The sequence below is a fragment of the Actinosynnema sp. NPDC020468 genome (genome assembly GCF_040642015.1).
GTDB lineage: Bacteria > Actinomycetota > Actinomycetes > Mycobacteriales > Pseudonocardiaceae > Actinosynnema.
Window position 1 is genome coordinate 314,572 of record NZ_JBFAEO010000001.1, and the last position, 56,768, is coordinate 371,339.

The 56,768-nt window shown below is 72.9% G+C and carries 54 protein-coding genes, 1 pseudogene and 1 riboswitch; of the genes and pseudogenes, 34 read left to right on the top strand and 21 right to left on the bottom strand.

Going from position 1 to position 56,768, the window contains the following annotated elements; translation table 11 throughout:
• The first annotated feature begins 104 nt into the window (after positions 1 to 104).
• Positions 105 to 515 (top strand): nucleoside-diphosphate kinase, encoded by a 411-nt coding sequence (gene ndk, locus AB0G50_RS01485; protein WP_360100860.1) that lies wholly within the window; start codon positions 105 to 107, stop codon positions 513 to 515.
• 79 nt (positions 516 to 594) lie between these two features.
• The gene (locus tag AB0G50_RS01490; RefSeq protein WP_360100863.1) at positions 595 to 1,191 is read left to right on the top strand and encodes a hypothetical protein; all 597 of its coding nucleotides are present in this window, start codon (positions 595 to 597) and stop codon (positions 1,189 to 1,191) included.
• Here the strand turns inward: AB0G50_RS01490 and AB0G50_RS01495 are convergent.
• Positions 1,110 to 1,700, bottom strand: a complete 591-nt coding sequence (locus AB0G50_RS01495) for a GNAT family N-acetyltransferase (protein WP_360100866.1) — start codon at positions 1,698 to 1,700, stop codon at positions 1,110 to 1,112. The two genes, AB0G50_RS01490 and AB0G50_RS01495, sit on opposite strands and share 82 nt — an antisense overlap.
• A 125-nt stretch (positions 1,701 to 1,825) precedes the next feature.
• Here AB0G50_RS01495 and AB0G50_RS01500 point away from each other — a divergent pair, with 125 nt between their 5' ends.
• The 5 genes from AB0G50_RS01500 (at position 1,826) to AB0G50_RS01520 (ending at position 8,026) form a co-directional block, all read left to right on the top strand.
• Positions 1,826 to 2,041 carry a hypothetical protein gene (locus AB0G50_RS01500; protein ID WP_360100869.1) on the top strand — a complete coding sequence of 72 codons (216 nt, stop codon included), beginning with the start codon at positions 1,826 to 1,828 and terminating at the stop codon, positions 2,039 to 2,041.
• 105 nt (positions 2,042 to 2,146) lie between these two features.
• Positions 2,147 to 2,557, top strand: coding sequence for a DoxX family protein (locus tag AB0G50_RS01505; RefSeq protein ID WP_360100872.1), 411 nt, complete (start codon positions 2,147 to 2,149; stop codon positions 2,555 to 2,557).
• 31 nt (positions 2,558 to 2,588) lie between these two features.
• On the top strand, positions 2,589 to 4,553 hold the full coding sequence (locus tag AB0G50_RS01510) for a TIGR03960 family B12-binding radical SAM protein (protein WP_360100875.1): 1,965 nt from the start codon (positions 2,589 to 2,591) through the stop codon (positions 4,551 to 4,553).
• 227 nt (positions 4,554 to 4,780) lie between these two features.
• Entirely contained in the window at positions 4,781 to 5,032 is a 252-nt protein-coding gene (locus AB0G50_RS01515) for a sigma factor-like helix-turn-helix DNA-binding protein (RefSeq protein ID WP_360100878.1), read from the top strand.
• 255 nt (positions 5,033 to 5,287) lie between these two features.
• On the top strand, positions 5,288 to 8,026 hold the full coding sequence (locus AB0G50_RS01520) for a LuxR C-terminal-related transcriptional regulator (RefSeq protein ID WP_360100881.1): 2,739 nt from the start codon (positions 5,288 to 5,290) through the stop codon (positions 8,024 to 8,026).
• A 7-nt stretch (positions 8,027 to 8,033) separates the two neighbouring features.
• Here the strand turns inward: AB0G50_RS01520 and AB0G50_RS01525 are convergent, their stop codons facing one another.
• The 6 genes from AB0G50_RS01525 to AB0G50_RS01550 all read right to left on the bottom strand — a co-directional run bounded on the left by AB0G50_RS01525 (position 8,034) and on the right by AB0G50_RS01550 (position 12,752).
• Complete coding sequence (locus AB0G50_RS01525) at positions 8,034 to 8,225, bottom strand: ferredoxin (RefSeq protein WP_360100884.1); 192 nt, start codon at positions 8,223 to 8,225, stop codon at positions 8,034 to 8,036.
• Complete coding sequence (locus AB0G50_RS01530; RefSeq protein ID WP_360100887.1) at positions 8,222 to 9,280, bottom strand: NADH-ubiquinone oxidoreductase-F iron-sulfur binding region domain-containing protein; 1,059 nt, start codon at positions 9,278 to 9,280, stop codon at positions 8,222 to 8,224. The genes AB0G50_RS01525 and AB0G50_RS01530 overlap by 4 nt, the downstream gene beginning before the upstream one ends.
• Positions 9,277 to 9,813, bottom strand: a complete 537-nt coding sequence (locus AB0G50_RS01535; RefSeq protein ID WP_360100890.1) for a ferric reductase-like transmembrane domain-containing protein — start codon at positions 9,811 to 9,813, stop codon at positions 9,277 to 9,279. Before AB0G50_RS01535 ends, AB0G50_RS01530 begins: the two co-directional genes overlap by 4 nt.
• On the bottom strand, positions 9,810 to 10,934 hold the full coding sequence (locus tag AB0G50_RS01540) for an FAD:protein FMN transferase (RefSeq protein WP_360100893.1): 1,125 nt from the start codon (positions 10,932 to 10,934) through the stop codon (positions 9,810 to 9,812). The genes AB0G50_RS01535 and AB0G50_RS01540 overlap by 4 nt, the downstream gene beginning before the upstream one ends.
• Positions 10,931 to 11,134 (bottom strand): hypothetical protein, encoded by a 204-nt coding sequence (locus tag AB0G50_RS01545; protein ID WP_360100896.1) that lies wholly within the window; start codon positions 11,132 to 11,134, stop codon positions 10,931 to 10,933. Before AB0G50_RS01545 ends, AB0G50_RS01540 begins: the two co-directional genes overlap by 4 nt.
• A gap of 136 nt (positions 11,135 to 11,270) precedes the next feature.
• On the bottom strand, positions 11,271 to 12,752 hold the full coding sequence (locus AB0G50_RS01550; protein WP_360100899.1) for a S8 family serine peptidase: 1,482 nt from the start codon (positions 12,750 to 12,752) through the stop codon (positions 11,271 to 11,273).
• Between the two features lie 234 nt (positions 12,753 to 12,986).
• Here AB0G50_RS01550 and AB0G50_RS01555 point away from each other — a divergent pair, with 234 nt between their 5' ends.
• The 6 genes from AB0G50_RS01555 (at position 12,987) to proB (ending at position 20,120) form a co-directional block, all read left to right on the top strand.
• On the top strand, positions 12,987 to 13,745 hold the full coding sequence (locus AB0G50_RS01555; RefSeq protein WP_360100902.1) for a TIGR03936 family radical SAM-associated protein: 759 nt from the start codon (positions 12,987 to 12,989) through the stop codon (positions 13,743 to 13,745).
• Positions 13,746 to 13,897: 152 nt separating this feature from the next.
• Positions 13,898 to 16,645 (top strand): translation initiation factor IF-2 N-terminal domain-containing protein, encoded by a 2,748-nt coding sequence (locus AB0G50_RS01560; RefSeq protein WP_360100905.1) that lies wholly within the window; start codon positions 13,898 to 13,900, stop codon positions 16,643 to 16,645.
• A 201-nt stretch (positions 16,646 to 16,846) separates the two neighbouring features.
• The gene (rplU, locus tag AB0G50_RS01565; RefSeq protein WP_360100908.1) at positions 16,847 to 17,161 is read left to right on the top strand and encodes a 50S ribosomal protein L21; all 315 of its coding nucleotides are present in this window, start codon (positions 16,847 to 16,849) and stop codon (positions 17,159 to 17,161) included.
• Between the two features lie 14 nt (positions 17,162 to 17,175).
• Positions 17,176 to 17,439, top strand: coding sequence for a 50S ribosomal protein L27 (gene rpmA / locus AB0G50_RS01570; RefSeq protein WP_360100911.1), 264 nt, complete (start codon positions 17,176 to 17,178; stop codon positions 17,437 to 17,439).
• 93 nt (positions 17,440 to 17,532) lie between these two features.
• Positions 17,533 to 18,993, top strand: coding sequence for a GTPase ObgE (gene obgE, locus AB0G50_RS01575; RefSeq protein WP_360100914.1), 1,461 nt, complete (start codon positions 17,533 to 17,535; stop codon positions 18,991 to 18,993).
• Complete coding sequence (proB, locus tag AB0G50_RS01580; protein WP_360100917.1) at positions 18,990 to 20,120, top strand: glutamate 5-kinase; 1,131 nt, start codon at positions 18,990 to 18,992, stop codon at positions 20,118 to 20,120. Before obgE ends, proB begins: the two co-directional genes overlap by 4 nt.
• Before the next feature lie 18 nt (positions 20,121 to 20,138).
• On the opposite strand, the gene AB0G50_RS01585 is transcribed toward proB, so the two are convergent.
• From AB0G50_RS01585 to AB0G50_RS01600, 4 genes are all read right to left on the bottom strand, one after another.
• Positions 20,139 to 21,221: an aminotransferase class I/II-fold pyridoxal phosphate-dependent enzyme gene (locus tag AB0G50_RS01585; protein WP_360100920.1), complete on the bottom strand. Its 1,083-nt coding sequence runs from the start codon at positions 21,219 to 21,221 to the stop codon at positions 20,139 to 20,141.
• Positions 21,222 to 21,531: 310 nt separating this feature from the next.
• Positions 21,532 to 22,809, bottom strand: a complete 1,278-nt coding sequence (locus tag AB0G50_RS01590) for an MFS transporter (protein ID WP_360100923.1) — start codon at positions 22,807 to 22,809, stop codon at positions 21,532 to 21,534.
• 758 nt (positions 22,810 to 23,567) lie between these two features.
• The gene (locus AB0G50_RS01595) at positions 23,568 to 24,113 is read right to left on the bottom strand and encodes a GNAT family protein (protein WP_360100926.1); all 546 of its coding nucleotides are present in this window, start codon (positions 24,111 to 24,113) and stop codon (positions 23,568 to 23,570) included.
• Positions 24,110 to 26,191 (bottom strand): RecQ family ATP-dependent DNA helicase, encoded by a 2,082-nt coding sequence (locus AB0G50_RS01600; protein WP_360100929.1) that lies wholly within the window; start codon positions 26,189 to 26,191, stop codon positions 24,110 to 24,112. The genes AB0G50_RS01595 and AB0G50_RS01600 overlap by 4 nt, the downstream gene beginning before the upstream one ends.
• An 89-nt stretch (positions 26,192 to 26,280) precedes the next feature.
• Here AB0G50_RS01600 and AB0G50_RS01605 point away from each other — a divergent pair, with 89 nt between their 5' ends.
• The 10 genes from AB0G50_RS01605 to AB0G50_RS01650 all read left to right on the top strand — a co-directional run bounded on the left by AB0G50_RS01605 (position 26,281) and on the right by AB0G50_RS01650 (position 34,912).
• Positions 26,281 to 27,546: a glutamate-5-semialdehyde dehydrogenase gene (locus tag AB0G50_RS01605; protein WP_360100932.1), complete on the top strand. Its 1,266-nt coding sequence runs from the start codon at positions 26,281 to 26,283 to the stop codon at positions 27,544 to 27,546.
• A 40-nt stretch (positions 27,547 to 27,586) separates the two neighbouring features.
• Positions 27,587 to 27,808, top strand: coding sequence for a ferredoxin (locus tag AB0G50_RS01610; RefSeq protein ID WP_360100935.1), 222 nt, complete (start codon positions 27,587 to 27,589; stop codon positions 27,806 to 27,808).
• 177 nt (positions 27,809 to 27,985) lie between these two features.
• Positions 27,986 to 28,579, top strand: a complete 594-nt coding sequence (nadD, locus tag AB0G50_RS01615; RefSeq protein ID WP_360100938.1) for a nicotinate-nucleotide adenylyltransferase — start codon at positions 27,986 to 27,988, stop codon at positions 28,577 to 28,579.
• A 70-nt stretch (positions 28,580 to 28,649) separates the two neighbouring features.
• Entirely contained in the window at positions 28,650 to 29,063 is a 414-nt protein-coding gene (rsfS, locus tag AB0G50_RS01620; RefSeq protein WP_360100941.1) for a ribosome silencing factor, read from the top strand.
• On the top strand, positions 29,060 to 29,674 hold the full coding sequence (locus tag AB0G50_RS01625; RefSeq protein WP_360100944.1) for a histidine phosphatase family protein: 615 nt from the start codon (positions 29,060 to 29,062) through the stop codon (positions 29,672 to 29,674). Before rsfS ends, AB0G50_RS01625 begins: the two co-directional genes overlap by 4 nt.
• Complete coding sequence (octT, locus tag AB0G50_RS01630; protein WP_360100947.1) at positions 29,671 to 30,396, top strand: diglucosylglycerate octanoyltransferase; 726 nt, start codon at positions 29,671 to 29,673, stop codon at positions 30,394 to 30,396. Before AB0G50_RS01625 ends, octT begins: the two co-directional genes overlap by 4 nt.
• Positions 30,397 to 30,407: 11 nt before the next feature.
• Positions 30,408 to 31,256 (top strand): DegV family protein, encoded by an 849-nt coding sequence (locus tag AB0G50_RS01635; protein WP_360100950.1) that lies wholly within the window; start codon positions 30,408 to 30,410, stop codon positions 31,254 to 31,256.
• 284 nt (positions 31,257 to 31,540) lie between these two features.
• On the top strand, positions 31,541 to 32,059 hold the full coding sequence (locus tag AB0G50_RS01640) for a ComEA family DNA-binding protein (protein ID WP_360100953.1): 519 nt from the start codon (positions 31,541 to 31,543) through the stop codon (positions 32,057 to 32,059).
• A 91-nt stretch (positions 32,060 to 32,150) separates the two neighbouring features.
• Positions 32,151 to 34,448, top strand: a complete 2,298-nt coding sequence (locus AB0G50_RS01645) for a DNA internalization-related competence protein ComEC/Rec2 (RefSeq protein WP_360100956.1) — start codon at positions 32,151 to 32,153, stop codon at positions 34,446 to 34,448.
• Positions 34,445 to 34,912: a hypothetical protein gene (locus tag AB0G50_RS01650; RefSeq protein WP_360100959.1), complete on the top strand. Its 468-nt coding sequence runs from the start codon at positions 34,445 to 34,447 to the stop codon at positions 34,910 to 34,912. Before AB0G50_RS01645 ends, AB0G50_RS01650 begins: the two co-directional genes overlap by 4 nt.
• 57 nt (positions 34,913 to 34,969) lie before the next feature.
• On the opposite strand, the gene thrC is transcribed toward AB0G50_RS01650, so the two are convergent.
• Positions 34,970 to 36,232: a threonine synthase gene (thrC, locus tag AB0G50_RS01655; protein ID WP_360100962.1), complete on the bottom strand. Its 1,263-nt coding sequence runs from the start codon at positions 36,230 to 36,232 to the stop codon at positions 34,970 to 34,972.
• 11 nt (positions 36,233 to 36,243) lie between these two features.
• Positions 36,244 to 36,368, bottom strand: a riboswitch (SAM riboswitch).
• Positions 36,369 to 36,465: 97 nt separating this feature from the next.
• Here thrC and holA point away from each other — a divergent pair.
• Complete coding sequence (gene holA / locus AB0G50_RS01660) at positions 36,466 to 37,449, top strand: DNA polymerase III subunit delta (RefSeq protein WP_360100965.1); 984 nt, start codon at positions 36,466 to 36,468, stop codon at positions 37,447 to 37,449.
• A 389-nt stretch (positions 37,450 to 37,838) separates the two neighbouring features.
• On the opposite strand, the gene rpsT is transcribed toward holA, so the two are convergent.
• Entirely contained in the window at positions 37,839 to 38,099 is a 261-nt protein-coding gene (rpsT, locus tag AB0G50_RS01665; RefSeq protein WP_041312187.1) for a 30S ribosomal protein S20, read from the bottom strand.
• 304 nt (positions 38,100 to 38,403) lie between these two features.
• Between rpsT and AB0G50_RS01670 the strand changes: the two genes are divergently transcribed.
• Positions 38,404 to 39,207, top strand: coding sequence for a TSUP family transporter (locus AB0G50_RS01670; RefSeq protein WP_360100969.1), 804 nt, complete (start codon positions 38,404 to 38,406; stop codon positions 39,205 to 39,207).
• Here AB0G50_RS01670 and AB0G50_RS01675 read toward each other — a convergent pair.
• From AB0G50_RS01675 to AB0G50_RS01685, 3 genes are all read right to left on the bottom strand, one after another.
• Positions 39,176 to 39,955: a VOC family protein gene (locus tag AB0G50_RS01675; RefSeq protein WP_360100972.1), complete on the bottom strand. Its 780-nt coding sequence runs from the start codon at positions 39,953 to 39,955 to the stop codon at positions 39,176 to 39,178. The two genes, AB0G50_RS01670 and AB0G50_RS01675, sit on opposite strands and share 32 nt — an antisense overlap.
• Before the next feature lie 422 nt (positions 39,956 to 40,377).
• On the bottom strand, positions 40,378 to 40,617 hold the full coding sequence (locus tag AB0G50_RS01680) for a hypothetical protein (RefSeq protein WP_360100975.1): 240 nt from the start codon (positions 40,615 to 40,617) through the stop codon (positions 40,378 to 40,380).
• Position 40,618: 1 nt separating this feature from the next.
• Positions 40,619 to 41,542 (bottom strand): SPFH domain-containing protein, encoded by a 924-nt coding sequence (locus tag AB0G50_RS01685; protein WP_360100978.1) that lies wholly within the window; start codon positions 41,540 to 41,542, stop codon positions 40,619 to 40,621.
• A 121-nt stretch (positions 41,543 to 41,663) separates the two neighbouring features.
• Here AB0G50_RS01685 and AB0G50_RS01690 point away from each other — a divergent pair.
• The 3 genes and pseudogenes from AB0G50_RS01690 (at position 41,664) to AB0G50_RS01700 (ending at position 43,630) form a co-directional block, all read left to right on the top strand.
• Positions 41,664 to 42,752, top strand: a pseudogene (locus AB0G50_RS01690) (winged helix DNA-binding domain-containing protein).
• Between the two features lie 26 nt (positions 42,753 to 42,778).
• Entirely contained in the window at positions 42,779 to 43,249 is a 471-nt protein-coding gene (locus tag AB0G50_RS01695; protein ID WP_360100981.1) for a GNAT family N-acetyltransferase, read from the top strand.
• A 12-nt stretch (positions 43,250 to 43,261) separates the two neighbouring features.
• Positions 43,262 to 43,630 carry a VOC family protein gene (locus tag AB0G50_RS01700; protein WP_360100984.1) on the top strand — a complete coding sequence of 123 codons (369 nt, stop codon included), beginning with the start codon at positions 43,262 to 43,264 and terminating at the stop codon, positions 43,628 to 43,630.
• On the opposite strand, the gene AB0G50_RS01705 is transcribed toward AB0G50_RS01700, so the two are convergent.
• A complete protein-coding gene (locus AB0G50_RS01705) occupies positions 43,607 to 44,203 on the bottom strand; it encodes a class I SAM-dependent methyltransferase (RefSeq protein WP_360100987.1) in 597 nt (198 codons plus the stop codon). The genes AB0G50_RS01700 and AB0G50_RS01705 overlap by 24 nt on opposite strands.
• Positions 44,204 to 44,431: 228 nt before the next feature.
• Between AB0G50_RS01705 and AB0G50_RS01710 the strand changes: the two genes are divergently transcribed.
• Positions 44,432 to 45,244: a hypothetical protein gene (locus tag AB0G50_RS01710; RefSeq protein WP_360100990.1), complete on the top strand. Its 813-nt coding sequence runs from the start codon at positions 44,432 to 44,434 to the stop codon at positions 45,242 to 45,244.
• Positions 45,245 to 45,304: 60 nt separating this feature from the next.
• Complete coding sequence (locus AB0G50_RS01715; RefSeq protein ID WP_360100993.1) at positions 45,305 to 46,750, top strand: hypothetical protein; 1,446 nt, start codon at positions 45,305 to 45,307, stop codon at positions 46,748 to 46,750.
• 58 nt (positions 46,751 to 46,808) lie between these two features.
• On the opposite strand, the gene lepA is transcribed toward AB0G50_RS01715, so the two are convergent.
• A complete protein-coding gene (gene lepA, locus AB0G50_RS01720) occupies positions 46,809 to 48,650 on the bottom strand; it encodes a translation elongation factor 4 (RefSeq protein ID WP_360100996.1) in 1,842 nt (613 codons plus the stop codon).
• Positions 48,651 to 48,751: 101 nt separating this feature from the next.
• Here lepA and AB0G50_RS01725 point away from each other — a divergent pair, with 101 nt between their 5' ends.
• Positions 48,752 to 49,189 (top strand): type II toxin-antitoxin system PemK/MazF family toxin, encoded by a 438-nt coding sequence (locus AB0G50_RS01725; protein WP_360100999.1) that lies wholly within the window; start codon positions 48,752 to 48,754, stop codon positions 49,187 to 49,189.
• Here the strand turns inward: AB0G50_RS01725 and AB0G50_RS01730 are convergent.
• Positions 49,186 to 50,055, bottom strand: coding sequence for a 2-dehydropantoate 2-reductase (locus tag AB0G50_RS01730; protein ID WP_360101002.1), 870 nt, complete (start codon positions 50,053 to 50,055; stop codon positions 49,186 to 49,188). The genes AB0G50_RS01725 and AB0G50_RS01730 overlap by 4 nt on opposite strands.
• A gap of 84 nt (positions 50,056 to 50,139) precedes the next feature.
• A complete protein-coding gene (locus tag AB0G50_RS01735) occupies positions 50,140 to 50,580 on the bottom strand; it encodes an HD domain-containing protein (RefSeq protein ID WP_360101005.1) in 441 nt (146 codons plus the stop codon).
• A 102-nt stretch (positions 50,581 to 50,682) separates the two neighbouring features.
• Between AB0G50_RS01735 and AB0G50_RS01740 the strand changes: the two genes are divergently transcribed.
• The 3 genes from AB0G50_RS01740 to AB0G50_RS01750 all read left to right on the top strand — a co-directional run bounded on the left by AB0G50_RS01740 (position 50,683) and on the right by AB0G50_RS01750 (position 54,971).
• Positions 50,683 to 52,194, top strand: a complete 1,512-nt coding sequence (locus AB0G50_RS01740) for a glycosyl hydrolase family 18 protein (protein ID WP_360101008.1) — start codon at positions 50,683 to 50,685, stop codon at positions 52,192 to 52,194.
• A gap of 85 nt (positions 52,195 to 52,279) precedes the next feature.
• Positions 52,280 to 53,317, top strand: coding sequence for a nitronate monooxygenase (locus AB0G50_RS01745; RefSeq protein WP_360101011.1), 1,038 nt, complete (start codon positions 52,280 to 52,282; stop codon positions 53,315 to 53,317).
• Positions 53,318 to 53,345: 28 nt separating this feature from the next.
• A complete protein-coding gene (locus AB0G50_RS01750) occupies positions 53,346 to 54,971 on the top strand; it encodes a DUF885 domain-containing protein (protein ID WP_360101014.1) in 1,626 nt (541 codons plus the stop codon).
• 49 nt (positions 54,972 to 55,020) lie between these two features.
• Here the strand turns inward: AB0G50_RS01750 and AB0G50_RS01755 are convergent, their stop codons facing one another.
• On the bottom strand, positions 55,021 to 56,478 hold the full coding sequence (locus AB0G50_RS01755; protein ID WP_360101017.1) for an amino acid permease: 1,458 nt from the start codon (positions 56,476 to 56,478) through the stop codon (positions 55,021 to 55,023).
• Between the last annotated feature and the right edge of the window lie 290 nt (positions 56,479 to 56,768).

Sequence of the window (56,768 nt, forward strand, 5' to 3'; positions counted from 1 at the left end):
GCGGAGTTCTCCAGGCCGTGGGTGGATCCGGCGGACGTGACGGATACCCTGTCCGCGTCGCTTGACAAAGGTATTCAGCACCCCCGAAGAGGAGTACGACCGCCGTGTCCGAACGCACCCTGGTCCTGGTCAAGCCCGATGGCGTCAGCCGTGGACTGGTCGGCGAGGTGATCTCCCGCATCGAGCGCAAGGGCCTCAGGCTGGCCGCGCTCGAACTGCGCGTCGTGGACCGCGCGACCGCCGAGCAGCACTACGCCGAGCACGACGGCAAGTCCTTCTACGCCGACCTGGTGGAGTTCATCACCGGCGGTCCCCTGGTGGCGCTGGTCGTGGAGGGCGCACGGGCCATCCCCGCGTTCCGCCAGCTGGCCGGCGGCACGGACCCGGTGGAGAAGGCCACGCCCGGCACGATCCGCGGCGACTTCGGCCTGGAGGTCCAGTTCAACCTGGTGCACGGATCCGACTCGCCCGAGTCCGCCGAGCGCGAGATCAAGCTCTGGTTCCCGAACCTGTAGGGACTTCCGCGCCACGACGCGTAACGGGCCTCTCACCCGTCGCGACCCACAGGGTGGGGAGCGACCGGCGGGAGGCCCGGTGCGGTTCTGGGTGGTGGTGAGGGCGACCGCGGCTGTGGTCGCCGGGATCTTCGTGCTCGGCTGGGGCCGCCAACCCCTGGTCGCCGCGTGCGTGACGGCGCTCGGACTGGTCGTGCTGCCGTTCGAGGTGTACCTCGTGCGCGCCCGCCGCGACTGGTACCTGTGGGCGAGCGCGACCGCGTTGGTGGTGCCCGGCCTGGTGGTGCTGAACCAGGTGATCACGATGTCGTTCGCCGACATGGGCCGCGAGCGGCTGCTGGGCACCGTGGCGCTGTTCGCCGAGGGCTGCTACTTCCTGTGGGGTCCGCTGGTGGTGCTGGGCGCGGCCGGGGTGCGGTTCGCGCGCGTCCGCCGGCCCGAACCGCCGCACCTGGCGTCCACGTTCGTCCTGCTGACGCTGCTGTGGCTCGGCGCGGGCGTCGTGGAGTCGGTGCACGGCGACCCGACGGCGTCCCGGTGCGACCTCACGTGGGCGGTGCTGGTGGCGGTGGCGGGCGCCGGTGTCTCGCTGCGTCAGCGGGTGCTCACCCTGCGCGCGGGCGAGGAACCGAGGCCGCCCGCGGCCGAGCCGTGGAGGACGACGCCGTCGGGGTAGCCGAGCGGCAGGTACATCCGGACCGAGTCGAACCGGGTGTCGCCGACCGCGATCGCGTTCGGCAACCGGCCCCACTCGCGGAAGCCGACGCTCTCGTACAGCTCGATCGCGCCGTGGTTGTTGCCGCGCACGCCCAGCGTCAGCACCTCCAGCCCCGCCTCGCGGGCGTGGTCCACGACGGCGCGCACCATCCGGTCGCCCAGCCCGAGGCCGCGCGCGGCGGGGTGCGCGGTCACCCGGCCCAGCTCGGCGCACCCCGCGAACACCGCGGCCGGGTCGCGCCGCCACGTCGCCGTGCCGCGGACCACACCGTCCACCCGGGCCACCACGAGCGCGGCGTCCCCCGGCGCCGCCAGGACGTCGTCGAGCCACCGGTCGGTCTGCGCGCGGGTGGGCGGTTCGGTGAAGCCGATGGCCCCGCCCCGCGCGACCACGGCGTGCAGCACCTCGTGCACCTCGACCCGGAGGCGTTCGTCGGGCGTGGTCGGCCAGGTCAGGTCGATGTGCATGGGGCAACCCTAAATCGACTTCGTTGTTTGTCGGACCTCGCCGCTAACGTGACGCCCGTGACCGCCGCTTCCACCGCCGCCGCCCGTGGCCCGGCTCGCCGCTCCCGCACCCGGAGGCTCGCCGCATGACGGCCCCCATGGTCCCCACCCGTCCCGACCGCGGTCCGATCGGCTGGCCGGCCCGCCGTGCCCCGATCCCGCGCGGCCCGGGCCGTCCGCGCGTCGTGCACCCCGGTCTCGTGAGCCCGCCGCTGGGGCACCGCGAAACCGCGAGCCGGACGCCCCGGGTGCTCCGCTCGGGCAGCGCGACACCGCCACCGGAGCCCGGCGCGCCGGCGTGACCGGGCCGGCCCACCACCGGGTGGACCTCGTGGCACCCGGCGCGGAGGAGTTGCCGCCCCCGCTGAGTGGTTGAACACTCCGACGAACTCTTCGAGGAGGTCGTCGTGGACGTCATCGCACTCATCGGGCGCATCCTGTTCGTCATCCTGTTCCTCGGCTCGGCAGCCGGTCACCTCACGCAGACCGACGCCATGGCGGGGTACGCCGCGGCCAAGGGCGTGCCCAGCGCCAAGCTCGCCACGCTCGGCAGCGGCGTGCTCATGGTCGTCGGCGCGTTGTCGCTGCTCCTGGGCGTGTGGGCGGACCTGGGCGCGGTGTTGCTGGTGGTCTTCCTGCTCCCGACCGCGTTCCTCATGCACGCGTTCTGGAAGGAGACCGACCCGCGGGCCAAGCAGCTCGAGATGATCTCCTTCAACAAGGACGTGGCCTTGGCGGGCGGCGCGCTGATGTTCTTCGGCCTGTACGCGGGCGTGGGCTCGGACCTGGGTCTGACCCTCACCGGACCGCTGTTCTGAGGCGCGCGCGGGCAGCCGTTACCCTGGGTCGGTGAGCGTCGAGTCCGTCTTCCCCGCGTTGGAGCCACTGCTGCCGCGGGTGTCCAAGCCGGTGCAGTACGTCGGCGGGGAGTTGAACGCGACCGTCAAGGACTGGGACGCGGCGGCCGTCCGCTGGGCGCTGATGTACCCGGACGCCTACGAGGTCGGGTTGCCCAACCAGGGCGTCATGATCCTCTACGAGGTGCTCAACGAGCAGCCGGACGTGCTGGCCGAGCGCACCTACGCGGTGTGGCCGGACCTCGAGGCGCTGATGCGCGAGCACGGCGTGCCGCAGTTCACCGTCGACGGCCACCGCCCGGTCGGCGCGTTCGACCTGTTCGGCGTCAGCTTCGCCACCGAGCTCGGCTACACGAACCTGCTCAACGCGCTGGACCTCGCGGGCATCCCGATCCACGCGGCCGACCGCACCGAGGACCACCCGATCGTCGTGGCCGGCGGGCACGCGGCGTTCAACCCGGAGCCGATCTCGCCGTTCGTGGACGCGGCGGTGCTGGGCGACGGCGAGGAAGCCGTCCTGGAGATCACCGACATCGTCCGCGCCTGGAAGGCCGAGGGCCGTCCCGGTGGTCGCGACGAGGTGCTGACGCGGCTGGCCGAGACCGGCGGCGTGTACGTGCCGCGGTTCTACGACGTGGAGTACCTGCCCGACGGCCGGATCCAGCGCGTGGTGCCCAACCGCGAACGCGTGCCGTACCGGGTGTTCAAGCGCACCACGATGGACCTCGACGCGTGGCCGTACCCGAAGCAGCCGCTGGTGCCGCTCGCCGAGAGCGTGCACGAGCGGATGAGCGTGGAGATCTTCCGCGGCTGCACGCGCGGCTGCCGGTTCTGCCAGGCGGGCATGATCACCCGGCCGGTGCGCGAGCGCTCCATCGAGGGCATCGGCGCGATGGTGCAGCGCGGCCTGGAGGCGACCGGGTTCGAGGAGGTCGGCCTGCTGTCGTTGTCCAGCGCGGACCACTCGGAGATCGCCGAGGTGACCAAGGGCCTCGCGGACCGCTACGAGGGCACCAACACCAGCCTGTCGCTGCCGTCCACGCGCGTGGACGCGTTCAACATCGACCTGGCCAACGAGCTGTCCCGCAACGGGAGGCGCTCCGGGCTGACGTTCGCGCCCGAGGGCGGCAGCGAGCGGATCCGGCGCGTCATCAACAAGATGGTGTCCGAAGAGGACCTGATCCGGACCGTCGGCGCGGCGTTCGGCGCGGGCTGGCGGCAGGTGAAGCTGTACTTCATGTGCGGCCTGCCGACCGAGACCGACGAGGACGTCCTCCAGATCGCCGAGATGGCCAAGAACGTGATCCGCAAGGGCCGGGAGGTCAGCGGCCGCAAGGACGTCCGCTGCACCATCTCGATCGGCGGGTTCGTGCCCAAGCCGCACACGCCGTTCCAGTGGGCGGCCCAGTGCGACCCGGACGTGGTGGACGACCGGTTGCGCAAGCTGCGCGAGGCGGTCAACTCCGACCGCGCGCTGGGGCGCAACATCGGCATGCGCTACCACGACGGCAAGCCCTCGCTGATCGAAGGCCTGCTCTCCCGCGGCGACCGGCGCATCGGCCTGGTGATCGAACGGGTGTGGCGCGAGGGCGGCCGGTTCGACGGCTGGTCCGAGCACTTCTCCTACGACCGCTGGGTGTCCGCCGCCGCGACCGAGCTGGAGCCGCTCGGGCTGGACCTCGCCTGGTTCACCACGCGCGAGCGCGAGGAGCTGGAGGTGCTGCCCTGGGACCACCTGGACTCGGGGTTGGACAAGGAGTGGCTCTGGGCGGACTGGCAGGACGCGCTGGACGAGCGCGAGCAGGACGACTGCCGCTGGACGCCGTGCTTCGACTGCGGCGTGTGCCCCGCGATGGGCACCGACATCGAGGTCGGCCCGACCGGTCGGACGCTGCTGCCGATCTCGCCTGTCGGCACGGGCTCGCCGGTGCGCAACCCGGCGTTGACCAAGGGCTGATCGGGGACCGGGGAAGCGCGACGAACACCCCGGTTCCCCGGTTCAATTGGCCCCGGTGATCTGCACCACACCGAATACCGCAGGGTTGTCGGAGTGGTCAAGGCGGTACGACCCCTATTGCCGGTGAATGTCTTCGCGGTGATACTTGGATTGGCTTACCCGGGTGTAGTACGTTCGCGTCGGTCGCTTTTCCTCCGCCGTGCGAACTCCGGGAGGTCCGGAACGTCATGAATTCCTCTGGCGGGCTGCGGGTGCACGGGGGTCCACGGGGTCGGGACGACGGCCGGGTCGCCGAGGTGCTGGCCGAGGTCATCGGCGCGCTCGCCGAAGAGCACCGCGAGGCGCTGTGCGAGACCTACCTGCGCGGGCGCACCGTCCGCGAGGCCGCGCAGGTGCTCGGCATCCCCGAGTCCACGGTGAAGTCGCGGGTCTACCACGCGATGAAGATCATCCGCAGGGCGTTGCCCGAGTCGGGCTGACGCTTTCGCCGGAAACAATGCGGCGGGCATTCGCGGTCATTTACCGGGCGGGCCGCACGATCCGTGTGCGCCGTTATCGCGGAACGTCACGAATGCCCGCGACGAGTCGCCGCCGACCGGTCGGTAAACCGGCCGCCGGAGCCGATTCTGGCCTACCGGCCGGCCGGGGTCTCTACGGTGGGCACCGAAGGAAATCGGCCGATCCCGTTGGGGAACCTCTCGGTACCGAAGGTCTGGACAAGGGGCCTACCGTGGGTGTCCGCCCGATCCCACGCCGCCGCCGACGCCGAGCAGATCGGAGTCCTGGTGACCACGCCCACGAGGACCTCGCCGTTCGTCGGTCGGGTCGACCAGCTCAGGACCACCCGGGCGCTGCTGGCCGACGCGGCGCGGGGTCGCACCGCCACCCTGCACGTCGTGGGCGAACTCGGCGTCGGCCGGTCCGCGCTGCTGCGCCGGGTCCGCGAGCAGGCCCGCGAACTGGGGTTCGCGGTCGCCGGCACGGCCGCCACCCGGCTCGAGTCCGACCTGCGCGGCGGTGTGCTCGCCGGGCTCTGCGAGAAGCTGGCCGAGCCCGCGCCGACTCCCGACGCGTTCCACCGGCTGGTCCGCGACACCGCCGACCGGTCGCCGCTGCTGCTGGCCGTGGACGACCTGCACGTGTCCGACGACTGGTCGCTGCGCTGCCTCGCCTACCTGCTGCGCCGGCTGGCCGACCGACCGCTGGTCGTCGCCTTCACCACGCCCACCGGTCGGTCGCCGGCAGGGGACGTGGCGCTGCCCGACCTGCTGGCCGGGCGCCGCACGACCGTCGAGCTGACCGGCCTGTCCGCGACCGAGGTCGGCGAACTGCTGCCCGACCGGCCCGCCGACGTGGTCCGGGCGTGCCACGAGGTGACCCGCGGCAACCCGCGCCTGCTGGCCGAGCTGACCGCCGTGCTCGACCCCGGCACGACCGCCGACGGGGTGCGCGCCCTCGGCTCGCCGGCACTGGGCGAGCGGCTGCGGCTCCGGTTGCGGGCGACGCCGGACGCGCCCGAGGTGGTGCGCGCGGCGGCGGTGCTCGGCGAGGACGCCACCGCCGACCTGGTCGCGGCGCTCGCCGGTGTCAACCGGCCGGCGGCCGTGGCGGTGGTGGACTCGCTGGTGCGGCAGCGGTTGTTCCTCGACACCCACCCGGTCGCCTTCGCCCACCCGTTCCTGCGCGCCGCGGTGCTGGCCGACCTGCCGGTGGCCGGGCGCGCCGTCGACCACGCCCGTGCCGCCGCGCTGCTGGCCGAGGCGGGCGCGCCGGACGAGCGGGTCGCCGAGCACCTGGCCCGGGCGCGCGGCGTGCGCCTGCGGTGGGGCGTCGACGTGCTGCGCCGGGTCGCCCGCCGCGCCGCGTACGCCGGACGGCCCGCCGCCGCGCGGGTGTTCCTGACCCGGGCGCTGGAGGAGCGGACGACGCCCGACGAGCGGCTGGCGGTGCAACTGGACCTGGTGCACGCGACGTTCCCGGTCGACCAGGAGGCCGCGATGGACCTGCTCCGGGACGCCCTCGCGCACGCCGACGACACCCGGTCCGCGGCGGGCCAGGTCGCCGCGACGCTGCTGCGGCTGTGCGGCGGCCCCGAGGCGCGGTTGGCGCTGTCGCTGGGGTTGCAGCTGGTGTCGCGGCTCTCGCCGGAGGAGCACGACGAGTCGTGGGAACTGCGCACGCTGTCCTACCTCGCGGGCGTGGGCAACGACGTGGGGCCCGCGTTGCGCGCCTGGATGTCGACCGCCGAGCTGGAGTCCGAAACCCCGACCGCGCCCCGGCTGCGGCAGCTGCGCTCGGTGCTGCGGGCGCTGGGCCACGTGCTCCGCGGCGAGGACGCCGACCAGGCGTGCCGGCACGCCGCCGAGGCCCTGGCGGGCGAGCGGTCCGACGTGTTCGCCCAACCGTTCGTGTTCACCGTCGCCACGAGCTTCCTGGTCGACGCGCCCGAGCTGTCCGACCGGTTCCGCCGGGTGGTCGGCAGCGACGCCGAGCCGAACGACTACCACCTGCGCAAGGGCACGGCCGTCGCGCTGGCGCACGGCCTGGAGTTCGCCGCGCGCGGGGACCTGGTGCGCGCCAAGACGTTCCTCAAGTGGCAGCTGCGCCTGTTCGGCGAGCTGGACGCGGTCGAGCGGTGCCCGATGGCGATCCTGTGCGCGGCCGGGCTGGTCGACGTGCTGGCCATGCTCGGCCGGTTCGAGGAGGCGCGGGAACTGCTGGCGCGCCACGGTTTCGCGGGCGTGCTGCCGGAGTTGTTCCAGCACAACGCGGTCCTGCTCGCGAGAGCCGGGTTGAAGCTCGCGACCGGCGACCCGGCGGGCGCGCTCGCCGACGCCCACGAGTGCGGTCGCAGGCTCGCCGCGTCCCAGATGGACGGAGCGGCGGTGCTGCCGTGGCGCACCCACGCCGTGCGAGCGCACCTGGCCCTGGGCCAGCGGGAGGCCGCCGCCAAGCTCGCCGCCGAGGAACTGGCCCGCGCCCGGCGCTGGGGCACCCCGCGGGCGGTGGGCGTCGCGCTGATCTCGGTGGGCCGCACCGCCGACGACGAGGCCGCGATCACCGCGTTGCGCGACGCCGTCGACCGGCTGGCAGGCACACCCGCCCGGCTGCCGCACGCGGAGGCGCTGGTCGCCCTCGGCACCCGGCTGCGCCGGTCCGGCGACCCCGGCCAGGCCGTCCCGCACCTGCGGCTGGCCCTGGGCATCAGTGCCCGCTGCGAGGCGAAACCGCTGATCAGGCTGGCCGCCGAGGAGCTGCGCGGGTGCGAGCCGAGCACCGCGCAGGGCACCGTGCACGGGTTGACCAAGCAGGAGACGCGCGTCGCCGGCATGGCCGCGCAGGGCTTGACCAACCGGCAGATCGCCGAGGCCCTGTTCCTGACCCGGCGCACCGTGGAGCTGCACCTGTCCGGCGCGTACCGCAAGCTCGGCATCGCCGGCCGGGCCGCGCTGGCCGAGGCACTGCGCCGCTGACCGCCCGTCAGCGACGCAGCTTCAACGCCAGCGCCGGGCACGCCGACACCGCGCCCTTGGCCTCGCGCACCAGGTGCGCCGGCACGTCGTCCGGCGACAGCAGGGGATACCCCCACTCGTCCAGGTCGATCAGCTCCGCCAGCAGGTCCGCGCACGAGCCGTTCCCGCGGCACGCGACCGGGTCGACACCGAGTTTCACCGCGACCCTCCACAGTGGACCGGGTGGGTGGAGGTCCGGTGCGGGAACAACTCCAGCGCACTCGCCGCCAACCGCACCGCGCCGTCCGGGTGCGCGCACGCGCCGCGCCCGGTCACCACCGGCAGCCGGGTCCGCAGCCGGTCCCAGGCGCCGGTCGCGAAGTCCTCCGCGATCGCGGGCAACCCGAACCGGCACGGACCGCACTGCCGCGCGCTCTGCGACGCCAGCCACCGCAGCACCCGGGTCGTCTCGCACAGCCCGCACCGGTCCGCCCGCAACGCGGCCAGCACGCCCGACCCGCGCAGCGGCTCGTCCGGCCGCACCCACCGCCCGCCGTACCCGCCCGCGAGCACCGCGCCGAGCGGCGCCGTCGGACCGGCCAGGTCCAGCAGGTCGCCCACGGTCGCCGAGGCGCGCGTCTCGACCACGCCGGGCCGCGCCACGTCGCCGGTCACGGTGGCGAGCCGGGTGGCCTGCTCCCGGTACCGCTCCGCGCCCAGCCTGACCACCAGCGCGACGTCGGCGAGCGTCTCCACGTTGTGCACCAGCACCCCGAGGTCGGTCGGCCGCGGCGGCTTCGCCGTGGGCAGCGCGACCCCGGTGCGCAGGAAGTTCGCCAGCGCGCTCTCCTCGCTCGACACGTACCCGCCCGGCACCACGACCACCCGCACGCCGCGTTCGCCGGCCGCCCGTCGGGCGGCCTCCGGCACGTGCTCCCGCGCGCACAGCACCGGTTCCGCGCCCAGTGTCCGGGCGAGGACCAGCAACCCGTCGAGCACCAGGTGCGGCGACCTCTCCAGCAGTACGCGGTCCTTGCGGCTGAACGGCTCGCTCTCGCACCCGTTCGCCACCACCGTCCGCGCCCGGCCGACCGCGCCGATCTTCCGGGCCGCCGGGAACCCGCCGCCACCGCGACCCACCACGCCCGCCGCGGCCAACTCCGCGGTCAACGCGGCCGTGCTCGACGGGAACGCCGGCGGTCCGTAGGTCCGCAGGTGCCCGTCCAGGTCCAGCGGCCGCTCCGGCAACTTCCGCACCCCGGTCGACGTCGTCACGCCGCCACCTCCTCCTTCTGCCGCAGGTCGACCCGCCAGGCCACCGCGGCGGCCACCGCCAGCAGGCACACCCCGTCCAGCACCACCACGTAGACCAGGTCCAGGTCGCCCACCAGCAGTCCGTGCACCAGCGCGACCGGCCAGAACGCGTACCCGAGCCAGTGCACGGCCCGCCACGCCCGGTAGGACATCCGCGCCCGCACCAGGCTCGTCAGGATCACCGCGAGCAGCAGGTCGAACGCCACCGCGCCCAACCCGAGCGCGACCGGCCGGTACGCCGACCCGAACGGCACCACCGCGTCGACCCACCGGATGCCCGCGTAGTCGTCGATCGTCGCGGTCGCGATGTGCACGACCAGGAAACCCAGCGCCAGCAATGACACGTACCGGTGCAGACCGGCCACCGCGAACCGCGGCCACCTCCGCGACGCCGCGCCACCCCGGGTGAGGACACCGAGCACCACCACGGCCGTGAACAGCAGCATCGACACCAACCCGGTGCCCCGACTGGCGAACCACAACGCCTGCGTCACGCCGCCACCGGCCACGCCGACACGGTCACGACTCGCCCGTCCTCCCGCACCAACCGCGCCGGCACGCCCCGCGCCGCCAACCACGCGGGCGCGCGTTCCCCGAGCACCACCGCCGCCGTGCTCGCGGTGTTGGCCGTCACGCAGTCCACCGCCGCCACGCTCACCGTCCGCCACCACGTCCCGGCCGGCTCACCCGTGCGCGGATCCACGACGTGGTGCACCACCCGCCCACCCCGACGCCACCGCCGCACCGCCGTCCCCGACGTAGCGACCCCGCCCGACACCACGGTCACCACCTGCTCACCCTCCACAAAGGACAAGCGGTCCCGCACACTTCCCTTGTCTGTCAAGCCTTCCGCGACTCCCGACGCCACCCGTCCGACGAACCCGTCACGCCGCAAGTCCGCAAAGGACTCCCGCCCGAGGCCGCCCACAGCCTCGTCCCCGCCCACCGCCCACGGGTTGTCCACAGCCCCGGAGCTGTCCACACCCCGCCCACCGGAGCCCGAAAATCGTCGCACCCCCGTGAGACCATGGAACCGGGGGCCGGAGGCCACGTCCCCCACCGCGATCCGCCACCCACCGGCGGGCGCGTCACCGGCCACCGCCACGTCACCGCCCAGCGACACCAGCACCCCGGTCCCCGTCGCGTCCGCGATCACCCGCGCCGCCCGGTCCGCCCCGAACGCCTTCGCCGTCGCGCCCAGGTCCAGCCGCACCCCGCGCGGCACCAGCAGCCGCCGCGTCGGCAGGTCGAACCCGATCCGCCACCACCCCGGCGCCGGCACGCCCGAGCACGGCTCCGCCGAGTCGACCACCGCCGCGAACGTCCGGTCGTACCCCAACGCCTCGAGCGCCGCGCCGACCGTCGGGTCCACCAACCCGTCGCTGCGCTCCGCCGCCCGCAGCGCCACGTCCACCGCCTCGGCCAGCAGCGGCGTCACCACGACCGCCCGACCCGCCGCCCGGTGCGCCGCGCTCAACTCCGAGTCCGCCCGGAACCGGCTGCACGCCAGGTCCAGCGCGGCCAGTTCGACCCGCAGCAACCGCTCCGCCAGGTCCGGCACCTCCGACACCACGACCGCCGTGGTGCCCAGGGCCGGGAACGACACGGCCCTCACGACGCACCCGACCGGGCGTGCGAGTCGCCCTGACCGGCCTGCGGCGCCTGCGTCGGCGCCCAGTCCGAGGAACCACCCTGGTCGGTTGAGGAGCCGGTCGAGGAGTCCGAGGTGGACGAGGTCGAGTCCGCGCCGGCCGGCAGCACGGCGGCGAAGAACGCGGCCAGCGCCGCCGCGGCGACACCGACGGAGGCGGTCACCGCCCGTACGCGACGCCGGGCCGAATCCCGGCGGGCAACACGCTCTGGGGTGCTCATGGGACCGAGCCTGAACCCCGAACCTGAGCGCCGGCTGTGCCCGCGCTCTGTCCCGCTTATCGGTCCGCCGTCGACGGGCTCAGCGTTGGACCGCCTCCAGCGCGTCCACCAGCCCGTGCCCGTAGAAGCCGTTGTACTCCGAGTAGCCGGTGCAGTAGGCGTCCTGCGCCCCGGTGCCGTTGAGGTCGTAGTCCGCCGGGCACGGCAGCGTCTCGGCCTCCGTGTTGAGCATCCGGGTGAGCTCGCCGGGGTTCGCCGACGGGTGCGTCGAGGCCAGCAGCGCCGCCACGCCCGACACGTGCGGCGCCGCCATCGACGTGCCGCACGAGTAGTCGTAACCGTCGTCGGGCACGGTCGACAGCACGCACCCCTGCTCGCCGTCGTCCGGCGGCTGCTTGCGGTCGCCGCCCGGCGCCGTCACGTCCACCGCGCCCAACCCGTAGGAGCTGTACCCGGCCTTGACCTTGGACGCGCCCACCGAGGACACCGCCACCACGTTGCGCAGCTGCGCCGGCAGCAGCAGGCAGGTGTTGTCCACCGACCGCGGCTTCACGTCCTCGGCCGCCGCGTTGGTCGGGCTCTGCGTGTCCCGACCCGGCTTGGTCAGGTCCGCGCCGCCGTTGCCCGCCGCCGCCACGGTCAGCACGCCCTGCGCCGCCGCGTAGTCCACCGCCCGCCGCACCGCCTCGTACACCACGGCCTGGCCGGACTTGTTCTGGCAGGTGAACACCCACGGGTCGATGAAGTAGCTGTTGTTGGTGACGGTCATCGCGTGCGTCGCGGCCCACATGAACCCGCACACCGCGTACTCGGGGTAGATGAACCCGTCGTCGTCCACGACCTTCACCGACGCGATCCGCACCCCCGGCGCCACGCCCGTCGTGCCGGCGCCGTCGTCGGCCGCCGCGATGATGCCCGCCACGTGGGTGCCGTGCGCGGACGTCGTCGGGGCCCACGCGGACTGCTCCGGATCGGCGATCCCGTTGGTGCACCCGGCGGACAGCGCCGGGTCCAGCGCGCCGACCAGGTCCGGGTGCGCCGGGTCGATGCCCGAGTCCAGCACGCCGACCACCACGTCCCGGCTGCCGCCGCTGATCGCGTGCGCCTCGGCCGCGTGGATGAGGTCCATGTCCCACTGCTCGGCCGTGCGGTCCACCGCGCCGCCCGGCGCCGCGGACCGGCTCACCGGCTCGTCGTCCTTCTTCCGGGCGGGCGAGCCGGTGCGCCGGGACAACCCGTCCGCCTGCGCGCTGTACGCCCGATCGGGTCCTATCCGCTGACCGAAGCCGGGGTCGCCGGAGGTCACCACGGCCACCGAGATCGCCGGGTAGTAGCCCACGGTGGTGCCGCACGCGGCGGCCGTCTCGGCGCGCGCGAGCGGCTCGGAGGTGCCCCGGTCGAACACGACCAGGTACCTCAGCACCGGGCCCGGCTGGATGCACTCCGGCGCGGGAACGTGCAGGTCGGGGTCGGCGTGGGCGTTCGCGGACACGGCGAGACAACCGGTCGCGAGCAGCGCCGCGCTGACCGCGACCGCTCGGGCGCGGCGGAGCAGAGGCACGGGGGACCTCCAGTGCTGGGCTGGCCGGGGTCGAGCCGTCGCCCCGACCACTGTCGCCGGACGGTAGCCAGGGAGCACGAACCAGACAAGCGCAACGATGCCGAAGGCCCCACGGTACCGTCCTGGTGGAGTAGCAGAGCGTGCCGATGCGGGGGTCACCCCATCGGGACCACCGAGTACCCCCGGGGAGCAGCACTGAACCGCCAGCAGCAGCCCAACCCGTCGGCCGCGCCGGTGCAGAAGCTCCGGCTGCGCTACGCCAAGCGCGGCCGGCTGCGGTTCACCTCGCACCGCGACATCGCCCGCACCTTCGAGCGGGCGCTGCGGCGCGCGGGCGTCCCGATGGCCTACTCCCAGGGGTTCAGCCCGCACCCGAAGGTCTCGTGGGTGGGCGCCGCGCCGACCGGTGTGGCCAGCGAGGCCGAGTACGTCGAGGTCCAGGTGGTGCAGGCGGTGGACCCGGAGGCGCTGAGGCTGGCGCTGGACGCCGTGCTGCCACCGGGCCTGGACGTGCTGGAGGTCGTCCAGTCGGCCGGCGGCACGCTGCCCGAGCGCATCGAGGCCAGCGAGTGGCGGGTCGAACTGCCGGGCGTGTCGCCCGAAGTCCTGTCCGCCGCGGTGGCCGCGCTGCTGGCCGCGCCGTCGGTCGAGGTCGAGCGCACGACCAAGGACGGCCGGCGGATCCTCGACGTGCGACCGGCGGTCGTGTCGGCGCAGGTCGAGGCGTATTCGAGCGACGCGGGCCACGATGCGCCTGAATTGTCACGACCGTGTGGGATACTCATGACGGTCGTACGGCAGACAACGCCTACCGTGCGACCCGACGACGTGCTGAGCGCGCTCCGAGTCGTCGCCGACCTGGTTCCGCCGGTGCCCGCGAAGGCGACCCGGATGGCACAGGGGCGGCTCGACGATGAGGGTCGGCTGGTCGACCCGCTCGCCCCGGACCGGGCGGCGGAGGTCGGACCGGCAGTCCCTTCGGAGCCGTGCTGACGGCGTCGTCGCGGGAGAGCAACGACCTGCTGTGCCACAAGCGCACAGCGTGAGGCAAGGATTCCCGCCGCCAGCCGCGGCGGTGAGTGGACAAGAGAGGCCCCTGCGCGAGCCGCGTCTTCCCAAGACGCGCCCGGGGGCGGAGGAGCTGCATGTCGAACACGGACAAGCCCGCCGGCGCCGCCGGCGGGGGTAACACCACACCCGCGCACCCCGACCTGTCGGACCTGCCGGCCAAGCTCAGGGTGCACGCGCTGGCCAAGCTGCTGGGAGCCAGCAGCAAGGACGTCGCCGCCGCCTTGGCGGACCTGGGCGAACCGGTGCGCACCGCGCAGTCGAGCGTGACTCGCGAACTCGCGCTCAAGGTCGCCGAGAGCCTGCTGAAGTGGGACGACATCGTCACCGGCGAGGTGGACGAGGCGACCGAGGAACCGGCCGTGCCCACCCGCGAGGTGGCCGCGCTGACCCCCCTGTTCGCCCCGCCGTCCGCGGTGTTCCTGCCGCCGACCCCGGTGCCCGTGGTCGCGCCCGCCGCGACGACGGCCGAGGTCGACGACGATGACGACGTCGAGGACGCGACCGACGACCAGTCGGCCGCCGACGACGCCGGCGACGAGGGCGAAGGCCGCCGCCGCCGCCGTCGTGGCCGGCGTGGTCGCGGTCGCGGCAAGGGTGTCGGCGACGAGGCCGAGAACGGCGACGAGCCCGGCGAGGACGCCGAGGACGCGGCGCCGGTCGAGGAGGCCGCCGAGGCCGAGTCCGACACCGAGGACGAGCCGGAGAGCGCCACGAGCAGGCGCCGCCGTCGTCGCCGTCGCCGCAAGGGCGGCGCGGACGACGAGGCGCCCGAGGTGGACGACCCGCCGAACACGGTCGTGCACGTCCGGGAAACCCGCGACGCGCGCGACGACAAGGCCGACTCCGAGGCCGCCCAGAACGAGGTTCGCAGCGTTCGGGGCTCCACCAGGCTCGAGGCCAAGCGCCAGCGCCGCCGGGACGGCCGGGAGGCCGGTCGCCGTCGCGCGCCGGTGCTGTCCGAGGCCGAGTTCCTGGCCAGGCGCGAGGCCGTCGAGCGCACCATGGTCGTGCGCGAGCGCGGCGACCGCACCCAGATCGGCGTGCTGGAGGACGGCGTCCTCGTCGAGCACTTCGTGACCTCGTCGGGCACCGGCTCGCTGGTGGGCAACGTCTACCTCGGCCGGGTGCAGAACGTGCTGCCCTCGATGGAGGCGGCGTTCATCGACATCGGCCGCGGTCGCAACGCGGTGCTGTACGCGGGCGAGGTGGACTGGGACGCGGCCGGCCTGGAGGGCAAGGCCCGCAAGATCGAGCAGGCCCTCTCCAGCGGCGACAGCGTGCTGGTGCAGGTCACCAAGGACCCGGTGGGCCACAAGGGCGCCCGGCTGACCACCCAGATCAGCCTGCCCGGCCGCTTCCTGGTGTACGTGCCCGGCGGCGGCGCGACCGGCATCAGCCGCAAGCTGCCCGACAACGAGCGCAAGCGCCTCAAGGACATCCTCAAGCGCGTCGTCCCGGAGGACGCGGGCGTGATCATCCGCACCGCGTCGGAGGGCATCGCCGAGGACGAGCTGGGCCGCGACGTCACCCGCCTCCAGGCGCAGTGGCAGGTCATCAAGGAGAAGGCCGACCAGCCGCGCGCCCAGGCGCCGCAGCTGCTCTACGAAGAGCCGGACCTGCTGGTGAAGGTCGTCCGCGACCTGTTCACCGAGGACTTCGCCGCGCTGATCGTCCAGGGCTCGGAGGCGTGGGAGACGATCGACGCCTACGTGCGCCACGTCGCGCCGGACCTCCAGGACCGGCTGCGCCGCCACGTCGGCAACAACGACGTGTTCGTGGAGCACCGGATCGACGAGCAGCTGCTCAAGGCGCTGGACCGCAAGGTCTGGCTGCCCTCGGGCGGCTACCTGGTCATCGACCGCACCGAGGCGATGACGGTCATCGACGTGAACACCGGCAAGTTCACCGGGTCGGGTGGAAACCTCGAGGAGACGGTGACGCGCAACAACCTGGAGGCGGCGGAGGAGATCGTCCGCCAGCTCCGGCTGCGCGACGTCGGCGGCATCATCGTGATCGACTTCATCGACATGGTGCTGGAGTCCAACCGGGACCTGGTGCTGCGCCGGCTGACCGAGTGCCTCGGCCGCGACCGGACGCGCCACCAGGTCGCCGAGGTGACCTCGCTGGGTCTGGTGCAGATGACCCGCAAGCGGGTCGGCACCGGGCTGCTGGAGGCGTTCAGCAGCACGTGCGAGCACTGCCGCGGGCGTGGCCTGGTCGTCTCGACCGAGCCGGTGCACCACCACGGCGGCGGCAACAACGGCAACGGCAACGGCCAGCCCCAGCAGCAGCACCAGCCGCAGCAGCAGGGCGGCGGGCGCAAGTCGCGCCGGGGCAAGGGCTCGGACGCGGCCGAGGTCGCGCCGGAGCCGGTGGTCGAGGCCGTCGAGCCGCCGGTGGCCGTCGAGCCGCCGCGTCCCGCGGTCGAGCCGTCCACTCCGGACGAGCCGGTCGGCCCGCTCTCGGAGGAGCCCGCGGTCGCCGCGGACGAGGCCGGGCCCGAGCACGGCAGGCGCCGCCAGCGCCGACGTGCCCGGCGCGAGGCGGGCGCCGTGGCCAAGCACGAGCCGGCACCCGAGCAGGCCGTCCAGGAGCCCGTGGAGCCGCCGGCCGCCGTGCGCGAGCCGGAGCCCCCGGTGGTCGAGGAGCCCGCGCACGCGGCCATCGAGACGCCCACCCAGGTGGGTCCCCAGGACGCCGCCGAGTCGTTGAGCGCCGAGTCGACCAACGGCCAGGCCCAGGTGACCACCCGGCGGCGGACCACGAGGCGCGCCGCGTCGCGTCCCGCCGGCCCGCCGGTGAACGCGGTCAAGGAAGGCTGAACCCCCTGGTGCGGCCCCGTTCAGGCGGGGCCGCACCGGGCTTGGGGGACCCCGGTTTGACCGGGCTGTCCACCGCCACGTAACCTGATAAGCGGCCCGCCGTCCGGTGGGTCCTCATCGCGCGAAGCCCATCCCGCTGTTCCAGCAGAATTGCGGCGCGCGCGATCCCGTCCCGTCGAGTAGCAGGAGACTTCCGTCCCGATGTACGCGATCGTCAAGACCGGCGGCAAGCAGTACAAGGTGGCTGTCGGCGACGTCATCGAGGTCGAGAAGCTCGAAGGCGAGCCGGACACCGAGATCACTTTCGCGGCGCCGCTTCTCGTCGTGGACGGCGAGGAAGTCACCTCCGCGGCGGACGCCCTTGCGAAGATCTCGGTGACCGGCAAGGTCGTCGAGCAGACCAAGGGCCCCAAGATCCGCATCCACAAGTTCAAGAACAAGACCGGCTACCACAAGCGCCAGGGTCACCGCCAGAAGCTGACCCGCGTCGAGGTCACCGGAATCACCGGTAAGTGAGGATCTGACTCCCCATGGCACACAAAAAGGGTGCGTCCAGCTCTCGCAACGGCCGTGACTCGAACGCCCAGTACCTCGGCGTGAAGCGGTTCGGCGGTCAGGTCGTCAAGGCCGGCGAGATCCTGATCCGCCAGCGCGGCACCAAGTTCCACCCCGGCGTGAACGTGGGCCGCGGCAAGGACGACACGCTGTTCGCCCTCGCCGCCGGCGCGGTCGAGTTCGGCAGCAAGCGCGGCCGCAAGACCGTGAACATCGTTCCGGTCGAGGTCGCCGCCTGATTTCCCGGGCAGCACTGATTTCTTCTTGACGAGGGGCGGGACCGGGCGCAGTCCGGCACCCGCCCCTCGTTCTTTGTGAAAGGGAGTTTCCCCGTGTCCCGCTTCGTTGACCGGGTGGTCATCCACGTCGCCGCAGGCGACGGGGGCAACGGGGTCGCTTCGGTGCACCGCGAGAAGTTCAAGCCGCTGGGCGGTCCCGACGGCGGGAACGGCGGCAAGGGCGGCGACGTCGTCCTCGTCGTGGACTCGCAGGTGCACACCCTGCTGGACTTCCACTTCCGCCCGAACGCCGCCGCCGGCAACGGCAAGGGCGGCCAGGGCGCGAACCGCGACGGCGCGAACGGCGCCGATCTCGAACTGCGGGTGCCCGACGGCACCGTGGTGCTCACCGAGTCCGGCGAGGTCGTCGCCGACCTCACCGGCGAGGGCACCCGGCTGATCGCGGCCCAGGGCGGTCGCGGCGGCCTCGGCAACGCCTCGCTCGCGTCCAAGGCCCGCAAGGCGCCCGGGTTCGCCCTGTTGGGGGAACCCGGCGAGTCGCAGGATCTGGTGCTGGAGCTCAAGTCCGTCGCGGACGTCGGCCTGCTGGGCTTCCCGTCGGCCGGCAAGTCGTCGCTGATCTCGGTGCTGTCCGCGGCCAAGCCGAAGATCGCCGACTACCCGTTCACCACGCTCGTGCCGAACCTGGGTGTGATCACCGGCGGCGAGACCGTCTTCACCATGGCCGACGTGCCCGGCCTGATCCCCGGCGCGTCCGAGGGCAAGGGCCTCGGCCTGGACTTCCTGCGCCACATCGAGCGCTGCGCCGTGCTGGTGCACGTGGTGGACTGCGCGACCTACGAGGCCGACCGCGACCCGCTGTCGGACATCGACGCGCTGGAGAACGAGCTGGCCAAGTACACCCCGTCGCTGGCCGACGACCTGGCCGAGCGGCCGCGCGTGGTGGTGCTGAACAAGATCGACGTGCCCGAGGCGCGGGACCTGGCCGAGCTGGTGCGCCCGGACATCGAGGCCCGCGGGCTGCCGGTGTACGAGGTGTCCACGGCCAGCCGCGAGGGGTTGCGGGAGCTGACGTTCGCGCTGGCCCGCGTGGTCGAGGAGTACCGGGCCTCGCGGCCCAAGCAGGAGTCCACCCGCGTCGTGCTGCGGCCCACCGCGGTCGACGACGCCGGGTTCACCGTGGTCGAGGACCCGGAGGAGGAGGGCGGCTTCATCGTGCACGGCGAGCGGCCGCTGCGGTGGATCCGCCAGACGGACTTCTCCAACGACGAGGCCGTCGGCTACCTCGCCGACCGGCTCGCCCGGCTGGGCGTGGAGGACGTGCTGGTCAAGAAGGGCGCGGTGCCCGGCGCCCAGGTCACCATCGGCGACCTGGTGTTCGACTGGGAGCCGACCACGCCCGCAGGCATCGCCCTGACCATGAGCGGCCGCGGCACCGACGCGCGTCTGGAGCCGAACAACCGCATCGGCGCCTCGGACCGGTTGGCGGCCAAGAAAGCCCGGCGGATCCCGGGTGTCTACGACGAGTTCGAGGACTTCGAAGAGGACGAGTGAGCACTTCGGTGGCGGTCTCGGCGGCCCGGCGGGCGGTCTCGGCGGCGAGCCGGGTCGTGGTGAAGGTCGGGTCGTCGTCGCTGACGACCGCGGCCGGCGGCCTCGACCCCGACCGGTTGGACGCCCTGGTGGACGCCGTCGCGGCTCGGCGCGCGGCGGGCAGCCAGGTGGTGCTGGTGTCCTCGGGCGCGATCGCGGCCGGCCTGGCCCCGTTGGGCATCACCCGGCGGCCGCGTGACCTGGCCACCCAGCAGGCCGCGGCGAGCGTCGGTCAGTTGACGCTGGCGCACGCGTACGCGAACTCGTTCGGCCGCTACGACCTCACCGTCGGGCAGGTGCTGCTGACCGCGGACGACGTGGTCCGGCGCGCGCACTACCGCAACGCGCAGCGCACGTTCTCCCGGCTGCTGGCCCTGGGCGCGGTGCCCGTGGTCAACGAGAACGACACCGTGGCCACCGAGGAGATCCGGTTCGGCGACAACGACCGGTTGGCGGCCCTGGTCGCGCACCTGGTCGGCGCGGACGCCCTGTTCCTGCTGTCCGACGTGGACGCCCTGTACGACGGTGACCCCCGGCGGCCCGGCGCGCGTCGGGTGCCGGAGGTGGCCTCGGCGGCGGACGTGGACGGGGTGCGCGCGGGGTCGGTCGGCGCGTCCGGGCTGGGCACCGGCGGCATGGCCTCCAAGCTGGCCGCGGCGCGCCTGGCGTCGTCGGCGGGGATCCCGGTGCTGCTGGCGGGTTCGGCGGACGCCCTGCGGGCGCTGGGCCCGGCGGATGTCGGCACGGCCTTCGCGGTCACCGGCTCCCGCCTCACCGCCCGCCGCTTCTGGCTGGGGCACGCCGCGGACGCCGCGGGCCGGCTGACCCTGGACGACGGCGCGGTGGCCGCGGTCGTGGGCCGCCGGCGTTCGCTGCTGGCGGCGGGCATCACCGCGGTGGAGGGCGCTTTCGAAGCCGGCGACGTGGTGGACCTGACGGACCTGACCGGCGTGGTGGTGGCCAGGGGAGTGGTCGGCTACGACGCCACCGAACTCCCGACCCTCGTCGGCCGCAAAACCCGCGACCTCCCCGAGGACCAGCGCCGCGAGGTCGTCCACGCCGACGACCTGGTGCCCCTGCGCACCTGAACCCCGCCTCTCGACCGGTTACGCGCGGTAGGGCTGGAGCTTCGGCACGACCGCGCGGCACGCGGTGACGACCCGGTCCAACGCGTCGTCGTCCAGGCCGGCGTGGGCGGTCAGCCGCAGGACGGTGCGGTTGCGCGGTGTCGTCGGCGGGCGGAACGGCGAGCCGAACACCCCGTGGTCCTCCAGGATCGCGCACACCTCGTCCAGGTTGGCCTCGCCTCCGGTGTGCAGCGGCAGGATCGGGCCGGTGCTCGGGGCGGTGTCGCAGCCCAGGTCGCGCAGGTCCTCGTGCAGTCGGCCCGCGACCGACCAGAGGCGTTCGCGCGCCGTGTCGTCGGTCGTGGCCACCCGCAGCGCGGCGCGCAGTCCCTCGACCTCGTGCGTCGGCGACGTGGCCCGGAACACCGAGTGCGGCGCGCGGAAGCGGGCGAACTCCCGGTTCGAGGCGATCACCCCGGCGCGACCGGTGAACGAACGGGCCAGGGTCGCGGTGCGGAACGCGACCCGGTCGGCCAGGTCCAGCGCCACCACGAGCCCCTCGCCGCGCGGGCCGTGCACGCCCAGCGCGTGCGACTCGTTCGCCACCAGCGCGCAGTCGTAGCGCTCGCACACGTCCACCAGGTCGTTCAGCGGCGCCTCGTCGCCCAGCGCGCCGTAGACGCTGTCCACGCACACCACGCCCGGCCCGTGGTCGGCGAGCAGGCGCTCCAGGTGGTCGACGTCGTTGTGCTGGAACCGCCGGGTGCGCCCGCCTCCGGACATCGCGCCGCACCACAGCGACGCGTGCGCCCGTTCGTCCAGGTACACCGGCAGGTCCGGCGCGGCGTCGCGCAGCACGGTGTCCAGCAGCCACACGTTGGCGTCCCAGCCGGACCGGCACAGCACGGCGGTCGGCGCGGCCAGGAACCCGGCCAGCTCGGCCTCCAGCTGCGGTCGCGGGTCGCGGGCCCGGCCCCGGCGCAGCGCGTCGATCCGCTCGGCCAGCACCTGGGGGTGCCTGCCGAGTCCCAGGTAGTCGTCGCCGAGCAGCGACACGTCCGCCGGTCCGGGCCTTGGCCGTTCGACGACGACGTGGCCGCCCCGCGCCGTGGTCAGGTTCATCGTCCTCCTCGTCGTCGGGAGCAGGTCCCGACGAAAGGCGGATTCAAGCACCGGACACCCGTGACCCGATCAGGTCGACGTGCCCACCCGGATCCACCCGCACGGGTGCGAGGGCACCGGGTGCCGTCGACGCGCGCCCCGACCGGGTGGGCTTTCCTCGGCGGTTTGCCCCCTCACCCCGCGAGCGGGTGACACCCGGACGTGGCGTCGGTTGCCGCCCGGCACGGCTCACCCACCACGAACTTCACCCGGTCGTGGCGCCGGTTCGGCACCGGCGGTCGCCCTGCCCCATCATGGCCGGCCGACGAGGTCAGCGCAGCGGCTCACCCCTCGTCTCGGGCAGCGTCAGGATCACCAGGAACGCCACCAGCGCGCCCGCCGCCACGTACCAGAAGAACGAGCTGCCGGTCAGCAGTTGGATCATCAACGGCGCGGTGCCGCCGAAGAGCGCGACCGTGAGGTTGTACCAGGCGCCGATGCCCAACCCGCGCAGCTCGGTCGGGAACAGCTCGCTCATCACCGCCGGCGCGATCGACGTCATCGCCGTGTACAGCCCCAACCCCACGCAGAACACCACCAGCAGCCCGCCGACGCCGGGCGCGACGAGCGTGGACAGCGGCACCACGAGCACCGCCGTCGCCGCCGACCACACCAGCAGCTGCGGCCGCCTGCCGATCCGGTCGGACAGCGCGCCCATCGGGTACTGCAACGCGATGAACAGCACGGTGGCGATCGACAGCGCGAGGAACACGTCGGTCGCGTCGGCGTGCCGCGTCTTCACCGCGAACGGCGTCAACGCGCTGAAGAACGTGTAGTAGCACAGCGTCGAGAGCATGGTGAACCCGACGAGCCTGCCCACCGCCTTCGGGTGCTCGACCACCGTCGTCGTCAACGGCCGCCGCACCCGCTCCGCCTTCTCCCGGTTCCGCTCGAACTGCTCGGTCTCCTCCAGGTTGCGCCGCAACCACAGCCCGACCAGCCCCAGCACCCCGCCCACCAGGAACGGGATCCGCCAGCCCCACGAGTTCAGCCGGCCGACCTCGAGCGTCCGCGCCAGCGTGAACCCGAGCAGCGAGGCCACCAGCAGCGCGCACCCGGTGGAGATGTAGAAGAACGCCGAGTACCGCCCGCGCCGGTCGGCCGGCGCGATCTCGGCGAGGTAGGCCGACGCGTTGGACACCTCGCCGCCCAACGACAACCCCTGCGCGATCCGGGCGAGCAGCAGCAGGACCGGCGCCAACCACCCGACCTGCGCGTAGGTCGGCAACGCCGCGATCGCCACCGACCCGCCGGCCATCAGCACGATGGTGAGGATCATCGCGGGCCGCCGCCCCCGCACGTCGGCGAACCGCCCGAGCAGGTACCCGCCCAACGGCCGGAAGAAGAACGCGAGCGCGTAGGTCGCCAACGTGTTGATCAGCGCCAACCTCTCGTCCCCCTTGGGGAAGATCTGCGTGGCGAAGTAGATGCTGAACGTCGCGTAGATCGTCCAGTCGTACCACTCGATCGCGTTCCCGATCGACGCCGCCACCAACTTCCGAACCGGCAACCGATGCCGCTCCGGTAACCGGGCCGTGGTGCCGTCCATGCTGTACCTCCGGTAGAGGGCTGTGATCAGGACACGATGGTCAGGGCAGGGCCGCCGAAGCGCTGCGGTCGAGGCGTTCCGTCCCAGTGCTGCGAAGAAGCAGCCGGAGCAAGGCGGACGACTGATCGCTGCCGCCTCGCGTGACGCCCACTCGCACGCCGTCGACGCGCGAGACCGCAGCGGCCGACCGGCCACCGCGCCGACTGTCCGCTGTGGACAGACCTGCCCAGGGCGGCTGTCGGCGGTCGCCCCGGCCGTCTTCGACCGCACGACAACGACTTCCGGCCGCACCGACCGCCCTCGACGGCAATCCCGCCGAGTCCCGCTCGCGGCCGTCGCGCACCGCCGAACGACACCCGCCAGGCCACGGCCACCGAGGACGACCTCCCCGGCTGTCGCCCATCGCCGGCACCGGACACCGGCACGAGGCAGCCGCTTCCCGGCTGAGACCGCGTGGCAGTGCGACCAAGGCCGGGCGTCCGTCGGGACCGCGCGTCAGGTCGGGTGGGGCGGAGCGTCCGCCCGGGCCGTGTGGCAGGTGCGCCCAGGCCGGCTGCTTGCCATGCCCAGGCCGTGCGGCGGCCGGGGTCTGGTGCGTCGTGGTGTCGGCCATGTCCGGACCCCCTCGCGGCGTCGTTGCCCGTTCCGGGGCACTGTGCCGTGCTGTCCGACCCTCCGGTATGTGGCGAGCCGACACAGCTCCACCGGTGGTCGTGGGGCTCGACGTAACCACACGCCGCCGTGGGTCGGTAGTCCGGTCACCGAACCGTCGTGCGCGCCTCCCATTCCCCTGCCAGCAGGCCGAACAGCAGGTCGTCGGTCCACTCGCCCTTCGCCCAGGTGGCCTGCACCCGGTGACCCTCCTGGCGGAAACCCAGGCGGGTCAACAGGTTCGCCGAGCGCGCGTTGCGGGCGTCGCACTCGGCCGACACCCGGTGCAGGCCCCGGTCGGCGAACAGGTGGGTCAGCACGCGGCCCACCGCCTCCGTCGCGTATCCCTTGCCCTGGTGCGGGATCGCGAAGGTGTAGCCGATCTCGGCCTGCATCCGGTTCTCGTGCAGGTTCACCGCCACGTCGCCGACCAGCTCCCCGCCCGCCTCCACAGCGTACTGGAACCACCCGGGTTCGTTCGGGTCCGACCACGAGAGCGTGCGGACGAACGCCTCGGCCGCCCCCAGCGCGTACGGCACCTCCCACCCCTGGTACCGCGCCACCTCCGGGTCCGACCGGTACGCCGCCAGCACCGGCGCGTCGGCGGGCCGGAAGTGCCGCAGCGCCAACCGTTCCGTCGCGAAGAACGTCACGCCGTCACCGCCAGCGCGAACGGCAGCACACCCGTCGCGCCCGCCCTCCGCAACAGCCGCGCCGCCACCGTCATCGTCCAGCCGGTGTCGACGCGGTCGTCCACCAGCAGCACCGGACCGTCCACACCGGACAGATCCGGAACCTCGGTCGACGACACCAGCCCGGCCAGCCGTTGCGCGCTGTTGGCCCGGCGCGCCGCCTCACCGAGCCACACCTGACCCAGCAACGGCAACCGGCCGATCGACGCGAGCCGCGACCCGAAGCTGCCCACCAGCTCCGGCCGGGACCGCGACCCCACCGTCACCACGCCCACCGGCCGCTGCGCCCAACCCCACGCGGACAACACCTTCACACACGCGGCGAACACGTCGTCGGGCACCGCCTGATCCGCCTCGCCCAGCAACGACCGCAGGCGGTTGCCCCAGCCGATGTCGGTCAGCCGCCCGAGCGCCCACCCGTCCGCGGCCTGCTCGCCCGCCGCGATCTTCCCGGACAACCCCACGCCGATCGCGGCCATCCCGGTCGGCCACATCCGCCGCGGCGACAGCTCCACGCCCGGCCGCGCCAACCGCTCCCGCGCCGCCTCGGACGCCGCCTCCGACACCCGCGCCGACGGCCGCTCGCCCGTGCAGTTGTCGCACCGCCCGCACGGCGCCGCGTGCGGGTCGTCCAGCTGCCGCAACAGGAACTCCATCCGGCAGCCGGTCGTCTCCAGGTAGTCGAGCACCGCCCGCTGCTCGACCTCGCGCGCCGCCGCGATCCGCGCGTACCGCTCGCCGTCGTAGACCCACTCGCGCCCGGTCGTCTCCCACCCGCCGCGGACCCGCCGCACCGCGCCGTCCACGTCCAGCACCTTGAGCACCACCTCGAGCCGCGACCGGGACAGCTCGACCAGTGGTTCCAGCGCCGCCGTCGACAGCGTCCGGCCCGCGTCCGCCAACGCGTCGAGCACCTGCCGCACCACGCGCTCCGGCGGGAACGCCAGCGACGCGAAGTACGCCCAGATCTGCTGGTCCTCCGGCCCGGGGAGCAGCAGCACCTCGGCCCGCCGCACGCCACGCCCGGCGCGGCCGATCTGCTGGTAGTACGCGATGGGCGACGGCGGCGCGCCCAGGTGCACCACGAAACCCAGGTCCGGCTTGTCGAAACCCATGCCCAGCGCGGACGTCGCGATCAGCGCCTTGACCCGGTTCGCCTGGAGGTCCTCCTCGGCCCGCTGCCGCTCGGCCGGGTCCGTGCGCCCGGAGTACGCGGCCACCTCGTGACCGCGCGACCGCAGGAACGCCGCCACGTCGTCGGCCGCCGCCACCGTCAGCGTGTAGACGATGCCGGAGCCGGGCAGCTCGGTGAGCTTGTCGGCCAGCCACCCCAGCCGCGCCTCCGCGGAGGGCAGCCGCACCGCCGACAGCCGCAGGCTCTCCCGGTCGAGCGGACCCCGCAGCACCAGCGTGTCACCGCCGGCGCCCAGGCCCAGCTGCTCGGACACGTCCCGCACCACCCGGTCGTTCGCGGTCGCCGTCGTCGCCAGCACCGGCACGCCCGCCGGCAGCTCGGTCAGCAACGTCCGCAGCCGCCGGTAGTCGGGCCGGAAGTCGTGGCCCCAGTCCGAGATGCAGTGCGCCTCGTCGACCACGAGCAACCCGGCCGACGCCGTCAGCGCGGGCAGCACGGTGTCCCGGAAGTCCGGGTTGTTCAACCGTTCCGGCGACACCAGCAGGACGTCGACCTCGCCCGCCGACACCCGCTCCCGCACGCCGGCCCACTCGTCGGTGTTGGCCGAGTTGACCGTCGCCGCGTGCACGCCCGCCCGTTCGGCCGCCGCGACCTGGTTGCGCATCAGCGCCAGCAGCGGCGAGACGATCACCGTCGGCCCCTCGCCGAGGGACCGCAGCAGCGCCGTGGCGATGAAGTACACCGCCGACTTGCCCCACCCCGTCCGCTGCACGACCAGCGCCCGCCGCCGGCCCGCGACCAACGCGTGGATCGCCGTCCACTGGTCCTCGCGCAGCACGGCCTCCGGACCCGCCAGAGCCCGGAGCCTGTCCTCCGCCTGGGAGCGGAGCGCGTGTTCGTCCATGGGGGACACCTTCCCAGAGGGGTACGACAGTTCTGCCGCCGCGGTAACCGGGGGGACAATCCCGATCGGGTGAACGTAGGCTGGTCCACGTGACTGATGACCTGCGCGAACAGGTGCACGCCGCCGCCCGGCGCGCCCGAGTCGCGGCCGACCAGCTGGTCCTGGCCACCCGCGAGCAGAAGGACGCCGCGCTGCACGAGATGGCCGCCGCGCTGCGCACCCGCGCCCCGGAGGTGCTGGAGGCCAACGCCAAGGACCTGGAGGCGGGCGCCGCCGCCGGGCTCAACCGCGGCCTGCTGGACCGGCTGGAGCTGACCGAGGCCCGGATCGACGGCGTGGCCGCGGGGCTCGAGACCGTCGCGGGCCTGGCCGACCCGGTCGGCGAGGTGCTGCGCGGCTCGATCCTGCCCAACGGGCTGGAGCTGCGGCAGGTGCGGGTGCCGATGGGCGTGGTGGGCATGGTCTACGAGGCGCGCCCGAACGTCACCGTCGACGCCGCCGGCCTGGCGCTGAAGTCGGGCAACGCGGCGCTGCTGCGCGGCTCGTCCTCCGCCGAGCACTCCAACACGGCCCTCGTGGCGATCCTGCGCGACGCGCTGGAGAACGCCGGCCTGCCCGCGGACGCGGTGCAGCTGCTGCCGTGCCACGACCGCGCGTCCGTCACCCACCTGATCACCGCCCGCGGCCTGGTGGACCTGGTCATCCCGCGCGGCGGCGCCGGGCTGATCGACGCCGTGGTGCGGCAGGCGACCGTGCCGGCGATCGAGACCGGCGTCGGCAACGTGCACGTGTACGTGGACGCCTCGGCCGACCTGGACATGGCCCAGCGCGTCGTGCTGAACTCGAAGACCCGCCGCACCAGCGTGTGCAACTCCGCCGAGTCGCTGCTCGTGCACGCCGACGTGGCCGACGAGTTCCTGCCCCGGGTCATCACCGCGCTCAAGGCCGCCGACGTGACGATCCACGGCGACGAGCGGTTCGCCCGGGACCCCCGCGTGGAGCCCGCGACCGACGAGGACTGGGACACCGAGTACCTCTCGCTGGACATCGCGGCACGCGTGGTCGACTCGATCGACGACGCCATCGCGCACATCGCCGCGCACGGCTCCGGGCACACCGAGGCCATCGTGACCTCCGACCTGGCCGCCGCGCGCCGGTTCACCACCCGGGTCGACGCGGCGGCGGTGATGGTCAACGCCTCCACCGCGTTCACCGACGGCGCCGAGTTCGGCATGGGCGCGGAGATCGGCATCTCCACCCAGAAGCTGCACGCCCGCGGTCCGATGGGCCTCGCCGAGTTGACCTCGTCCAAATGGGTCGTCTGGGGTGAAGGACACGTGAGGGGCACCTCCTGACGCTTCACGGGGCGTGGTCGTTCGGGCACACTTGGTCGCTGTGAGTGACTGGACGATCGAGGTCGACCGCCGGATCTGCACCGGCAGCGGTCGCTGCGCCGCGGGCGCGCCGGGCCTGTTCCGGTTGGAGCAGGGCCACGGCACGCCGGTGCGCAACGCGGTGGAGGCCTCCGACCTGGTGCTGGACACCGCGGAGTCCTGCCCGGCCGAGGCCATCGTGGTCCGCGACGACGACGGGTCGGTGCTGGCTCCCCAACTGTGAGATCCGCGTCATGGCGGGTGGTCTCCCGCGTCACACCCGTGCGCGGCCACCCGCTCGGGGTGCGGTCGCGCCACGTCGGCGGCCGCCTCCCCCAGGGCCGTGGGCGCACGCGGTGTGCGGGTGGTCACTCGGGGAGTTCACGGCCACCCGCACATCGCCGAACTACTCTCACTTCCCATGTCCAACCGCCGGATCGGCGTCATGGGTGGCACCTTCGACCCGGTGCACCACGGCCACCTCGTCGCGGCCAGCGAGGTCCAGGCCCGCTTCGACCTCGACGAGGTCGTGTTCGTGCCGACCGGCCGGCCGTGGCAGAAGGTCGAGCACGAGGTGAGCGCCGCGGAGGACCGCTACCTCATGACGGTCATCGCCACCGCGTCCAACCCGAGGTTCTCGGTGAGCCGGGTGGACGTCGACCGCAGCGGGCCGACGTACACCTACGACACGCTGAGCGACCTCAAGGCCACCCACCCCGGGGACGACCTGTTCTTCATCACCGGCGCGGACGCCCTGGAGCAGATCCTGGGGTGGCGGCGCGCCGACGAGATGTTCGACCTGGCCCACTTCATCGGTGTCACCCGGCCGGGTTACGAACTGGACGACCGGCACCTGCCCAAGGGATCCGTGTCACTCGTGGAGGTGCCCGCGATGGCCATCTCCTCCACCGCCGTGCGCGCCCGCACCGCCGCCGGGCTGCCCGTGTGGTACCTCGTGCCGGACGGCGTCGTGCAGTACATCAGCAAGCGGCGGCTTTACTCGGTGCCGGACTAGTCCCGGACGCCGGTACCCTCATTGACTCGTGCGGGTGTATAGGCGCCCGCCGATGGTGATGAGGAGCAACGTGGCAGCCACCGACGAGGCACGACGGTTGGCGCTGGTCGCCGCGAACGCGGCGGCAGACAAGAAGGCGCACGACGTGATCGTGCTCGACGTGTCCGACCAACTGGTGATCACCGACTGCTTCGTGATCGCCTCCGCGCCCAACGAGCGGCAGGTCGGCGCGATCGTGGACAACGTCGAGGATCAGCTCCGCGAAGCGGGCCGCAAGGCGGTCCGCCGTGAGGGCGCACGGGAAGGTCGCTGGGTCCTGCTGGACTTCGTGGACGTCGTCGTGCACGTCCAGCACGTGGAGGAACGCAGCTTCTACGGCCTCGAGCGGCTGTGGAAGGACTGCCCGCAGATCGAGTTCGACGGCGGGCAGCCGCAGGACGAGGACGCGGTGGCCGCCGAGGTCGACGAGGCCGCCGGGGCATGACGCTGAACCGGCTCGTGCTGTGGCGGCACGGTGAGACCGACTACAACGCGACCGGCCGGATGCAGGGCCACTACGACTCGGAGCTGACCGGGACGGGGTGGAACCAGGCCCGGTTCGCGGTGCCGGTGCTCAGCGGGTTCGCGCCCGAGCTGGTGGTGGCCTCCGACCTGCACCGCGCGCGGGACACGGCCGGGGTGTTCACCGAGGCCACGGGCGTGCCGCTGCGGGTGGACCCGCGGCTGCGCGAGACGAACCTCGGCAAGTGGCAGGGGTTGACCGGCGAGGAGATCGAGGCCGAGTGGCCCGGGATGCTGGGCGCGTGGCGCACCGACGCGTCGGTCTGCCCGCCGGACGGCGAGACCCGCGTGCAGGTCGCCGAGCGCGCGCTCGCCGTGGTGCGCGAGGTGGACGAGGAGTGCTCCGACACCGTGCTGCTGTGCGCGCACGGCGGTCTGATCAGCGCGTTGACCGGGCGGCTGCTGGAGCTGCCGGCGGACCGGTGGGCGCTGTTCGGCGGCATCGGCAACTGCCACTGGACGGTGTTCACCCGGCGACCCTCGGGTGACGGGCGCTGGCGGCTGTCGTCGTACAACGCCGGCACCACGCGGTGAGGCTGCTCGTCCTCGGCGACTCGCTGACGTTCCACGGGCCGGAGGGTCCGCTGCCCGCCGACCACCCCCGGCTGTGGCCGAATGTGGCGGCGTCGGCGCTGGGCGGGCACGCGGAGCTGGCGGCGGGGTTCGGGTGGACCGCGCGGGACGCGTGGTGGTCGTTGACCGGGGACCCGCGCGTGTGGGCGTTGTTGCCGCACACGGACGTGCTGGTGCTCGCGGTCGGGCACATGGACACGCTGCCGTCGCCGCTGCCGCCGTTCCTCCGGCAGGGCCTGCGCTACCTGCGGCCGGACGGGGTGCGCCGGCGGGCGCGGGCGGCGTACCGGGCCGTGCAGCCGGTGCTGTCCCGGGTGCTGCCGCAGGTGGCCCTGTCGCCCGCGCGGACGGTGCGGTACCTCGACCTGTGCGTGCGCGCGGTGCGGGCGTTGCAGCCGGGGATCCGGTTCGTGGGCATGACGCCGTCCGTGCACCGTTCGGCGGCCTACGCGTCGGTGCACCGGGGTCGGGCGGCGGCCGAACGGGCGGTGCGGGCGTGGGCCGCGCGGGTGGACGTGCCGCTGCTGGACGTGCCGCCGCTGGTGCGTGAGCACGTCGTCACGCGGCGCGGCAACCCCGACGGGTTGCACTGGGGTTGGGAGGCGCACGCGCTGGTCGGCGCGGCGATGGCGGATCTGATCGGGTCCGTGGCGGTGGACCGTTCCGAGACGGACGGCACGTAGTCTCGCTATTCGTGTCCACCACGATCGTCACCGACTCCACGGCGTACCTGCCCGAGGGGTTCGCCGAGCGGCACGGCATCCGGATCGTGCCCCTGCACGTCGCGGTGGACGGCACGAGCATGCTCGACGGGGTCGACTTCGGGCCGGTCGAACTGGCGTCCGCGCTGGGCGAGCACCGGCGGGTGACGACGTCGCGGCCGACGCCGGGCGAGCTGGCCGAGGTGTACCGGTCCGTGCTGGCGGACGGGGCCGAGGCGATCGTGTCGGTGCACCTGTCCCGCGACCTGTCGGGCACCTGGGAGGCGGCGCGGCTGGCGGCCGAGGAGGTCGACCCGACGCGGGTGCGGGTGGTCGACTCGCGGGCCACCGGGATGGGGCTGGGTTTCGCCGTGTTGGCCGCGTGCGCCGCGTCGGGTGGTGGTGAGGCCGCGGCGAGGGCGGCGCGGTCGGCGGCGTCCCGGATCCGGATGTTCTTCTGCGTGGAGACGTTGGACCACCTCAGACGCGGCGGTCGGATCGGCGCGGCGGCGGCGCTGCTGGGCACCGCGTTGGCGGTGAAACCGCTGCTGCACGTGGACGACGGTCGGATCGTGCCGTTGGAGAAGGTGCGCACGATGGGGCGCGCGGTCGGCCGGCTGGTGGACCTGGCCGCGGCGGCCGCCGGGTCGGGTCCGGTCGGGTTGGCGGTGCACCACCTGGCCGCGCCCGAGCGCGCGGCGGAGTTGGCGACCCGGTTGGACGAGCGGGTGCCGGGGTCGACCGGGTGCCTGATCTCCGAGGTCGGAGCGGTGATCGGGGCGCACACGGGCCCCGGTGTGCTGGGTGTGGTCGTGCTGCCGGGTGACGTCGACCAGGGCTAGTTGTCCACAGCCCTCCCAGTTGTCCACAGTTCGCGCATTGCCTCCTTGCCGGCGGCTCGACCCGGCCTAATGTCGAGTCCATGTCCGACACCAATCCCGATTCCCCGACCGAACGCCTCCGCGCCGTGATGCACCGGGAGCGCGGAAAGCACCGTGCCACCGACGCGCCCGTCGTCGTGTGGGCTTCCAGTGAGGGCGGAAGTGATCCGCCGCGCGTTCTGCCGCGTTTTCTGAACCGGTGGATTCCGGCGTCCACGAAATCCCGCCGCGCGGTGTGCGCGGGTGTGGTGGCGGGTGCCGTGCTGGCCGCGATCTGGGCGGTGTGGTGGCGTCCGCCGCCCGCCGAGCCACCGCCGAACCTGCCCGTCGCCGCGATCACGTCGGTGTCGAGCGAGCCCTCTCGGGTGGTGGTCGACGTCGTGGGGGAGGTGCCGACACCAGGCCTGGTCACGGTGCCGAGCGGTGCGCGGGTGGCGGACGCGGTCCAGGCCGCGGGCGGCGCGAAACCGGGCGCGGACCTGGCCGGGTTGAACCTGGCCCGGAAGGTCGTCGACGGCGAGCAGATCCCGGTCGGAATTCCCGCGTCCGCCGGGAACGAGGGCACGCCCACCGCGCCCTTGAACCTGAACACCGCGACCAAGGACCAATTGGACGCCCTGCCGGGCATCGGCCCGGTCACCGCTCAGCGCATTGTCGAACGCCGTCAGAAACGCGGTCCGTTCACGTCCGTCGAACAACTCGGCGAAATCGAGGGGATAGGCGACACCCGGCTGCAACGCCTGGGTGAACTCCTCCGCGTCTGACCCTCATTTCTGCGTCCGTCGTCCGGCCCTGTCCGCCTGCCCTCGTGCTCCTGGTCGCCGCCAGGAGTCCGCCCTGTCGGGAGTCCACCGCATGAATCCCCGTCTCCACCTGGTCCCGACCGCGCTGGCGGTGTGGGGTCTCGCCCTCGCCGGGCTGTTCTCGACCTGGTGGGTGGCGGTGGCCGTCGGTCTGCTCGCCTCGGCCGGGGGAGCGCCGCCGCTCCGCCGGCACCGACCGGCGGCCCTCGCCCTCGCCGTGACGGCGCCGGTGGCGGCGGGCTGGATCGGGTTCACCCTGCACCAGTCCGCGCACCACCCGCTCCGCGCGGAGTACGGCCGACCCACGACCCTCCACCTGGAACTGGAGGAGCGGCCCCGGGGCGTCCGCACCGCCGGGTTCGGCTCCCGGCCCGGCGGGGTCGACCTGGTCGTGGCGCGAACGTCCACTTCGGACGGTGCGCGGGTGGTCGTGCTGGCGCCGGCCGATTCCTGGCGGTCGCTGTTGCCCGGTCAGGAGGTCACCGCCTCGGGCACGCTCGCTCCGACCCGGGCCGGTGAGCTGTCGGTCGGGATGCTCCGGGTCCGCGGTCCGCCGAAGGAGGTCGGTCCCGCGCCGGTGTGGCAGCGGGTCGCGGACCGACTCCGGAAAGGGCTCCGGGAGGTGTCCGGCGCCCTGGACCCCGAGCCCGCCGGTCTCCTGCCCGCCCTGGTGGTCGGTGACACGGAGGGTTTGTCGCCCAGGGTCGTGGACGAGTTCCGGACGGCGGGGTTGTCCCACGTGCTCGCGGTGAGCGGCGCGAACCTGGCGATCCTGTGCGGGGCGGTGCTGTTGCTGCTCCGGCTGGTCGGGGTCGGACCGCGGACCTGCGCGGCCGGTGCGTCGATGGCGCTGGTCGGGTTCGTGCTGCTGGCCGGTCCGGAGCCGAGCGTGCTGCGGGCGGCGGTGATGGGCGCCGTGGCGTTGCTCGCGCTGGTCCTCGGGCGGGAGCGGTCGGCGTTGCCGGCCTTGGCCGCGTCGGTGGTCGTCCTGGTGCTCTACGACCCGGAGTTGGCCGCCGATCCCGGGTTCGGGCTGTCCGTCGTGGCCACGGCCGCGCTGGTCCTGCTCGCACCGCGGTGGGCCGCCGCGCTCAAGGAACGCGGTGTGCCGGTCGGTATCGCCGAGGCGTTGGCGGTGCCGGTCGCGGCCAGTCTCGCCACCGCGCCGCTGGTGGTCGGCCTCACCGGCCAGGTGAGCCTGGTGTCGGTGCCCGCCAACCTGGTGGCGGGTCCCGTGGTCGCGCCGGCCACCGTGCTCGGCGTGCTGGCGGCCGTGCTGGCGCAGGTGCACGAGGGTACTGCGCGGGTATTGGTCGAGGTCGCGGGGCCGGCGATGGACTGGTTGGTGCTGGTGGGTCGGCACGCCGCTCGGGTGCCGGGCGCGGCGGCGCACTGGCCGGACGGGTGGCTCGGCGGCGTGCTGCTGGCCGTCGTGCTGGCGGTGGCCTGGGTGTTGCTGCGGCTGAGGCGGATTCGGGTGCTGCTGGTCGCGCTGGTGCTGGGCGCGGTGCTGGTGACCGTGCCGGTCGAGGTGGTGGCGCCCCGGTGGCCGCCGAGCGGGTGGGCGGTCGTGGCCTGCGACGTGGGCCAGGGCGACGCGGTCGTGCTCGCGACGGCCGAGCGGGACCGGGCGGTGTTGATCGACACCGGGCCGGACCCGGTGCCGGTGCTGGCGTGCCTGCGGCGGCTCGGGGTGCGGCGGATTCCGTTGGTGGTGCTCAGTCATCTGCACGCCGACCACATCGGCGGGTTGGCGGCGGTGCTCGCGGACCAGCGGGTCGGCGCGGTGGCGGTCGGGCCGGCGCGGCGGCCGGGGTGGGCGTGGGAGCAGGTGCGCGAACAGGCACGGGGCAGTGGGGCCCAGGTGGTCGAACTGGAGGTGGGCCGGCGGTTGGGTTGGCCGGGGTTGGAGGTGGAGGTGCTGGGGCCGCGGTCGGTTCCGGCGGTGGGTGAGGAGAACACGGCGGTCAACGACGCGTCGGTGGTGCTGCGGGCGTCGACCGCGGCGGGCCGGGTGTTGCTGACCGGCGACATCGAGTTGGCCGGTCAGGCCGACCTGCTCGGTGGGCACGTCGACCTGCGGGCCGACGTGCTGAAGGTGCCGCACCACGGGTCGCGGTACTCGGCGCCGGAGTTCCTCACGGCCGTGAGGCCGCGGGTGGCGCTGGTGAGCGTCGGGGCGGGCAACCGCTACGGCCATCCCAGCGGGCCGCTGGTCGACTTGCTCGGCCGGGCGGGCGCGCTGGTCGCACGCACCGATCAGGACGGCGACACTGCCGTCCTGCCAGGCCCGGACGGGCCGCGGGTCGTCCGTCGGGGCGACCCCGTTCACAAGGGAGGAAAACCATGAGGGACAACGGGGTGTGGGTCCGGCTGCACGTGGGCTGGGAGCCCGGCGCGCGGGGCAGGGCGCTGGCCTGGACGCTGTGGCAGCCCGGCTACCGGCCGGAGTCGTGGCCGACGGAGGAGTTGCGGCCGTCGTTCGTCTACTACGTGTGCGAGGACCTCGCCGCCGGAGGCCGGGGCCTGGTGGCGCGGGCGACCGTCACGAGTCTGCTGAACACGGCCGAGGCGCCGTCGGCGGAGGAGGCGTACCGCCTGGTCGCCGACAACCTCTTCGACGACGACCTGGCGATACCGCCGGACGACTGGCATTCCCACCGCTACAACAAGGTGAAGGCCGACGCGCCGTGGCCGCAACGGCTGACCGCGTGGCGGATAGCGACCGAGCCGTTCGGGCCGCAGCTGTTGCCGCCCGGTCGGATGAGGTTCCCGCGTAGCGGGTGGCTCAGGACCGCGGAGTTGGCGCTGTGACCGACTCCGCGGGTCCCGCGGCGCGTTCGCCCCCTGGTCGTCCGGTGCGGTCGGCGCTCAGTCGCGCAGGGCGTTGATGACGGCCTCGGCCGACGGCGGCACGGTGGCGCGCGGGCCGATGTGGTCGGCGACCGCGTCGAGCGTCTTGAGGCCGTCGCCGGTGATCAGCAGGACGGTCTCGGCGTCGGGGTCGATCTGGCCCGTCTCGACGAGCTTCTTCGCGGTCGCCACGGTCACACCGCCGGCGGTCTCCGCGAAGATGCCCTCGGTGCGGGCCAGGAGGCGGATGCCCTCCACGACCTCCTCGTCGGTGACGTCCTCGATCTTGCCGCCGGTGCGGCGGACGACGTCGAGCGCGTACGGGCCGTCGGCGGGGGCGCCGATCGCCAGCGAGCGGGCGATGGTGTCCGGGCGGACCGGGGTGACCACGTCGTGGCCCGCCTTGTACGCCGAGGAGACGGGGGCGCAGCCGGTGGCCTGCGCGCCGTAGACCTTGTACGGGGTCGCGTCGACCAGTCCCAGCTCGCCGAACTCGCGGAACGCCTTGTCGACCTTGGTCAGCAGGGAGCCGGAGGCGACGGGGACGACGATCTGCTCGGGCAGGCGCCAGCCGAGCTGCTCGGCGACCTCGTAGCCGACGGTCTTGGAGCCCTCGGCGTAGTAGGGGCGCACGTTGACGTTGACGAACGCCCAGTCCTCGTGCTCGGCCGCGAGTTCCTGCGCGAGGCGGTTCACGTCGTCGTAGTTGCCGTCGACGGTGATCAGGTTGCCGCCGTACACGGCGGTCATGAGGATCTTCGCCTGCTCCAGGGAGGAGGGCACGAGCACGACCGACTGCCAGTCGGCGCGGGCCGCGGCGGCGGCGACGGCGTTGGCCAGGTTGCCGGTGGACGGGCAGGCCAGCACGGTGAAGCCCAGTTCACGGGCGGCGGCGAGGGCGACGCCCACGACGCGGTCCTTGAACGAGTGGGTGGGGTTGCCGGTGTCGTCCTTGACCCACAGCTTGCGCAGTCCGAGCGCCTTGGCCAGGCGGTCGGCCTGCACGAGGCGGGTGCTGCCGGGGTTGAGGTTCGGGTGCGACTCGACGGTCGCGGGCACCGGGAGCAGGCCGCGGTAGCGCCAGATGGACTGAGGGCCGGCCTCGATGTCCGCACGGCTGATGCCGCCGAAGTCGTAGGCGACTTCCAGCGGCCCGAAACACTCGTGACAGGCGTATTCCGGAGCGAGAGGAGTCTGGTGACCGCACTCCCGGCACGACAGGGCGCGTGCGGGGCCGAGGTCGAAGGAGGTGGTGGCCGGAGGCACACTGACAGCAGTCATCGCGAGGTATCTCCTCATCTGTCCCGCCAAGCGGGTCGGAATTGGCACCGTGGTCGTCAGACACGCCAAAGGCGTGCTGAAACGACGGGTTGCCGGGGCTTCTTCGGGCCGATCCCTCTGCCCCTCTGGATGAGCGGTATGAAGTTGTGGCACCCAAGGTACGTCACGGGGCTCGATCGAGGCCAGTGACGTCCGTCATCCGGAGCAGGGGCGACCGTGGGAGGATCGCGGCCGTGAGTGCAGCCGCTGTCGCGCAGGAGTCCGTGCACCTGGTCGTCGGCGAGGAGGAGTTGCTGGTCGAACGCGCCGTGCGGGACGCCCTCGCGGTGGCGCGCAAGGCTGATCCGTCCGCCGACCTGACCCGGGTGCGGGTGACCGACCTCACGCCGCCCGAGCTGGCCGAGCTGGTGAGCCCGTCGCTGTTCGCCGAGGGGCGGGTGATCGCCCTGGAGGCGGCGCAGGAGGCGGGCAAGGAGATCGCCGACGCGGTGATCGCCTACGCGAAGTCCCCTGCGGACGGTGTGACGCTGGTCGTCGTCCACACCGGAGGCGGGCGGAGCAAGGTCGCCAAGGAGTTGCCCGCAGCGCTGCGGAAGGCGGGCGCGGTGGTCGTCGAGTGCCCGAAGATCACCAAGCCCGCGGAGCGGGAAGCGTTCGTGCGCAACGAGATCCGCTTGGCCGGCGGCAAGGTGGACGGTGACGCGGTCGGCGCGCTGATCGAGGCGGTGGGGTCGGATCTACGCGAGTTGGCGGCGGCGGCGTCGCAGCTCGTGTCCGACACCGGCGGCAAGGTCGACGCCGACGCCGTGCACCGGTACCACCGGGGGCGGGCCGAGGTGACCGGGTTCGCGGTGGCGGAGAAGGCCGTGATGGGTGATCGCGCGGGCGCGCTGGAGGCGTTGCGGTGGGCGATCAACCTCGGGGTGCCGCACGTGCTGGTGGCGGACGCGTTGGCGGACGCCGTGCGCACCGTGGCGCGGGTGTCGGCGGTGGGCCGGGGCGACCCGTTCAAGCTGGCGGGTGAGCTGGGCATGCCGCCGTGGAAGGTGAAGAAGGCGCAGGCCCAGTCGCGCGGCTGGGACGGCGAGGGGTTGGCGACGGCGATGTCCGTGGTGGCGGGGCTGAACGCGGACGTGAAGGGCGTCGCCGCCGACTCGGGGTACGCGCTGGAGCGGGCGGTGCTGCGGATCGTCGCGCTGCACGGCGGGCGCCGCTGACCGCTGGGTGCCGTTGACCACCGGGTGTCGCTGACCGCTGGGTGTCGCCGACAGTCTGCGGTCGCTGATCGCCGGGTGCCGCTGACCGCCGGGTGCCGCTGACCGCCGGGCGCTGCCGCCAGTCGGTGATCGCCGGCCGCCGGGCGTTCTGACTGGCGGTGTCGGGTGACGGTGGGCGTCTGCGGGCGGTGGGCGTTGCCGCGCTGTGGAGTGTCGTTGTGCGTCGGGTCGGCGGAGGTGCCGGCGAGGCCGATCGGGGCGGAGCGCCGGGCGTACTGGTGTGCCGGGGCGCTGAACTCCGAACGCTGAGCCCCGAGAGCGCTGGACGCCGAAGCGCCGCCCTCGTGGTGAGGGCGGCGCTTCGGAAGCCTGGACTCAGATCGTGGTGCTCAGATCTGGTTGGCGCGTCGGGCCAGGGCCGACTTCTTGTTGGCGGCCTGGTTGGCGTGGATGACGCCCTTCGTGACGGCCTTGTCGAGCTTGCGGGAGGCCTCGCGGGCCAAGGCGACGGCCTTGTCCTTGTCGCCGGCCTCGGCGGCCTCACGGAACTTGCGGATCGCGGTCTTCAGCGACGACTTGACGGCCTTGTTGCGCAGGCGCGCCTTCTCGTTCGTCTTGATCCGCTTCAGCTGGGACTTGATGTTCGCCACGCGAAAGCCACCTTTTCCTCGGTCTCGGAGTCGTACCGCGCTTGTCACCGGCTCCGCCCCCTGGATCGGGGCGGGTTTCCTCCACAGCGGAATGCCGCGCGGTACGGCAAGGAAGGGTATCAGGGCTGTTCACGGTGGGGTTAATCCGGGTGTTCGAGGGGAGTGCGCACGAGGGAGGTGGGGAGGGGGTGGGCGTTGTCGGAGACGGGTGGGGTGGGGCCGGCGGCTCGGGTTGTGCGGCAGGTCGCGTGGTGGGCATGAGTGTGGCGAAAAAACAGTACGTGTGTCCGGTTAGGGTGGCGGGGTGACTGCCGCTCTGGACTGGCCCGGTTTCGGGCAGGTGTCGCTCGCCGCGTTGTTGTTCCTCTGCCTGGCCGCCGCGCTCGCGGGCGCGGTGGACGCCGTGGTCGGTGGGGGCGGGTTGATCCAGGTGCCCGCGCTGCTGCTGATCGCGCCGGGCGGGGAGCCGCTGTTCGCGTTGGCCACCAACAAGATCGCGTCGGTGGTGGGCACGGCCGCGGCGGTGCGGACCTACGCGCGGCAGACCGGGGTCGAGTGGCGGTCGGCGGTGCCGATGGCGTTGGCGGCGTTCGCCGGCGCGGTGGGCGGGGCGGCGTTCGCCGGGTCGTTGGCGCCGGGGGTGCTCAACGGGGTGGTGCTGGTCGCGCTGGTCGGGGTCGGGCTGTACACGTGGCGCAAGCCGGATCTCGGGGTGGACGAGGCGCCGCGGTTCGGCGGGGTGGCCCAGGTCGTGGTGATGGCGCTGGGCGGCGCGGTGATCGGGTTCTACGACGGGCTCGCCGGGCCGGGCACCGGTGCGTTCCTGGTGTTCCTGTTGGTGGGGCTGGTCGGGTTCGCGTTCCTGCGCGCGTCGGCGACCGCGAAGGTGGTCAACGTGGCGACCAACTGCGGCGCGCTCCTCTACTTCGTCCCGGCCGGGAAGGTGTTGTGGGGACTGGGCGCGGTGCTCGCGGTGTGCAACCTGGCCGGCGCGGTGTTCGGTGCTCGGCTGGCGGTGCGCAAGGGGTCCGCGTTCGTGCGGCGGGTGTTCCTGACCGTGGTGGTGGCGCTCGTGGTCAGCCTCGGCTGGAAGGTGGCTGCTGGATGACCTTGAAGGTCGCGCCCAGCGGGTCGCCCAAGGTCGCGAACCGGCCCAGTTTGGACTCGGCGAGCGTGCCCACCGGGATGCCGCCCAGGTCGCGGGCGCGGGCGACGGTGGCCTCGGCGTCCTCGACGGCGAAGTACGCCATCCAGTGCGACGGGATCTCCTCCGGGATGTCCGCGCCCATCCCGAACGCGCCGCCGACCGCGTGGCCGTCCACGTGCAACCGGGTGTACGGCAGGTCCGGCACGGTTTCCAGGGTCAGGTCGAACACCGCGCCGTAGAAGTCGACCGCGGCGGACAGGTCGCGGGTGGCCAACTCGTGCCACGCCACCGAACCCGGCTCGCCCGCGAGGTGCGCGCCGATGTGCGTGCCCGCCTCCCACAACCCGAAGGCCGCGCCGGTCGGGTCCACCGCGACCGCGCCGCGACCCGGACCACCGGTGTCGAACACCGGCACGAGCACCTTGCCGCCCTTGGTCACCAACAGGCGCAGCGACTCGTCCAGGTCGTCCGAGGCGAGGAAAGTCGTCCACACCACCGGGAACAGCACGTCCGCCGGCATCTCGCCGAAGCCCGCCACGGGTTTCCCGTGCACCAGCGCCATCGTGTAGAAGCCGGTGTCCGCCTCGCCGACCTCGAACTCCCAGCCGAACAGGCCGCCGTAGAAGTCCGTGGTGACCTGCCGGTCGGTGGTCATCATGTCCACCCACGCCGGCGCGCCCGACGGGTACGGCTCGGTCCGAGAAGTCATCGGTCCACGGTTGCACCGGCCGCACCGCGCCGCGACTTGATCATGATCGCCCCGGTGGAGGTCGGATCGGGCCGGCCGCGAGGGGCTCGGGTGCGCCCGGAGTGCGGACGCGGGGACCAGGCGAGGAGTGCGGACGCGGGGCAGGGCGAGGAGTACGGATGCGGGGGCAGGGCGAGGGCGCGGGGTGCGGACGCGGGGGCTCGGCGAGGAGTGGGCGGTGAGGCGCGGGGTCCGGACGCGTGGGGCTCGGGTGCGGGGGACTCGCCGAGCGGAGGCGGCCTTGTGGGCGCGGCGAGCGGAGTGCGGACGCGCGCGGCTCGGCGGGTGGTGGTCCGCGGGCGCGGATGGGCGGGGCTCGGTCGGCGGGGTGCGGACGGCGGTGTGCGGACGCGCGAGTAGCGGCCTGCCCGGGTGGGCGGCCGCTACTCGCTTCGTCGTTCGGGGTCCGGCGGGTCGTCCTCCGGTGGCGCGGTGCGCCGGGGGCGGCCTCGTTTGGGCTGGTCGGCGGCGCCCGTGGGCAGTCGGCCGGCCTCCGCCAGGGCTCGACGCAGCAGGAACTCGATCTGGGCGTTGGTGCTGCGCAGTTCGTCGCCCGCCCACCTGGTCAGCGCGTCGTGCACGGCCGGGTCGAGGCGGAGCAGGACGCTCTTGCGTTCCGCCACCTCAGTGGTACAGCGACCCGGTGTTGACCACGGGCTGGGTCGAGCGGTCGCCGCACAGGACCACCAGCAGGTTCGACACCATCGCCGCCTTGCGCTCCTCGTCCAGCTCCACCACGTCCTCCTCCGCCAACCGCGCCAGCGCCAGCTGCACCATGCCGACCGCGCCCTCCACGATCCGCGTCCGGGCCGCCACGACCGCGCCCGCCTGCTGCCGCTGGAGCATGGCCTGCGCGATCTCCGGCGCGTACGCGAGGTGGGTCAGCCGGGATTCGATCACCTGCACGCCCGCCGCCTGCACCCGGGCCGAGATCTCCACCGACAGCGTCTCGGTGATCTCGTCCGCGTTCTCCCGCAGCGACAACCCGGTCTCCTCGTGGTTGTCGTACGGGTAGCTGGTGGCGATGTGCCGGACCGCGGTCTCGGTCTGGATGCCGACGAACCGCACGAAGTCGTCCACCGCGAACTTGGCCTTCGCCGTGTCGTCCACGTGCCACACCACGACCGCCGCGATCTCGATCGGGTTGCCGTCGGCGTCGTTGACCTTGAGCGTGGCCGTCTCGTGGTTGCGGATCCTGGTCGAGACCTTGACCCGGGTGCTGAACGGGTTCGCCCAGCGCAGGCCGTCCTTGCGGACCGTGCCGGTGTACCGGCCGAGGAACTGGAGCACCCGCGCCTCGCCCGGCGCCACGGTGAACAGCCCGCGCAGGCCGATCGCGCCGCCGATCACGATCAGCACGCCCGCGATCACCATCGCGAAGTCCGGGTTCTCCACGTCCCGCGCGATGGCCAGCACCACCAGCAGCGCGCCGATCAGCATCGCCACGAACCCGATGAGGAACGCCGGGATGCCCGGCAGGCCGATCGCTTCCTTCTCCCGCACCACCGGTGCCGGCATGCGTGCCACCACGTCCGTCGCCGCGTCCATGTCCCACCCCTTGATGTCATAGCTCGTGCTTAGCAAAGTGATATCACTTTTCCCCGGCCGATGCCAAGTCGGTCCGGATTGAGGACGGTGGTCGTCCGCGATCCGACCTACCGTGACGCGCATGGGGCACCTCAGTCGCCGCGCGCTCGGCCGCGCCACGCTCGCCCGGCAGTTCCTGCTCGACCGCACGACGGCCGGCGTGGGGGAGGTGGTCGGTGCGCTCGTCGGCCTCCAGGCGCAAACCCCGCACACCTGGTACGCGGGACTGTGGTCGCGGATCGCGGGCTTCGCGCCGGAGCACGCCGCCGACCTGCTGCTCGACCGGGCCCTGGTCCGGATGGCGTTGATGCGCTCCACGATCCACCTGGTCACCGCGGCGGACGCGCTCGCGCTGTGACCCGTCGTGCAGCCGGCCCTGGACCGCGACCTGTACCGCAACCAGTTGCACGGCAAGCAGGTCCGCGACCTCGACCTGACCGCCGTGGTCGAGGCCGGTCGCCTGCTGCTGGCCGAGAAGCCGCGCACGAACAAGGAGTTGGGCGCGCTGCTGCACGAGCGGTGGCCCGACCGACCGCCCGCCACCCTCGCCTACGCCCTGCGCTGCCTGGCGCCGCTGGTGCAGGTGCCGCCGCGGGCGGTGTGGGGCCGAAGTGGACCCATCGCGCACACCGACGCGCGGACGTGGTTGGGCGCCGACCTGGCCGAACCGGACGTGGGCGCGGTGGTGACCCGCTACCTGGCCGCGTTCGGCCCGGCCACCGTGAAGGACGTGCAGACGTGGTCCGGCCTGACGGGGCTGCGCGAGGTGGTCGCGTCGCTGCCGCTGCTCGTGCTGCGCGACGAGGACGGCCAGGAGCTGTACGACCTGCCCGACGCGCCCCGCCCCGCCGAGGACGTGCCGGCGCCGCCGCGGTTCCTGTACGACTTCGACAACCTGCTGCTCTCGCACGCCGACCGCCGCCGGGTGGTCACGCCCGACGTCCGGGCTCGCGGCTACGACCCGCACGGGCCGGTGCCGAGGTTCTTCCTGCTCGACGGCGTCACGGCGGGTGACTGGCGGGTGGTGGACCTCGCCGACCGGGTGACGCTGGAACTGCGGCCGTTCCACCGGCCGGCCGACCCGGACGCGCTGATCGCCGAGGGGACCGCGCTGCTGGACTTCCTCGCGCCCGGCGCGGACCACGACGTGCGGGTGCTCGACCCAACCTGACCGGCGTCCGCGACGTCCTCCGTGGCATGACCGTCGTCGTGCGTGCGCCCGTGCCGGAGGACATGGCCGAGATCGCGGAGATCCACTTCCGCGCCCGGCGCAGCTACTACCGGGGCCACCTGCCCGAGGAGGAGTTGGCCGCGTGGGAGGCGGACGTGCGCGCGCACGGCTACCGGCTCGACCGCCACCTCGACCGACGGTGGCGGTGCGCGGAGTTCGACGGCGTCCTCGTCGGGTTCTCGCTGGTCGAGGGCAACGTGCTGAGGCAGCTCCAGGTCGACCCGGCGCACTGGGGTCGCGGTGTGGGGCACGCGTTGCACGAGGAGTGCCTGGACCTCTTCCGGGCCGCCGGCGTCCGCACGGCCCGGCTGGAGGTGTTCGCCCGCAACGCCCGCGCCCGCCGCTTCTACGCCGCGCACGGCTGGCGGGAGGTGTCGAACACCGAGCCCACGCACCTGCTGCTGACCCGGGAGGTGGCGGGCGCGGGGGAGTCGTGATCGGCTGAGGGGGTGGAGATCCTCGGCAGTCGCGTGCTCCTGCGTTCACCCGATCCCGCGCGGACCACCGCGTTCTACCGGGACGTGCTGGGCTTGGCCGTGTACCGGGAGTTCCCCGGTGGCACGGTGTTCTTCCTCGGGCAGGGGCTCCTGGAGGTGTCCGGGCGGTCCGACGAGACGCCCACCGCGGCCACCCGGCTGTGGCTCCAGGTGCGGGACCTCGAAGTCGCGGCCGCGGCGCTCGCGGACCACGTCGTGCGACCGGCGCGGCGGGAGCCGTGGGGGTTGGACGAGATGTGGATCGCGGACCCGGACGGGTTGCTGATCGTGCTGGTGGAGATCCCCGCCGAGCACCCGCTACGCCGGGACGTTCGCGACTAGCTGCACCGCCGGCGGGATCAGGCCGCCGTGCTGCTGCAACGACGTGCTCACGGCGGTGAACCCGGCCGACTCGGCCTCGCGGACCAGGTCGGACTCGGAGACCTCCAGCGTCCAGCGGTGCACCGACACGACGAGCCTGCCGCCGGGCTTGAGCACCCGGAACAGCTCGTGGAACGCGGCCGGGCGGTTCTCCCACAGCTGGAGGTTGTCGACCGACAGCACCACGTCCACCGACGCGGGCGCCTGACCGGTGCGCGCCGCCGTGCCCTCGCGCAGCACCACGCGGCCGTTCGCGATCAGGTCGGCGCACCGGGTCCGCGCCTCGGCGAGCATCACCTCCGACGGGTCGACGCCGATCGCCTGCATGGACCGCTGGGCGGCCAGTTCCAACCCGACGCCGGGACCGGGTCCGACCACCAGCACCACCTCGTTCGCTCCCGCCCGGGCCAGGTCGACCACGTGCGCCTCGACCTTCGCGTTGGCCTTCGCCATCACCCGACCGCCCAGTTCGCCCACCTTGCCGCGCGGGTGACCGAACACGACGTCCAACGCCTTCATCAGCTTCGCAACCATGACTCCAGGTGACCACCGGGCGGGGGTGGCCGGCATCGGGGATCGCCCGGATTTGCCGACCCCGAGGTACCCCGGAGGGCGAGCCGGTCGCACTACGTGCCGGTAACCCGGGGTGCGGGTCGCGGAAAGTAGTCCGAGAATTCGTGTTTCGGAATTCACCCTGCATCCTGACCTGGTGCGGCGTAATTTCTTCCACTCTCGCGTGAACCGCCACGTACGGGTGGGCGAATGTCCCGGCAGGAGGGAGGTGATGACATGGGAAGAACTATTCGCATGATCAGGAGAACCGTGATCGCGAGCGGATTCCTGATCGGTTTCGGATTTCTCGCGGGGCTGACCTCCGGTGCCGCGCAAGCCGACACCGGTGATCCGCCGCCCGGTCTGCTGCCCGGCGTGACCGGGTTGGTGGGCGCGGTGGTCGACCCGGTGCTGACACCCGTCGCGCAGCTCGCGCAATCGGTGACGCAACCGGTGACCGGGCTCGTGGAGCCGGTGACGAAACCGGTGCTCCAAGTGGTGGAACCGGTGGTGACGCCGGTGACCGCGGCCGTCGCGCCGGTGACCGAACCGGTGGCGCGGCAACTCGTCCCGGTGACCGAACCGGTGGTCCGGCCGGTGCCCGATCCGCCGACGATCCCCGATGTGGAACCTGTGCCGATGGCCGCTCCGCCGCAGGTGGCGGACGTTGTGGCGGTCGAACCGGCGGTGGTCGACGCGGTGCCTCAGGTTCGGTATTCGGAGCCGGACGCGGTCGCCGTGACGCCCGCCGTGATCACGGTGGCGCAGGACGTCGTGGCTCCGACCGTGACGTCGGACACCCGGGTGCGGCCCGACCGACCCCGGGCTCCGCGACCGGACGTGCCGGCGCTGACCGGGGCCACGAGCACCGCCGGCACCGGCGGCGGTGGCGCTTCCGGCGCACCGGGCGACCTGCCGGGTGTGCGCGCGATCCGACCTCCCGACGACAGCGGTGCGGTGGGCGTCGACTATCGCTTTCCCCTGCCCTGGTGCTACGTGCTGGGGCACAACCACCCGAGCTGAACCTGCCTTTCCACTTCCGGCTGAAAGATCATCCGCAGCTTTGTGGGAAAGGTCAGGACAATGCACAGGTATGTTCAACGCGGCTTGCTCGCCGCGGTCTTCTCCGGCGGGTTCGTCCTGCTCGGCAGCACGATGGCCAACGCGGACACCGCGGACCACGGCCCCCTGGGCCTGAACGAGGTCGTGAACTCCGTCGTCGGCGGCACCGGTGGCCACGGGGTTCTCGGCGGCGCCGGCGGTGACTCGGGCCGGGGCGGCAACGCCACGAGCACGAACACCGCGACGTCCGGCAACTCGGGTGACTCGGGCAACTCCGGCTCGACGGGCGGCAACTCCGCCTACGGGGTGTGCGTGCTCGCCCGGTGCGACACGTCGGTCTCCTCCGGCGATTCCGGGAACACCGGGTCGACCGGCAGCACCGGCGACGCGGCCAACCACAGCACCACCACCGGCGGCGACTCCGGTCGGGCGGGCGACGGCGGCACAGCCACCGGTTCGCACGGCTCCGCGGTCGGCGGCGCGGGCGGTGACTCGGGCAAGGGCGGCAACGCCACCAGCACGAACACCGCCACGTCCGGGAACTCCGGCGACTCGGGCAACTCCGGCTCCACCGGTGGCAACACCGCGGCCGGGCTGTGCGTGCTCGCCGAGTGCACCACGCACGTGAACTCGGGTGACTCCGGGAACACCGGGTCGACCGGCGACACGGGCGACGCCTCGAACCACAGCACCACGACGGGCGGCGACTCCGGCCAGGCCGGTGCCGGCGGCACGGCGTGGTCCGAGGGCCGGCACGGCTCGGCGGTCGGCGGCGCGGGCGGTGACTCGGGCAAGGGCGGCAACGCCACCAGCACGAACACCGCGACCTCCGGAACGTCGGGCGACTCCGGCGACTCGGGCTCGACCGGCGGCAACGCCGCGTACGTGCTCGACCTCGGCGGCAACCAGTGGAACCACGGCTGGGACCGCAGCTGGAGCAAGGGCTGGGACAAGGGCTCGGCCACGCACGTGACCTCGGGCGACTCGGGCAACACCGGGTCGACCGGTGACACGGGTGACGCGTGGAACCACAGCACCACGACGGGCGGCACCTCCGGCCCGGCCGGTGACGGTGGCGACGCGTGGGCGAAGTCCGGTTCGTGGAACCACGGCTGGTCGTGGAAGCACGACGGCTCGACCGCGATCGCGGGCAACGGCGGTGACTCGGGCAAGGGCGGCAACGCCACGAGCGCGAACACCGCGACCTCGGGCAACTCCGGGAACTCGGGCGCGTCCGGCTCGACCGGTGGCAACAAGGCGCTCGTGCTCGACCTCGGCGGCCACCAGTGGGGCCACGGCTGGAGCAAGGGGTGGACCAAGGGCTCGGTCACGCACGTGACCTCGGGCGACTCGGGCAGCACGGGGTCGACCGGCGACACCGGCGACGCGGGCAACACCAGCCACACCTCGGGCGGCCACTCCGGCCACGCGGGTGACGGCGGAAACGCCTGGTCCTCCAGGCGGTAGGCACGAAGAACGGGCGGGCACCCTCGAAGGGGTGCCCGCCCGTTCGGCGCGCGCGGGGCTACTTCTTGCCCTTGTCCTTGGAGTCGTCGGTCGACAGCGCGGCGACGAAGGCCTCCTGGGGCACCTCGACGCGCCCCACCATCTTCATCCGCTTCTTGCCTTCCTTCTGCTTCTCCAGCAGCTTGCGCTTGCGGGTGATGTCACCGCCGTAGCACTTGGCGAGCACGTCCTTGCGGATCGCGCGGATCGTCTCGCGGGCGATCACCCGGGAGCCGATCGCGGCCTGGATCGGGACCTCGAACTGCTGGCGGGGGATCAGCTCGCGCAGCTTGGTCGCCATCCGGGTGCCGTAGCCGTAGGCGTGGTCCTTGTGGATGATCGCGCTGAACGCGTCCACCGCCTCGCCCTGGAGCAGGATGTCGACCTTGACCAACTCGGCGTCCTGCTCGCCCGACTCCTCGTAGTCCAGCGACGCGTAACCCCGGGTGCGGGACTTCAGCGCGTCGAAGAAGTCGAAGATGATCTCGCCCAGCGGCATCGTGTAGCGCAGCTCGACGCGGTCCTCGGACAGGTAGTCCATGCCGCCCAGCTGGCCGCGCTTGGCCTGGCAGAGCTCCATGATCGCGCCGATGTAGTCCGACGGCGCGATGATCGTGCACTTGGTGATCGGCTCGTAGACCTCGGCGCGCTTGCCGTCCGGCCAGTCCGACGGGTTGGTGACGACGTGCTCGGTCCCGTCCTCCATCACCACGCGGTACACCACGTTCGGCGCGGTGGAGATCAGGTCGAGGCCGAACTCGCGCTCCAGCCGGTCGCGGGTGATCTCCAGGTGCAGCAGACCCAGGAACCCGCACCGGAAGCCGAAGCCCAGCGCCGCGGACGTCTCCGGCTCGAAGGTCAGCGCGGCGTCGTTGAGCTGGAGCTTCTCCAGCGCCTCGCGCAGCTCGGGGTAGTCCGAGCCGTCCACCGGGTACAGGCCGGAGTACACCATCGGGCGGGGCTCGCGGTACCCGGCGAGGGGCTGCGTCGCGCCCTTCTTCTCCCAGGTGACCGTGTCGCCGACCTTGGACTGGCGCACGTCCTTCACACCGGTGATCAGGTAGCCGACCTCGCCGACGCCCAGACCGCGGCTCGGCTTGGGCTCGGGGGAGATGATGCCGACTTCCAGCAGCTCGTGCGTGGCGCCGGTGGACATCATCCTGATGCGCTCGCGCGGCGTGATGCGGCCGTCGACCACGCGGATGTAGGTGACCACGCCGCGGTAGGTGTCGTAGACCGAGTCGAAGATCATCGCGCGGGCCGGCGCCTCGGCGTCGCCCACCGGGGCGGGCACCTTGCGCACGACCTCGTCCAGCAGCGCGCCGACGCCCAGGCCCGTCTTCGCCGAGACCCGCAGCACCTCCTCGGGCTCGCACCCGACGATGTGCGCGATCTCCTTGGCGTACTTGTCCGGGTCCGCCGCGGGCAGGTCGATCTTGTTCAGCACCGGGATGACGGAGAGGTCGTTCTCCATCGCGAGGTACAGGTTGGCGAGCGTCTGCGCCTCGATGCCCTGCGCGGCGTCGACCAGCAGCACCGCGCCCTCGCACGCCTCGAGCGCCCGGGAGACCTCGTAGGTGAAGTCGACGTGCCCCGGGGTGTCGATCATGTGCAGGACGTGGTCCTGCCCGTCGAGCTGCCACGGCAGGCGCACGTTCTGCGCCTTGATGGTGATGCCGCGTTCGCGCTCGATGTCCATCCGGTCGAGGTACTGGGCCCGCATCGCCCGCGCCTCGACCACGCCGGTGAGTTGCAGCATGCGGTCGGCCAGCGTCGACTTGCCGTGGTCGATGTGCGCGATGATGCAGAAGTTCCGGATCAGTTCCGGCGGCGTGAAGGTCTCGTCGGCGAACGTGCTCACTCAGGTTCCTCGCACAGAAGGACGGGGGATCGAGCCATTCTCTCACGTCGCGCGCCCGACTCGTCCCGCGCGGCCGTGAGCGGGGATCTAGGCTTCCCGCCGTGTACGAGAACGGTGAGGGCGCCCGCCCGGAGCGGGGAGCGGTCCGCGAGGTGCATTCGGCCGCCGCGGCGGCGCGACTGGAGTACTCCCCCGACCTGGACGGCCTGGCCGACCCGGGCGAGGTCGTGTGGGCCTGGGTGCCCTACGAGGAGGACCCGTCGCGGGGCAAGGACCGGCCGCTGCTGGTCGTCGGCAGGCACCGCAAGGCGCTGCTGGGGCTGATGCTGTCCAGCAAGGAGCCGCACGACAACGAGCTGGACGACTGGCTCGACCTGGGCACGGGCCGCTGGGACCGCGACGGCCGCCGGTCCTACCTGCGGCTGGACCGGGTGTTCGAGCTGGCCGAGGACGACATCCGGCGCGAGGGCTCGGTGCTGGAGCCGGAGCGGTTCTCGCAGGTCGTCGACGCGCTGCGGGACAAGCACGGCTGGAGCTAGGTCCGGGTCCAGGGCTCGGTGCCCACCGGCAGGGCGTCCAGGATCGTCCGCACCGCCTCCAGGGTGGTCGGGGCGCCCTCCGGTCCCAGCTCGCGCACGACCGGTCCGGCGATCGCGTCGAGTTCGAGTTCGCGACCGGTGCGGAAGTCGCGCAGCATCGAGGACTGCGCGGTGTCGTCCATCGTGCGCAGCGCGGCCTCCACCGCGTCGGTGTTCACGTCCACCCCGGACGCCGCCGCGGCCTCGTCCACCAGCGGGCGCAGCCACGCCTCGCGCAGCGTGCGCGCCTCGCCGATCGCCGCGTTCGCACCCGTCGTGAGCAGCGCGAACGGGGCCAGGAACGCGAGCTTGCGCCACAGCAGCACCCGCTCGTCCGGCTCCACGGTCACCTTCAGCCCGGCCTCGCGGATCAGCTCGGCCAGGTCCTCCCGCGCCACCACCAGGTCGGCCGCGCCGGACACCTGCTGGATCACGCCCGGCTGGTGCCGGGTGGCCTCCACGGCGATGCTCGCCGCGATCACCGTCGGGTAGGAAGCGCGCAGCAGCGCGAGGTGGTCGACGCCGTTGAGCAGCGGCACCACCGGCGCGTCGCCGACCACGGACGCGGGCACCCGGCGCAGCGCCTCCAGCAGCCCGGTGGCTTTGACCGCGACGAACAGCACGTCGACCGGTTCGGCCAGGTACGGCCGCGCGACCGGGCGGCTGTTGATCGCCGTGTCCGGCGCCTGGAACCGCAGCCCGCGCGCGGTGATCTCGGCGGCGGTGCGCTCGGAGGCCACCACCGCCACGTCGTGGCCCGCCGCGCCGAACCGCGCCGCCAGCAGTCCGCCGACCCCACCGGGGCCGAGCACGCCGATCGCAGCCATCACCACTCCTCGGGAAGGTCGTCGTCCCGTCCAGCCTACGAACCGCCGCGCCCGGGTGACGAGCGGCGGGCGGCGGCACAGGGGTCAGGACAACCGGTCGAGCAGGTCCAGCGCGGCGGCGTACTTGGCCTCCAGCCGGGTCCGGGTGGCCTGGTCGAGGTCGGCCATCCGGACCGGCGAGGTGTTGTCGGCGATGTCGGCCCGCTTGACCTCGACCGCGACCGGGTCGGCGGCCACCCGTCGCAGGTAGTCCTCCTGCGGCTCGCCGTCGAGGTGGCTCAGCGCGACCACCGTGGCCACCACCTCGGGCGGGCAGCCGGCGGCCAGCAGGTCGGCCGCGGTGACCGGCGTGTCCTCCACGACGTCGTGCAGCACGGCGGCCATCCGGGCGTGGTCGCCGACGACCCGGGCCATCACCCGCAGCGGGTGCCCGATGTAGGGCTTGCCGGACTTGTCGACCTGCCCGCGGTGCGCCTCGCGGGCAATCAGGACGGCGTTTTCGACCGTGAACGTCACATCCACCATGGTCACACCCTTGACAAGGTCCAGTGGTCTAGTCCATTTTGCCAGTGGTCCAGGTCACCTGCACCTGGGCAAGGCCGCCGAATGGATCTCATGGAGGTGCACGTGGCTTCGAGGACGAGACGCGCACTGGCCGCGCTGGTGGCCGGTACGCTGGCCGTCGTTGGCCTGACCCTGGTGGTGCAGGGCAGCGCGTCCGCGGCCAACCTGGTGGCCAACGCGGGCTTCGACGCGGGCAACACCAGTGGTTGGACCTGCACGGGCGGCACGACCGCCCAGACCGCCGTCAAGCACGGTGGCACGCACGCCCTGGCCGGCTCCCCTGCCGGGTCGGACAACGCCAAGTGCTCGCAGACCATCCAGGTCAAGGCGAACACCGCGTACAAGCTCAGCGCGTGGGTGCAGGGCAGCTACGTCTACCTGGGCGTGACCGGCACCGGCAGCACGGACAAGAACACCTGGACGCCGGGCTCCACCGGCTTCTCGCAGCTGAACCTGGACTTCACCACGGGCAGCAGCACCAGCGTGACGATCTACGTCAACGGCTGGTACGGCCAGCCCACCTACTACGTCGACGACGTGGTGCTCGACGGTCCGGGCACCCCGCCGACCAGCACCACCACGTCCACCTCGCCGACCACGTCCACGTCGACGTCGACCAGCACCACGACGTCCACCACGACCACGACGACGACCACGACGACCACGACGACGAACCCGCAGGACCCGAAGCTGCCGAAGCACGTGCTGACCGGCTACTGGCACAACTTCGACAACAAGTCGCGGCTGCTCAAGCTCTCCGACGTGCCGACCACGTACGACATCGTGGCCGTCTCGTTCGCGGACGCGACCAGCACGCCGGGCGCGGTCAGCTTCACCCTGGACCCGGTGCTGTCGAGCAGCCTCAACTACTCCGACGCCCAGTTCAAGGCCGACATCAAGACCCTCCAGGCCCGCGGCCAGAAGGTGATCCTGTCCGTCGGCGGCGAGAAGGGCACCATCAGCGTCAACAGCTCGACTGCGGCGTCGAACTTCGCCAACAGCATGCGGACGCTGATCCAGAACTACGGCTTCAACGGCGTCGACATCGACCTGGAGAACGGCGTCAGCTCGACGTACATGGCCCAGGCCCTTCGCCAGATCTACGCGGCCGGCGGCACGCTGATCACGTTCGCCCCGCAGACGATCGACATGCAGTCGACCGGCATGGAGTACTTCAAGCTCGCGTTGGCGGTCAAGGACATCCTGACCATCAACAACATGCAGTTCTACAACTCGGGCGCGATGCTCGGCTGCGACCAGAAGGTGTACTCGCAGGGCACGGTGGACTTCCTCACCTCGCTGGCGTGCATCCAGTTGCAGAACGGGCTGCGCGACGACCAGGTGGGCCTCGGCCTGCCGGCGTCCCCGTCCGGCGCGGGCGGCGGCTACCAGTCGCCGGCCAACGTCGTGGCGGCGCTCAACTGCCTGGCCAAGGGCACGAGCTGCGGCTCCTTCAAGCCGTCGCAGACCTACCCCGGCATCCGCGGCGCCATGACCTGGTCGATCAACTGGGACGCGGCGAACAACTGGCAGTTCTCCAACACGGTGGCGCCCGCCCTGGACGCCCTGCCGTAACCGGGTCCGGAAGGCCCGTCCCGGCAGTCAGGACGGGCCTTTCGGCCTCCGCACTTCGGCGGTGAACGGGACTATCGTCGGCGTCATGTTCGATCGACTCGACGTTCCCGTCGTCGCGGCGCCCATGGCGGGTGGCGCGTCGACCCCCGCGCTCGTCGCGGAAGTGGGCAACGCGGGCGGCCTGGGATTCCTGGCCGCCGGGTACCTCGGTGTCGAGGCGGTCGCGGAGCAGTTGACCGCGACCGCCTCGCTCACCTCGCGGCCCTTCGGGGTCAACCTCTTCGTGCCCGGCGCGAAGTCCACTGTGGACGTCACCGGGTACCGCGAGCGGGTGCGCGCGCAGTCGCCGACCGAGCCGGGCGAGCCGCGCTGGGACGACGACTCCTACGCCGCGAAGCTCGAACTCGTGATGGCCATGCGGGTTCCGGTCGTGTCGTTCACCTTCGGCCTCCCCTCGTCCGGAGACGTGGACCGGCTGCGCGCGGCGGGCTCCGCGGTCGTCGTCACGGTGACCACCCCGCAGGAGGCCGAGCAGGCCGCCCGGGTCGGCGCGGACGCCCTGTGCGTGCAGGGCAGTGACGCCGGCGGGCACCGCGGCACGTTCTGCGACGACGGAATATCACCCGGTGGGGGCGAACTGTTCGGCGTACTCGCCGCCCTGCGGCTGGTCCGCGCCCGAGTGGACCTGCCCCTGATCGCGGCCGGCGGGCTGGTGCACGGCGCGGACGTCGCCGCGGTGATCACCGCGGGCGCGGTCGCGGCGCAGCTCGGCACCGCGTTCCTGTCCTGCCCGGAGGCCGGAACCTCGGCCGCGCACCGGGAGGCGCTCGCCGACGGCACCCGGCGCACCGCGTTGACCAGGGCGTTCAGCGGACGCCCGGCGCGCGGGCTGGTGAACCGGTTCCTGGTGGAGAACGAGGGGCACGCGCCGGCCGCGTACCCGCAGGTGCACCACCTGACCAAACCGGTGCGCGCCACGGGTGATCCCGAGCTGATGTCGCTGTGGGCCGGGCAGACCTACGCGCTCGCCCGTCCGGCCCCCGCCGCGGAGGTCGTACGGCGGCTGCACCGCGAGGCGCGCGAGGCGCTCGCCGCGGCCGTCCTGCGTATTCCACCGATGTAGCAACGCATTCGCGGGTCAGAATGGCCGGGTGACGACTGCGCGCGAACTTGCCGACGACCTCCTCTCCCTCGTCCTCGACGTCGACCCGGTCATGGCGACCCTGCTGGGCATACCCGGTTGGGACGACCGACTGCCCGACCCCACCGCCGTCGGTGCGGCCCGGTGCCGGCGAAGAGCCGAGGAGATCGCCGCACGGGTGCGGGAAGGCGACGACGACCCGGTGACGCGCGCCGTGGTGGCGCAGCAGGCGACCTCGCTCGTGCGCCGGCTGGACGCGGGGCTCGTGGAGCACACGTACGCCGAAGGGCTCAACGCGCCCGTGGTGCTGCTGCTGGCGGCGTTACCCCTGACCGCGCCCGCCGACGACGGGGCGCGGCGGGCCTACCTGACCAGGCTCGGCGCCCTGCCCGGGTACCTGGAGGCGTTGACGCTGCGGCAGCGCGAGTCCGAGCGGACGCCGGTCGCGCACCTGGTCACGGCGGCGGTGGAGAGGTTGGAGCGCTACCTGGCCGCGTCCGTCGACCCGCTCACCGGACCGTTGTGGGACACCGGGTTCGCGGGCGAGGCCGACCGGCTGTCCCGGGAGGTGCTGCGACCCGCCTTCGCCCGGTACCGGGACTTCCTGCGCGACGAGGTGGCGCCGCTCGGCCGGGGCGAGGACCGGCCCGGGCTGTGCTGGCTGCGCGACGGCGACCGGCGCTACGCCGAGTTGACGCAGGTCTACACGACCACCGCGCACACCCCCGAGGAGTTGCACCGGGTCGGGCTCGACCTGATCGAGTCGCTCGACCGGGAGTACGAGGAGATCGGCGCGCGGGTGTTCGGTCCGGTCACCGCGGCCGAGGTGCGGGCCCGGCTGCTGGGCGACCCCGGGTTGAAGTGGGCCTGCGCCGAGGACATGGTGGCGCTGGCCAAGGAGACCATCGCCCGGGCCGAACTGGTGGCCGTCGACTGGTTCGGCGTGACGCCGCGGGCGCGGTGCGCGGTGGAGGCGGTGCCCGAGGCGGACGCGCCCAACGCGCCGTTGGCCTACTACGTCGACCCGGCGCTGGACGGGTCGCGGCCGGGCACGTACTTCGTCAACACGCACCGGGCCGAGCAGCGCGACCGGTTCAGCGCCGAGGCGACCGCGTTCCACGAGGGCGTTCCGGGACACCACTTCCAGATCGCGCTGGCGCAGCAGCTGACGGACCTGCCGCTGCTGCGGCGGTTCGCGTCGGTGGAGGCCTACCTCGAGGGGTGGGCGCTCTACACCGAGCGGCTGGCCGACGAGATGGGGTTGTACAGCTCCGACGTGGCGCGGCTCGGGATGCTGTCGGCCGACTCGTTGCGCGCGGCGCGGCTGGTGGTGGACACCGGGTTGCACGCGTTGCGGTGGAGTCGGGAGCAGGCCGTGGAGTACCTGCGGGCGCACGCCGTGATGCCGGACGTGGACATCTTCTCCGAGGTGGACCGGTACATCGAGAACCCCGCGCAGGCGCTGTCCTACATGGTGGGGCGACTGGAGATCCAGCGCCTGCGCGGTGAGGCGGAGCGGCGGTTGGGCGACCGCTTCGACATCAGGGCGTTCCACGACCTGGTGCTCGGCGGCGGGCCGCTGCCGATGGCCGTGCTGGCCGACGTGGTCGACCGGTGGTGCTCGTCGGTCGGGTGAGGTGCCGGTTGTTCCGGGATCAGGGCGGTCCGGGCGCGGTGCGTCTCTTTTAGTCCACTGAGGACGGAGGCGTGCGGTCGGGCCCGTCGAGTTCCGAGTGCTTCCGGCTGTAGGTGAAGTAGACCACCAGCCCGATGACGAACCACACGGCGAAGCGCAGCCACGTCTCGGGTGCGAGGAAGGTGATCAGCCAGATCGAGAACACCACGCCGAGGACCGGGACGACCGGCATCCCCGGCGTCTTGAACGTGCGCGGGAGGTCGGGCTGCTTGTAGCGCAGCACGATCACCGCGACGCACACCACCACGAACGCCAGCAGGATGCCGATGTTGGTCAGCTCGGCGGCCTCGGCGATGGGCAGGAAGCCCGCGATCACCGCGGACGCGATGCCCAGCACCCACGTGGTGCGGGTCGGCACGTGCTTGACCGGGTGGGTCTTCGCGAACCACTTGGGCAGCAGGCCGTCGCGGCTCATCGAGTAGCCGACGCGGGCCGCGCCCATCAGGAACGTGAACAGGACCGTGGTGATGCCCAGCACCGCGCCGACCGAGATCACGATGCCCAGCGCGGGCAGGCCGATGTCGGCGAACGCGGTGGCGAACGCGCTTTCCGCGTCGATGTCGCGGTAGCTCACCATGCCGGTCAGCACCAGGCACGCCAGGACGTAGAGCACCATCGACACGGCCAGCGAGTAGACGATCGCCTTGGGCATGTGCCGCTGGGAGTCCTTCGATTCCTCGGCCGCGGTGCTCATCGCGTCGTAGCCGAACACGGCGAAGAAGACGGTGGCGGCGCCGGTGAACGCGCCGGACAGGCCGAACGGGAAGAACGGGTTGTAGTTGGCGGTGTCGATGTGGAACACGCCGACGACCACCACGAGCAGCACGATCGCGATCTTGAGGTAGACGAGGACCGTCTCGAACCTCGCCGCGTTCTTCATGCCCTGGTTCAGGATGAACGCGATCAGCAGGCAGAGCAGGGCGGCGAACAGGTTGACCTTGTACGAGCCGGAGGCGGTGCCCGGTGGTTCGGTGCCGGGCGCGCCCAGCATCCACTCGGGGAGGTGGATGTTCAGCAGGCTCAGGAGTTCGGTGAAGTAGCCGGAGATGCCGATCGCGACCACCGCGACGATGGCGGTGTACTCGAGGAGGAGGTCCCAGCCGATGAACCAGCCGACGATCTCGCCCAGGACGGCGTAGCCGTAGGTGTAGGCGGAGCCCGCCTTGGGGATCAGGCCCGCGAACTCGGCGTAGGAGAAGGCCGCGGCGGCGCTGGCGATGCCCGCGATGAGGAAGGAGATCAGGACGGCGGGGCCCGCGGTCTTGTTGGCGACGGCCCCGGCGAGGGAGAAGATGCCGGCGCCGATGATGCCGCCGATGCCGATGGCGGTCAGCTGCCACAGGCCCAGGGTCCTGGTGAGGCCGGTGCCGGGGTCGTTCGCGATCTGGTCGATGGGCTTGCGGCGGAACACACCGCTGCCTTGGCCGAAACCGCCCTGCACGCTCATGCCAGCTCCCTCGGTGGTGTGTGTGCGGCGAACCTACGCGTGCTGCGCACTGCGGATTCTGTCCTACTTCACAACTGTGGGGGTGGTGGGTTGTTCGGGTGGACAACTGGGGTGGGCCGTTTGGGTGCTGTGGGGTGTGGGGGAGTGGGTGTGGGTGTGGCTGGGGAGTGGGTGTGGGTGTGGCTGGGTGTCGGGAGTGGGTGCGTGTGGGTGTGGGTGCGTGTGTGAAGTGGGTTGGGATCAGAGCGTAAAAGCGTCCTCGCCGGACGGGCAGCGCCTCCGGGGAGGAA

What these genes read in the sequence shown, in the direction of transcription:
- AB0G50_RS01625 (WP_360100944.1), top strand. Translation starts at nt 29,060, where the DNA reads ATGACGCTGAACCGGCTCGTGCTGTGGCGGCACGGTGAGACCGACTAC.
- AB0G50_RS01600 (WP_360100929.1), bottom strand. Translation starts at nt 26,191, where the DNA reads ATGGACGAACACGCGCTCCGCTCCCAGGCGGAGGACAGGCTCCGGGCT.
- AB0G50_RS01590 (WP_360100923.1), bottom strand. Translation starts at nt 22,809, where the DNA reads ATGGACGGCACCACGGCCCGGTTACCGGAGCGGCATCGGTTGCCGGTT.
- AB0G50_RS01515 (WP_360100878.1), top strand. Translation starts at nt 4,781, where the DNA reads ATGAATTCCTCTGGCGGGCTGCGGGTGCACGGGGGTCCACGGGGTCGG.
- AB0G50_RS01730 (WP_360101002.1), bottom strand. Translation starts at nt 50,055, where the DNA reads ATGGCTGCGATCGGCGTGCTCGGCCCCGGTGGGGTCGGCGGACTGCTG.
- AB0G50_RS01755 (WP_360101017.1), bottom strand. Translation starts at nt 56,478, where the DNA reads ATGAGCGTGCAGGGCGGTTTCGGCCAAGGCAGCGGTGTGTTCCGCCGC.
- AB0G50_RS01710 (WP_360100990.1), top strand. Translation starts at nt 44,432, where the DNA reads ATGTCCCGGCAGGAGGGAGGTGATGACATGGGAAGAACTATTCGCATG.
- AB0G50_RS01705 (WP_360100987.1), bottom strand. Translation starts at nt 44,203, where the DNA reads ATGGTTGCGAAGCTGATGAAGGCGTTGGACGTCGTGTTCGGTCACCCG.
- rplU (WP_360100908.1), top strand. Translation starts at nt 16,847, where the DNA reads ATGTACGCGATCGTCAAGACCGGCGGCAAGCAGTACAAGGTGGCTGTC.
- AB0G50_RS01500 (WP_360100869.1), top strand. Translation starts at nt 1,826, where the DNA reads ATGACGGCCCCCATGGTCCCCACCCGTCCCGACCGCGGTCCGATCGGC.
- nadD (WP_360100938.1), top strand. Translation starts at nt 27,986, where the DNA reads ATGTCCAACCGCCGGATCGGCGTCATGGGTGGCACCTTCGACCCGGTG.
- AB0G50_RS01675 (WP_360100972.1), bottom strand. Translation starts at nt 39,955, where the DNA reads ATGACTTCTCGGACCGAGCCGTACCCGTCGGGCGCGCCGGCGTGGGTG.
- AB0G50_RS01495 (WP_360100866.1), bottom strand. Translation starts at nt 1,700, where the DNA reads ATGCACATCGACCTGACCTGGCCGACCACGCCCGACGAACGCCTCCGG.
- AB0G50_RS01560 (WP_360100905.1), top strand. Translation starts at nt 13,898, where the DNA reads ATGTCGAACACGGACAAGCCCGCCGGCGCCGCCGGCGGGGGTAACACC.
- AB0G50_RS01645 (WP_360100956.1), top strand. Translation starts at nt 32,151, where the DNA reads ATGAATCCCCGTCTCCACCTGGTCCCGACCGCGCTGGCGGTGTGGGGT.
- AB0G50_RS01585 (WP_360100920.1), bottom strand. Translation starts at nt 21,221, where the DNA reads ATGAACCTGACCACGGCGCGGGGCGGCCACGTCGTCGTCGAACGGCCA.
- AB0G50_RS01745 (WP_360101011.1), top strand. Translation starts at nt 52,280, where the DNA reads ATGTTCGATCGACTCGACGTTCCCGTCGTCGCGGCGCCCATGGCGGGT.
- AB0G50_RS01685 (WP_360100978.1), bottom strand. Translation starts at nt 41,542, where the DNA reads ATGGACGCGGCGACGGACGTGGTGGCACGCATGCCGGCACCGGTGGTG.
- rpmA (WP_360100911.1), top strand. Translation starts at nt 17,176, where the DNA reads ATGGCACACAAAAAGGGTGCGTCCAGCTCTCGCAACGGCCGTGACTCG.
- AB0G50_RS01650 (WP_360100959.1), top strand. Translation starts at nt 34,445, where the DNA reads ATGAGGGACAACGGGGTGTGGGTCCGGCTGCACGTGGGCTGGGAGCCC.
- AB0G50_RS01715 (WP_360100993.1), top strand. Translation starts at nt 45,305, where the DNA reads ATGCACAGGTATGTTCAACGCGGCTTGCTCGCCGCGGTCTTCTCCGGC.
- AB0G50_RS01695 (WP_360100981.1), top strand. Translation starts at nt 42,779, where the DNA reads ATGACCGTCGTCGTGCGTGCGCCCGTGCCGGAGGACATGGCCGAGATC.
- AB0G50_RS01735 (WP_360101005.1), bottom strand. Translation starts at nt 50,580, where the DNA reads ATGGTGGATGTGACGTTCACGGTCGAAAACGCCGTCCTGATTGCCCGC.
- thrC (WP_360100962.1), bottom strand. Translation starts at nt 36,232, where the DNA reads ATGACTGCTGTCAGTGTGCCTCCGGCCACCACCTCCTTCGACCTCGGC.